Genomic DNA, 56,494 nt, shown 5'->3' with positions numbered 1-56,494 from the left:
GTGCCCCTGGTGGCCACCATCGGCCTGGCCGCGTATTCGTACAAGCTGGAAAACATGGTCGACTGGCGTCTGACCATCTTCGGCCTGATGACCTTATTTGTCGTGTACTACCTGCAGGACGGCATCGTCGGCTTCCTGATGAGCTTTATCGGCAAGGGCCGGCGCCATGTGGAAGCCGTCGCCTCGCACGGCGTGGCGCCGTTCGACCACGCCCAGGGCGGGCAGCAGGGCGCGACCCTGCTGCGCGTGGAACATGCCCTGATGCAGTTCGGCGGCCTGAAAGCGCTGAACCAGGTGGACTTGAACGTCACGCAGGGTTCCGTGCACGGCTTGATCGGGCCGAACGGCTCGGGTAAGAGCACGATGATGAACGTGCTGACTGGGATCTACAAGCCGACGGCGGGCAGGGTGGAATTTGCCGGCGTGGTGATCTCCGGCCGCACGCCGTCCGAAATCGCCCTGGGCGGCGTGGCGCGCACCTTCCAGAACGTGCAGCTGTTCGGCGAGATGACGGCGACGGAAAACGTGCTGGTGGGCTTGCACAACACGTTTAAATCGAACGTGCTGGACGTGATGCTGCATACGCCCCGCTACAAGCGCGAAGAGAAGGCGGCGCGCGAGCGGGCCGCCAGCATCCTCGAATTCGTCGGCCTGGCCGACCTGGCCAACGAAGAGGCGCGCAATCTGCCGTATGGCAAGCAGCGGCTGCTGGAAATCGGCCGCGCGCTGGGCCTGAACCCGCGCCTGCTGCTGCTCGACGAGCCGGCGGCGGGCCTGACGGCGCCCGACATCAAGGAACTGATGGCCATCATCCGCAAGATCCGCGAGCACGGCATCACCATCATCCTGATCGAGCATCACATGGACGTGGTGATGGCCCTGTCGGACGTGGTGACGGTGCTGGACTTCGGCCAGAAGATCGCCGAAGGCGTGCCCGCGCTTGTCCAGAGCGACCCGAAAGTGATCGAAGCCTACCTGGGCGGCAGCGCCGAAACCCTGGCGCCAGCGGCGCACTGAGAGGAAGACCATGCTGACCATTAATAATCTGCACGCCGCCTACGGCAAAGTCGAAGTCTTGCACGGCATTTCGCTCGACGTCCCGAAGGGCAAGCTGGTGACCCTGATCGGTTCGAACGGGGCCGGCAAGACCACCACCATGCGCGCCATTTCCGGCATGCTCAAACCGAAATCCGGCACTGTCACCCTGGGCGGCAAGGATGTCACGGGGCTCGATTCGCACCGCATCGCGCGCGCGGGACTGGCCCATTCGCCGGAAGGCAGGAGGGTGTTCGCCTCGATGTCGGTGACGGACAACCTGCTGCTGGGCGCCTTCCCCCGCTTTACGCGGGCGCGCCCGAAAGGCGACATCAAGGGCGACCTGGACAAGGCGCTGGAACTGTTCCCCCGCCTGAAGGAGCGGCGCGACCAGCTGGCCGGCACCTTGTCGGGCGGCGAGCAGCAAATGCTGGCCATGGCCCGCGCCGTGATGCTGAACCCGGAAGTGATCCTGCTGGACGAGCCGTCGATGGGCCTGGCGCCGATTCTGGTGGAAGAAGTCTTCCGCATCATCACGCGCTTGAAGGCGGAAGGCGTGACCATGCTGCTGGTCGAGCAATTCGCCGCCGCCGCCCTGAACGTGGCCGATTACGGCTACGTGCTGGAAAACGGCAGCATTTCCGTGCACGGGCCGGCGGAAAGCCTGAAAAATGATCCGAAGGTGATCGCGGCTTACCTGGGCGGCGGGCATTGAACATGGCTGGACAATGCGCTTGCTGCGCATTGTCAAATCCTCTACACTGCGCTTCCCAATCCGCAGTGTAGAAAAAGGCATCATGCGCAGCGCCAGCCCGTTTTCCCCGCTTTTCCCTCCGCTTTTATCCCCGCTTTTTTTCCTGCTCTTGCCCGCCGCGGCCTGCGCCGACGATGCGCCGCTGCAAAAGGTTGAAATTACCGCCGCCAGCGGCGTACAGCAGCGGCGCGACGACACGGCCGCGAAGATCATCGTCAGCCGCGACGACCTGGCCCAATATGGGGACAGCAGCCTGGCCGCGACGTTGAAACGCCAGCCCGGCGTCTCCATCGTCGGCGGCGAGGTGCGCATGCGGGGCCTGGGGGCCGGCTACACGCAGATGCTGATCAACGGCGACCCCGCGCCACCGGGTTTTTCCATCGAATCGATAGCACCCGAGATGATCGAGCGCATCGAGATTTTGCGCAGCGCGACGGCCGAATACAGCATGCGGGCCGTCGCCGGCAGCATCAACGTGATCTTGCGCAAGGGCGCCAGCGGCGCCGAGCGCGAAGGGAAGCTGGGCGCGGGCCGGCAGGATGGCCGCTGGCAGCCTGCCGCGTCGCTGCGCGTGGCGGACAAGCTGCCCGGTTTCGCCTATGCGCTAACGGGTGCTCTGGAGCGCACGGCCGACGACGTGGCGGGAAGGACGACTGAAACAAGCGCAGATGCCACCGGCACGCTGCTGGCGCAGCGCACAACGCGCACGCGCAATGCTTCGTCTGTCAACAAGGCCAGCCTGACGCCGCGCCTGCACTGGACCCTGGACAAGGGCGACACCATCACCTGGCAAAGCCTGCTGGACTGGTACCGCACGGGGTTTGACGGCGTGGCGCGCGAAACGACCTTGCTGGGGGCGGCCTCCAGTTACCCGCGCAATGGCGCCACCTCGCAAGCCAGCGTGTTTTCAGCGCGCAGCGATGTGAGCTGGGCGCACTCGCTGGGGACGGCGGGCAAGCTGACGGCCAGGCTGGGCGTCAACCACAACCGGCGCGACACGGATTACCTTTTCCATGGCGAGACGGCCGCCGGCGCACCCCTGCTGCTGCGCGGCGTGGTTTCCGACGCCATCGACGATAGCGTCAACAGCAGCGGCAAGTACCTGGGCCGGCTCGGTGGCGGCCACGCCCTGAGCCTGGGCTGGGATGGCAGCCTGATACGCCGCAGCGAGTCGCGCCGCCAGCGCGACACGTACCTTGCCGGCGGCGCGCCGTATGCGCTCGATGAAGACTACGCGGCCGACGTGCGGCGCCTGGCCCTGTATGCGCAGGATGAATGGGACGTGACGCCGCGCCTGCAAATGTATGCGGGCGTGCGCTGGGAAGGCTTGCAGACGGCGACCGAGGGCCGCACCTTGAGCGAAGTGCGCACGCGGGCCAGCGTCTGGAGTCCCGTGGCGCAGCTGTTGTGGAAGTTGCCGCAGCAGGAGCGCGACCAGCTGCGGCTGGCGCTGGCGCGCACCTACAAGGCGCCTACCACGCGCAACCTGGTGCCGCGCCGCTATACCGTCAACAATGGCAACAGCGCCAACAATCCCGATTTCCAGGGCAATCCCGCGCTGCGCCCGGAACTGGCGTGGGGGCTGGACGCGGCGTATGAAAGCTATTTTGGCAAGAGCGGCGTGGCCAGCCTGTCGGCATTCACGCGGCGCATCAGCGACGTCACCGTGCAGCGCCTGTTCCTGCACGACGGCATCTGGACGGCCAGCCCGTTCAACAATGGCGCGACCACGGTGCGCGGCATCGAGCTGGATGTGAAATTTCCCCTGCGGACCTGGTGGGCGCAGGCGCCCGACGTCGACGTGCGCGCCAATGCGGGGCGCAACTGGTCCAGGGTCGCCGCCGTGCCGGGTCCCGGCAACCGCCTGGCCAGCCAGGTGCCGGCCACGCTCAACCTGGGACTCGATTACCGGCGCTCGCCGGCGATGAGCATGGGCGGCAATCTGAACGTGCAGACGGGCGGCCTGGCGCGGCTCGATGCGCACGCCAGCAGCCATGCGGGCGTGCGGCGCACCCTCGACGCGTATGCGCTGTGGCAGCCGGACGCGAAAACGCGCGTGCGCCTGTCGGCGGCCAACCTGCTGCACCAGCAGCAGGTGCAAGGGCAATCCTGGGTCGATGATGCAGGCCGCAGCGACAGCGTGACGACCCTCGATGGCAGCGTTGCGCTGCGCCTGATGCTCGAGCGCAGCCTGTAGGCATCAGTGTTTGGTGGGCTTTTCCTGCTGCACCAGAATGAACGGGCTGACGACGACGGCCCACAGCGCGGCATCGGCTGCCTGCCAGTCCAGCGCCTGCTGGTCCGACACCTTGGCGACCTTGCCATCGACCATCCATTGCGTGATGGTGGCCTTGTCGTCGTGCGAGATGCGCACGGCCACTTCGACCAGGTCCAGTTCATTGGCGACCCAGACGACGTTGCCCTGGGCGAAATGCTTTTCCAGCTCGCTCCAGGCCAGGCGGGCCGTTTCGCTGTTCACTTTGAGGCGCAGTTCGGTGTCTTTTTCAGGATTGGTTTGCATGCGAAATATCAGGTTGCGGTGAGTCGGGTGCCGGTGCGCGCGGTTTATTTGCCTGGCAAGGCTTCCACCTGCGGCGTCGGCGTACCCCGCCATGTTAACCGATAGGCGGCGCCTTTGCGAACATTGCCGACCAGGGCAGGGCGGAAGCAGGCCAGGTTGGTGCCGCTGGCGTGACGCACGCTGGGGAAGATCACGCCCATGGAGCCGGCTTCGAGCAGGATGGCGGCCAGGTCTTGCGAGGCGATGTAGCTGGCCGGGTCCAGGCAAGCCTGGTAGCGCTGCTGGCCGCGCAAGTCGTGGAAACTGGCGGAAAAATCGGCCAGCAGCGACTGGTAGTTGACGCTGTCGTCGAAATAGTCGATTTCCTGGTATTCCACGGTTTTATGGAAAATGATCTCGGCCAGCGCCGTTTTCATGTCGAAGGCGCAATACCAGGCGCCCCGTTCGCCATCGTTGAAACGCGCCCCTTCCGGGCGGGCATACGTGTAGGCGGCGTTGATGATGCGGAAGTGCGGCACGCCAAAAACCAGCTCGTCCACGCCAATTCCTGGCGCGCCGCCGTACTCGGCCACCAGGCGCGCGTTGGTCGCGTTGTCGAGCTCGAACAGCTCCCGCAGGTGATCGTCGTTCTCGGCCAGGGGCGCCAGCACGGAGTCTTCCATGTCGGCGAAGCGCGAGGGGATCAGGCGGCAAGTGTCGATCTGGCGCAAGGCGGCCAGCGGCGGCAGGTGCTCATTCGGGGCGGCAGGCACGATCACAGCCCTCCGCGGCGCGCGTCGAGCAGCTTGCGCACCGTCTGCATGGCCAGCAAGCCGCCGGCCAGCATCTGCGACAGGGGCGTGCGGCCGCCGAAGATGGGATTCTTGTTGGGCAAACTCACCCATTCGTCGGCCAGCTTGTCGCCGTACAGGATGTGCAAGGCCTTGTAGATGCCCAGCAAATAGGAAATGCGCGTGATGCGGTCCACTTCCAGCACGCGGTCCGGGTGCTTCTTCCACTCGTACCAGGCGCTGCTGGACAGGCCGCCCAGCAATTCGCGCGCATCGTCGTCGCGCAGCTTCCAGGCGGCGGCCAGCTTGAAAAATCCTTTCAAGGCCGCCTGCGACAATCGCTCGCGCTCGGCTTTGGCATTCAGGTCGACGAGCACGGCCGGCTCGAAGCGGCTCTTGGGGTAGGCGTAGGCGAGATTCATGGCATATCCTTCATTAAAACTCTGTATATGGACTATTTATACTCCTTTTCTGGATTCGTTGCAACGGCCGCGCGCATGCAAAACGGGGCGCGCCAGGACGGGAGTCCCGGAGCGCCCCGTTGGCGGGCCGCGTTCGCTTATCTGGCCGTGACGGTGACGGGCACGGTGAGCTGCGCCGTCAAGCCGTTACTGTCCAGCGCCACGACCTTCAGCGCATAGCTGCCGGCCACCGGTTGCGGCCAGGTGGCCGTGATGGTCATGCCGCTCATGGAAAACTGCATGCCCAGCGGCGCGCCGAGGATGGAGATCCACAGGGCGTTCGCGCCCGGCGCCGTCAGCACGATGCTGCCGCTCATGGCCTTGCCGGCCACGCCCGTCATGGCGGCGGCGCTGATCGTGGGGCCGGCGGCGGCGATTTTCACCGTGGCCACGGCCTGGCCCGTCAAGCCCGTCTTGCCATCTTTGGCGATGACGGTCACGCTGTAGCTGCCCAGCACGGGGCTGGCCCAGCTGACGACGCCGGCGGCGCTGACGGCCATGCCGGACGGCGCGCCTGACAGGCTGTACGTGACGGGGTTGGGCGCCACCGTCGTGGCGGTGAACGACAGGGCCACGCCCGGCTTGCCGCTCACGCTGGCTACCGTGACGACGGGGGGCAGCGGGGCGGCGATGGCCACCGTATATATACCCTTGCCGCTCAGGCCAGTCTTGCTGTCCGTGGCTGTCACGGTGACGGCATAGGTGCCGGCCACGGGCGCGGCCCAGCTCACCAGTCCGGCGCTGCTGATGGTCATGCCGGCCGGTGCGCCGGCGAGCGTGTAGCTGACGGGATTGGGGGCGGAGACGCTGACATTGAACGCCAGGGCCGTGCCAACCTTGCCCGTGATGGCGCCGGCGCCGACGACGGGCGGCGCGACGGGGGTAATGACGATGGCGTACACGCCCTGGCCACTGAGGCCGTTGACGGTATCCTTGGCCACCATGGTCACGGCATACGTGCCCGCGACGGGGGCGGCCCAGCTGACCACGCCCGTGGCGGCAATGCTCATGCCGGCCGGCGCGCCCAGCATGCTGTAGCTGAGGGGATTGGCAGCGGTGGCCGAGACGGTGAACGACAGCGGCTTGCCGGCCGCGCCGCTGATGCTGGCCGGCGCCACCACGGGCGCGGTCGGTGCAATCTGCGTGCCCGACAGGCCGGCCAGCAGGCTTTTCACGTTCGGCGTGCCCAGGCCGCCCAGCGGGTCATAGCCGACCCTGGCCGTGCACACGCTGCAGGTGCCGTTGCTGCCGCGCGTGATGTCGGCAAAGCTGCTGGCAAAGGTGCCGGGCACGCTGGCGATCTGGCCGTACAAGATGTTGTGCGGCAAGCCGAGCGCCGCCTTCGCCTGCAGCGCGCGGCTGGCGTTGGCGATGGCGACCAGGCCGGCCCATTGCGGCGTGGACAGGCTGGTGCCGCCAATGCTGAGCCAGCTGGCGGTGCTGCTGCCTGGCGTCATCACTGCCGTGTACTGGCCCGTGGCGGGGTCGGCATTGAAGGCCACGTCGGCCACGTTGCGGCGCAGCAAGTTGGTCAGGCCGGGCACGCTGGCCGTCTGGTAGGCGGGCAGTGCCGTATAGGCGCTGATGCCGCCGCCCGTACCGGACCAGGCCGTTTCGCTGCGCACGCCGCTGCCGCTGTAGCTGAGCGTGGTGCCGCCCACGGCCAGCACGTTGGACGACACGGACGGCCAGGACACGCCGCTGCCCGAATCGCCCGTGGCGGCCAGGTAGCTCATGTTCTTGCCCGTGAAGGCGCTGTCGACGGATGCTGTCCAGTTGCCTTCGGCGGCGCCAAAGCTCATCGACACGACGCCAGGCCCCATCTGGTTGGCCAGGCGCACGGCGCCCAGCAGGCTGTTGATGGAAGCGTCGGGCGCCTCGATCAGCACGATGCGCGCCAGCGGCGCCGTGGCATGCGCCCACTGCACGTCGAGCGCAATTTCCATGGCCCAGCCCGAGTTATAGGCGGGCGCCGTGGCCGTCATGGTGCTCGATGGCGTGTTGTAGACAACAGAAAATTCACAGCCGCTGGCCGGGGCGGGCGGCAGGGGCAGGGTGGCATTCGTGGCGATAGCCTTGGTGGTGCAGCCGGGCAAGCCGAATTTCTGGTTGAAGATGGCCAGTTCGGCCGCCGCGTTCGGGTTGTGCATGGCGTCGACGATGTAGATCGTCTGTCCCGCGCCCAGCTGTGCGGCCTGGGCTGGCGTCAGCGCCGTGCCGGCCGCCGGCAGGGCGGGCAAGTCGTAGGCGGCGCGGATTTGCGCGGGAGAATAGGTCGCCACCACGCTGCTGCCGGCCATGGGCGCGGCGATGTTGCCCGCGCCGCCGTCCAGCAAGGGGGCGATATCCTGTGCCGCCTGTTCCGAGGCGGCGATTCTTTGCGCCGTCAGGCGGCGCGTGGTCATTTCCCGCATGGCGCCGGGCACGTTTTGCAAGTGCGGCCGCCAGTGGGCCGAGCCGCTGCTGTTGGCGCTGTCGCGCCCGTCAGGCGCATCGAGCAGGGCCGGGGCCGCATGAAACATCGGTTGCACCACCAGCGCGCCGACGGCGGCGGGGACGACGGGCACCTCGACGGTGAACTGTGTCGCGGCCGTGGCGATGGCGGCAGGCGGTGTCGAGGTCTCCTGGCCGGGGCCGCAGGCGGCCAGCAGGAGGGCGGCTGTGGCGCCCAGCAGCAGGCGCCCGTGACGGTGATGCGGGGGAATGATTTTTTTCATGGCGAAACTCTCCGAGTTGGGCGAGGGCCACATCTCGACAATGCTTCCAGGCTGGCGCCGCGCGCTGGCGGTCCCGGCCCTGCATTGGCAGCCCCGCTGCCGTGGCGCTTGCGCGCGGTAGGCCGGTGGCTTTGCGTCCCCGCCTTTCGACGGGTTTGCCCTCAAAACTGATCATGCATCATTGGGAATTTCCTGATGCGTCATCGATTTTAGCGAATTTGCCAAATAAGTGTTAACTATTTTCAATCAATATTTTTATTTATGCAATAAAATGTGGCAAATTTGCCTATTGATGGATGGAATCTTGTCAGGCTGATTAAGTCTTAAAAGCAAGGTTATCAAGGGTATACCGAGGCGTGACAGTGTTTTTTCACGGCAACGGCGCTTGCATTTTTCGTTTTCTAATGAATCTAACGAATTTGCTGAATATGCGATCTTTCCGGTCTCAATCCTCGAACACCATGCCCGGATACGGCGCTGCGCGGCAGGCCGCCAGCCGCTGCGCCAGGCTGCCAGCATGGGCTTCCAGCCGGTGGCCGTCCGGGTCGAGAAAATACAGGGAATCGCCGGCGCTGCGGTTTTGCTGCCATTCGGGCACGCCGGCGGCGCGCAGGCGGGCGGCAAAGGCGGTGAAGTCTTCCGGGGCAATGGAAAACGCATAGTGCGTATAGGCGGGGCTGGCCAGCGCGGCCGTGCCCTGTCCATCCAGCGACAGGCACAGCCACAAATCCCCGGCCGACAGATACGCGCCCCTGTCCCAGCGCGCATGCAGGCGCAGGCCCAAGGTGTCGCGGTAAAAGGCCACGCTGCGCGCCAGGTCGCGCACGGACAGGGTGAGGTGGTTCAGGCCGGTCAACATGGGGCTGGATAGCTTTCAGGTGGGGGAGGCCTGTGTCGGCTATCGCCATGATTTGATATCACTTTGTTCCACAGAAGTTTGAGATACAGCAACAAGGCCACAAACCTCACGGCACCTGACCAAACCGTAGCGAGCGGCAGTGAGGCTCGGCGCCCCCTTGTGGCCAAGAAGCGCAACCGTACTTCCAGTACGGTGAGCATCGCAGGCGACCTATGCCGACGCGCAGTAGGTGGTGTCAGGTGTCACTACGCAGGCTCGGCGTGCTCCACCATGAGTTGTACTTTGGTCGTGCCATTGTATTCATTCGCATCGAGCCGGAAGGCGACCCGCGTGCGCTCGCCCAGGGCGTCCGTGTGGCCGAACCAGATGGCGTCGAAGCGCACGCCGTTCTTTTCCAGCAACAGTTTCAAATGGCGCTCTTTTAATATGCGCTGGCTGACGACGCGGAATTCGTCGCAAAAGACGGGCGGGGCGAAGCCCTGGCCCCACACTTGCTCATCCATCAGCTCGATGAAGGCCGTCGTGTAATACGCGTCTTCCAGCGGGCCGTCCGTTTCCACCACCCGTTCCAGCTGTTGCTGGCTGAGCCAGGCCTGGCCTACGGCTTCGAAGGCCTGGGAAAAGGCGTCGAAGGCGTCGGCGCGGATGGTCAAGCCGGCCGCCATGGCGTGGCCGCCGAACTTGTCGATCAGGCTGGGCGCCCGTTTCGACACGAGGTCGAGCGCGTCGCGCAAGTGAAAGCCGGGGATCGAGCGTCCGGAACCTTTGATCCAGCCGTCCGCGCCCGGTGCGAACGTGATGGTCGGACGATAAAACTTTTCCTTCAGGCGCGAAGCGACGATGCCGATCACGCCCTGGTGCCAGGATTCATCGAAGACGCTGATGGTGCTGCTGTTGGCCGGTTCGAAAGCATCGAGGTGCAGCAGGGCCGTATCCTGCATTTCCGCCTCGATTTCGCGGCGCTTCAGGTTGATGTCGTTGAGTTGCTGGGCCAGCGCCCAGGCGCGGCCTTCGTCGTCCGTGACCAGGCATTCGATGCCCAGGGACATGTCCTGCAGGCGGCCGGCCGCATTCAGGCGCGGTCCCAGGGCAAAACCCAGGTCGAACGGCGTGGCGCTGCGCGCTTCGCGGCCCGCCACGCGGAACAGGGCGGCCACGCCCGCGTGCATATTGCCCTTGCGCATGCGCTTGAGACCTTGCGCGACGAGGATGCGGTTGTTCGTATCGAGACGCACCACGTCGGCCACCGTGCCCAGCGCCACCAGGTCGAGCAGGTTGTCGAGCTTGGGTTGCGTTTGCGCATCGAAGATGCCGCGCCGGCGCAGCTCGGCGCGCAAGGCCAGCAAGACGTAGAACACGACGCCCACGCCCGCCAGGTGTTTACTAGGGAAGCCGCAGGCGGGCTGGTTCGGGTTGACGATGACGGCCGCGTCGGGCAGGGTGTCGGCCGGCAAATGGTGGTCGGTGACAACCACCTGGATGCCGCGCCGGTTGGCCTCGGCGACGCCGTCGATGCTGGCGATGCCGTTGTCGACGGTGATGATGATGTCGGGCGACTTTTCGCGCGCGGTGAGCTCGACGATTTCCGGCGTCAGGCCGTAACCGTATTCAAAACGGTTGGGCACGATGAAGTCGACGTCGGCGCCCATGGCGCGCAAGCCGCGGATGGCGACGGCGCAGGCGGTGGCGCCGTCGCAATCGTAGTCGGCCACGATGACCATGCGTTTCTTGGCGGCAATGGCGTCGGCCAGGAAGACGCCGGCCGCGCCGATGTGCAGCAAGCCGGACGGCGGTATCAAGTCCTTCGGCTCGATCGAGAGCTCTTTCGCGTCGGACAGGCCGCGCGACGCGTACAAGCGGGCCAGCACGGGGTGGATGCCGCCCTGGCGCAGCAATTCGGATTCGCGGTAAGGGCAGGGACGGGTGGCGATGCGGGTACGGGTCATGATGCTTTCAACTTGTTCAGGGTAATCGCGCGCCAGAATTTGCGCTGCGCATGCTTGCTGGTGGTGCAGTCCAGCCAGGCGTCGCGGTGGCTCAGCACCAGGCGCAACTGGCCCAGGCGGCCATCCTTGAGGGCCGCCAGCAGGGGCGCGAACCAGTTCGCCTCCAGCGCTTGCAACTGCTGCAGCCACATGCCCCATTCCTGCGCCTGCGCCGCTTCGGTCAATCCGCCCAGCACGACGATGGCGTCGCTCTGGTCCGCCAGCACACTGCTTGGACTGGCGTCGCGCTGCGCCGGTTCCGCCAGCGCGGCCAGCCAGCCGGGCGCGTTCTTCGTATGCAGGCTGGCCGCGCAGCGCGCAGGTGCAGATGCAGCCAGGCTGCCGCCCCAGATCCAGAAGGAATTGATGGCTTTCAAGCCCCGCGCTTCGCGTGCCGCGTTGACGGGATGTTCATGCCACAGCATCTGCACTTCATTCTGCAGGCGGCGCGCGGCGCGCGCATGCTCGCCTTCCGGCATCCAAACGGACAGGTCTTGCGTGGTGGCGGCGTCCGGCGTGGCGCACTGCAAGTCGCTCCAGCCGTCGGCGCGCATGAACCAGGTGCCCGCGTCGCCATACGCCAGGGGCTGGCCGATTTCGTCGAAATACGGACGCGCCGTCTCGAACAGCGTGCGGCCATCGGCCTCGCTCAGCTTGAGCTGGCGCAAGTCTTCCAGGCTGATATGGCTGCGGGCGATGGCCAGGTGGGCCGGTTGCAGCAGGAAATAGCGCGCGCCCGGTTCCGGCGCCAGGCCGTAGCCGCGCATGGCCTGGGCCGCAAAGGCCGCCTGCGCCGCCTCGCCGTTGGGCGCGGACGACAGGGTCAAGGCATGCGCCAGCCACGCTTCGTGCGGCAGCAGGCGGTTGGCGCTATCAAAAGTTTCCAAATTGCAAGTGGAGGTGCGCGACAGCAGGGCCGCCAGGGCGGGTGCCTGCAAGACCTTGAGCAGGTCGGCAGCCAGTTCGGCATTGGGCAAGGCGAAGGGCAGGACGAGGGTAAGTTGATTCATCCCGAGATTGTAGGCGATTGTGGCGGTGGGGGAGTAGTTCCCGCGCTTTTTCCCTTGACGGCGGGCGCGGGAAAAGTCGCGCCACGGTGATGTGTTTCACGCATGAGTGTCATTTGTGTGGCACACTGCGCGCTCGCATATTACGTTGTCGCGGGAGCGCATGAGCATCATCAAACAATTTCCTTTTGAGTGGCAGGTTGGCGTGCGCTATACGCGTGCCGGGAAGCGCAGCGGCCGCAACAGCTTCATTTCCTTCATCTCCCTCATTTCCGTGGCCGGCATCGGCCTGGGCGTGGCCGCCCTGATCGTCGTCCTCTCCGTCATGAACGGCTTCCAGAAGGAAGTCACCGACCGGCTGATGTCGGTGCTGGCCCACGTCGAGGTGTTCGATACCAGCGGCTCGATGCCGAATTGGCAGGCGCAGGAGCGCGCCGCCTACGCCAACCCGCAAGTGAAAGCCGTGTCGCCGTTCGTGGAAACCCAGGGCATGCTGCTCAACGACGAAACCATGCGCCCGTCCGTCGTGCGCGGCGTGCTGCCGCAGCAGGAAGCCACCGTCTCCAGCGTGGCTTCCCAGATGAAGCAGGGCAGTTTCAAGGACCTCACGCCCGGCTCGTACAACATCGTGCTGGGCATCGACCTGGCCAAGGCGCTGGGCGTGCAGGTGGGGCAGAACGTCACCCTGATGCTGGAACGCGAGCCGAAGGCGGGCGACCCGGCCACAGGCATCGTCATGCCGCGCATGCGCGCGCTCAAAGTCGCCGGCATCTTCGAGGCAGGCCACAATGAACTCGATGGCAGCCTGGCGTTTGTGAACATGCAGGATGCGCAGCAGCTGCTGCAGCTCGACGGCCCGTCCGGCCTGCGTTTGCGCCTGCACGACATGAACCAGGCGCCGCAGGTGGCGCGCGAATTGAAAGCGTCGATGCCGGGCCAGCTGTGGATGCGCGACTGGTCGCGCGCCAGTGCCAGCTGGTATGCGCTGGTGCAAAGCCAGAAGAACATGATGTTCATCATCCTCAGCATGATCATCGCCGTGGCCGCGTTCAACCTCGTCTCGACCCTGGTCATGTCGGTCACCGACAAGCAGGCCGACATCGCCATTTTGCGCACCCTGGGCGCCTCGCCGTTCTCGATCATGAAGATATTCATGATCCAGGGCGCGCTGGTTGGCTTGCTGGGGAGTGCGCTGGGCGTGATCGGCGGCGTCGTGCTGGCGCTGAACGTGGGCGTCATCGTGCCCTTCATCGAAGGCATCTTCGGCCTGCACTTCATCTCGAAGGAAATCTACCAGATCAGCGCCGTGCCGTCGGACGTGCACTGGCTGGACGTGGCGCAGATCGGCCTGATCGCCTTTGGCCTGGCGCTGGTGGCGACCATCTACCCGAGCTGGCGCGCCGCGCGCGTCAAACCGGCCGAGGCGCTGCGCTACGAATAACACTCCAAGAAACGATAAAGACCGCCTGAACAATGAGTATTTTCAAGAATTTGCCCTTCGAATGGCTGGTTGGCCTGCGCTACACGCGGGCCGGCAAGCGCAGTGGCCGTAACAGTTTTATCTCCTTCATCTCGCTCATTTCCATGGCCGGCATCGGCCTGGGCGTGGCGGCGCTGATCGTCGTGCTGTCCGTGATGAACGGCTTCCAGAAGGAAGTGACGGACCGCATGCTGTCCGTGCTGGCCCACGTGGAAGTGTTCGACAACAGCGGCAGCATGCCCGACTGGCGCGCCGAAGCGGCGCAGGCGTTCAAGAATCCGGCCGTCAAGGGCGCCGCGCCGTTTGTGGAAACGCAAGGCATGCTGCTGCGCGACGATGCGCTGCGCCCGGCCATCGTGCGCGGCGTGCTGCCCGAGGAAGAGCCGAACGTCTCCGACGTGGCCGGCCAGACGCGCATGGGCAGCTTCAAGGCCCTGCAGCCGGGCACCTTCAATATCGTGCTGGGCATCGAGCTGGCGCGCGCCCTGCGCGTCAACCTGGGCGAAAAAGTCACGCTGATGCTGGCGCAGGGCCAGGTCACGCCGGCCGGCGTGCTGCCGCGCATGCGCAGCTTTACCGTCAGCGGCATCTTCCAGGCGGGTCACAATGAATTCGACGCGGGTTTGGCCTTCATCAATATCGAAGACGGCCAGCGCCTGCTGCGCCTGGACGGCCCGTCCGGCCTGCGTTTGCGCCTGGCCGACATGAACCAGGCGCCGCAAGTGGCGGCGGAGCTGAAAAAATCCATGCCGGGCGACCTGTGGCTGCGCGACTGGTCCAAGCTGAACGCCAACTGGTTCGCCGCCGTGCAGACGGAAAAGCGCATGATGTTCATCATCCTGACCCTGATCATCGCGGTGGCCGCCTTCAACCTGGTCTCGACCCTGGTGATGACGGTGACGGACAAGCAGGCCGATATCGCGATTTTGCGCACCCTGGGCGCATCGCCCCGTTCCATCATGAAGATTTTCATGATCCAGGGCGCGCTGGTGGGCATCCTGGGCACCATCCTGGGCGTGGGCGGCGGCGTGCTGGTCGCCATGAACATCGACGTCATCGTGCCCTTCATCGAGCACCTGCTGGGCGTGCAGTTCCTCTCCAAGGACATCTATTTCATCAGCACCGTGCCGTCCGACCTGCGCTGGCCTGACGTCACCAAGATCGGCGTGCTGGCCGTGATCCTCGCCTTCCTGGCGACCCTGTACCCAAGCTGGTGGGCCGCCCGCGTGAAACCTGCGGAAGCCCTGCGCTATGAATAAACCACTGACTATGACCATGACCGATCTGAACAAACCTGCCTCCAACGGCGCTTCCGCCGATTCCGCCGTCCTCAGCTGCCGCGGCCTGGGCAAGACTTTCACGCAGGGCAGCTACAAGGTGCAGGTCCTGGCCGGCATCGACATCGACGTCCACCGCGGCGAGCGCGTCGCCATCGTCGGTGCGTCCGGCTCCGGCAAGTCGACCCTGCTGCACCTGCTGGGCGGGCTCGATACGCCCACCAGCGGCAAGGTGACCCTGCTGGGCAAGGATTTCGCCACCCTCAGCGAAAAGGCGCGCGGCGACTTGCGCAACGCCTCGCTGGGCTTCGTCTACCAGTTCCACCACCTGCTGCCCGAGTTTTCCGCGCTGGACAACGTCGCCATGCCGCTGATGATACGGCGCATGAAACGCGCGCCCGCCACCGAGCTGGCGCAGCAGATCCTCACGCGCGTGAACCTGGCCAAGCGCGTCACGCACACGCCGGGCGAATTGTCGGGAGGCGAGCGCCAGCGCGTGGCCCTGGCCCGCGCCCTCGTCACGCAGCCGGCCTGCGTGCTGGCCGATGAACCGACGGGCAACCTCGATCACGCCACGGCCGAACAGATTTTCGACCTGATGCTGGAATTGTCGCGCACCCTGGGCACGGCCTTCGTCATCGTCACGCACGATATCGAGCTGGCCAAACGCTGCGACCGCGTGCTGCGCCTGACGGACGAAGGGCTGCAGCCGTACCAATACTAGGAATTCGCCATGTGGATCGACACGCACTGCCACCTCGACGCGCATGAATTCGGCAGCGAATCGCTGCAGGTGGCGGCGCGCGCGCAGCAGCAGGGCGTGGGCATGATCGTCATTCCCGCCGTCGAACGGACCAATTTCAGCATCGTGCGCGATCTGGCGGCAACGGCGCCCAACGCCTGCTATGCCCTTGGTATACACCCGATCTACGTGCCGCACGCCACGGACGACGATTTGATCGCCCTGCGCGAGGCCGTGCAAGCCGCCATGGCCGACCCGAATTTCGTCGCCATCGGCGAAATCGGCCTCGATTTCTTCATTCCCATGCTGTGCGAACCGGCCATGAGAGTCAAACAGGAGCATTTCCTGCGCGAGCAGCTGAAGATTGCCCGCGACTTCGACCTGCCCGTGCTGACTCACGTGCGCCGCTCGCAGGATATTGTCCTCAAGCACGCGCGCCAGATCCGCCCGAACGGCGGCATCGCCCATGCCTTCAACGGCAGCTTCCAGCAGGCGCAGGGCTATATCGACCTGGGTTTCAAGCTGGGGTTTGGCGGCGCCATGACGTTTACGCGCGCGCTGCAGATACGCCGCATGGCCGCCGACCTGCCTTTGGAAGCCATCGTGCTGGAGACGGACGCGCCCGACATTTCCCCCAGCTGGATCCACCCTGGCCGCAACAGCCCCGAAGAATTGCCGCGCATCGGCGCCGTGCTGGCCGAGCTGCGCGGCCTTGATATCGCGCAAGTGGCGCTTGCCACCAGCGCCAACGCGCGCGCCGTGATGCCCCGATTACCCCTGATGGAGTGAGACCATGAACAAGAAAATGCTTGCGGGCGCCCTGGCAGCCTGTATGTCCACCGTGTTGGCGCCCGCCCAGGCGGCGACCGCCGCCCAGTGCGACGGCATGCCGCGCCTCGACGTCACCACGCCGGCCGGCTTTTGCGTGGCCGTGCTGGCCGACGGCCTGAAATTCCCGCGCGGCGTGCTGCCGCTGACGAATGGCGACATCGTCGTCACGGACATGGCGGGATGGGCGCCGAAGCAGGGTAAATTGTGGCTGTTGCAGCCCAAGGCGGCCGGTGGCGGCTACGAACGCAAGCTGCTGCTCGACAAGCTCGATCGCCCGAACGGCATCGTGCAGGGGCCGGACGGCATGGTCTACGTGGGCGAGGTGGGGCGCATCTTCCGCTTCGACTTGCGCGATTCGGCCCGCGCCATCACCGACGTGATCGGCGGCACGGCCAAGACGCCGCGCCTGCCGGGCCTCGGTTTGCACCTGCTGACGAACATGCGTTTCAGCCCCAAGGGCGACCTGTATGTGAACGTGGGGTCGAGCACCGACCATTGCGAGAACGATGGCAAGGCGCCCGATCCGGCCAAGGCTTGCCCCTCGGCGGAAGGCCCGGAAGCGCTGGGCGCCATCCGCGAATACACGATGGCGTGGCCCGCTGGCACGGTGACGAGCTGGCGCACGCATGCGCGCGGCTTGCGCAATTCGATGGCGCTGGCCTTCCATCCGGCCACGGGCGAACTATGGCAGGCGGAAAATTCGCGCGACGCCATCCAGGCCGCCATGCCGCAGCTGAAAAGCGACGAAAACCTGCCGCATGAAGAACTCAATTTGATCAAGGCCGACCGGCACTATGGCTGGCCGTACTGCTACGACGACAATGTGGCCAGTCCCGAGTATCCGAAGACGGCTTGCGACGCCCAGTATGCGGCGCCGCAGCGCCTGCTGCCCGGCCACGCCGCGCCGCTGGGCATGACCTTTTACACGGCCAGCCGTTACCCGGCGTTGTACAAGAATAGCTTGATCATCGGCTACCACGGCTACCGCAGCAATGGCCACCGCCTGGTGGCCCTGCTGCCCGACAAGGCTGGCGCGCCACTGGGCAAGTCCGTCGAGTTGATCGGCAACTGGGAGCGCAAGGGCAAGCAGGGCAGGGGCGCGCCCGTCGACGTGAAGCAGGGGCAGGATGGCGATATCTATATGGCCGATGACCATAATGGGCTGGTGTTGAAACTGCATTACGAGGCGGGCAAACCGTAATGCATATCGCTTGACCTCGCTCAGTGCGGGGGCTGCCGCATCCTCCTACAATCGGCCTGAGGTTCCCTATCATCCAGGGGCAACGGGAGGCCGGCGTGAAACCCGCATTCATCAATCTGCGTGAAAATTACTCGAGCGTGGCGGCCGTCGACCAGGCGGCCTTGTTCGGCGAAATCGGCTGGGAAGATTTGATCGGCAAGGACAGCTTTGCCAATACCTGCGCCATCCGCGTCAGCCTGGCCCTGATCAAGGCCGGCGTCCAGGTCAGGGGCCGCATGGCCATCCGCAAGGGGCCGTTCAAGGGCGCGCTGATCGAACCGGGGCAGGCCAAGCTGGCGCACATGCTGGCCAGCCCGTCGATGTTCGGCGCGCCCGAAAAATTCGCCAGGAATGCCGCCATCGCCGGCATCGGCCAGCGCCAGGGCCTCGTCGCCTTCTTCCGCATTCCCGGCTACCTGGGCGGCGCGGGCGGGCATATCGATATCCTGCTGCCGTCCATCGGCGTCAAGGAGTGCGGCACCGAATGCTACTGGGAGTGTGGCGAGGTCTGGTTCTGGCCACTCCGTTGACGCATGCTTTTTACGCTTGTTTGAACTTCTTTGAGCGTCCGCGCGAAGCCGCATTGTGCGCGCGCAGGATGGAATCGACCCGCTCGGACGCATCGCGCGACAGGTTTTGCGCCACGGCGATATCGGGGAAGAATTCGGGCAGGCGGTAGCTGAGCCACGCATACGCGGAATAGTAGCGGCACGTGTCTTCCACCTGCTGCAGATTCTGCGTGCCGCCGCCGTACGCGTGCTGGCGCAAGGTAGACGTCTTGCCCTGCGACAGATTCTTCGCCCAGTGTTCCCACGCCGTTTGCAGGGATGGCACCTTGCTCGATATCGGCACCAGCGACAGGGTGAACTTGTCGGCCACGGACAGGGGCAGGGTGTCGAGCCAGATGGCGCGCTCTTTCTGGTCTTCCGTGATGCGGGGGAAGAAAAAGCCGTCCGGCACGTCGATATTGTGGATGAAGCGGCGCAGCAGTTTCGACAGCGACAGCTCGCCCGTCACCGACGAAATGCGGTGCAGGTGTTCCAGCGACGGCGCCACGGCAAAGCCGCTGGTGTTCAGCGGATGCAGTTTTTCCTTCAGCAGGGCGCGCATCACTTCATGCGTCTCGTTGTCGTAGCCGGCCACGAGTCCCTCTTCATGCACGCCGTAGCGGCCAGCGCGTCCGGCAATCTGGCGCGCCAGCGCGGCCGAAATCTCTTCCTCCTCGCGGCCATTGTATTTGACGCAGGTGGTCATGACGATGCGCGCGATCGGCATGTTCAGGCCCATCGCCAGCGCGTCCGTGCCGACGACGATATCGGCCGTGCCGTCGCGGAAGCGCTGCGCCTGCGCGCGCCGCACTTCCGGCGACAGGTTGCCGTAGACAGTGGCCACCGACAGCCCCGTTTCCGTGATCATGTCGCGCCACATCAGCACTTCGCGGCGCGAAAAGGCGATGACGGCGTCGCCGCGGCGCAGGTTGCGCACCTTGCGCACGGCCGTCGGCTCCATCGACAGGGGCGCCATGCGTTTGAGTACATGCACTTCCAGCGGGCAGTCCAGGCGCTCGGCCAGCGCTTCGATGGCGCGCCGCGCTTCGGGCGCCCCTACCAGGTAGACGGTGTGGGCGGGCGCGCCGCAGACGGCCGCCGTCCATGCGGCGCCCCGGTCCGGGTCGGCCAGCATCTGGATTTCATCGATGACGGCCACTTCCACGACGGTTTTCGTGTCCAGCATTTCCACCGTGCTGGCCACGTGCGTGGCGCCGTCGACGACTCTGCGCTCCTCGCCCGTGATCAGGCTCACGGCCAGCGGCTTGCCGTGCGGCGCGGCTTCCTGCAGGCGTTCGTAGTTTTCCAGCGCCAGCAGGCGCAATGGCGCCAGATAGATGCCGCTCTTTGCCTTCACCAGCGCTTCCATGGCGCGGTGCGTCTTGCCGGAATTCGTGGGGCCCAGCAGGGCGATGAAGCGGCGCGGCAGGCGGCGCGCCATCTCGAACGAGGCGGGATATTCGGCCAGGTTGATGCTCTGGCGCGTGCGCGCCGCGTGCTGTTCTTCCTGCTGGCGCTCGATGGCGTGATTGAAGCGCTGGCGGATGCGGTCGAACACCATGCCGGCCGGCTCCGACGTCTGCATGTCGGCCAGCGTGTGCAGGAAGACCATCGGGTCCGTGTCCACGTCCTCGCTCAAGCCCGCGATATCGGCGACGAAATCGATCACGTGCTGGCGCAGCTCTTCAAAGACGGCCGCGCTGGCCCGTTCGCGCACCAGGGCCAGCTTGGTCTCGCGGTCCATCTTGCGCCACTTGGCCGGCCGCGCCAGCACGCCCTGGCTTGGTACCAGCGCATACGGCACCACCAGGTGGCCCGCCTTGACGACGCCGGAAAAGCGCACGAAGACGCGGCCTTCCATCTTGACGAGGCGGATATGCTCGGCCAGTTCCCCCAGTTCCGCGACCAGGGTGGCGTCGTTATTGTCTTCGCTGCTGTCGGAAATGTCGGTGGAAGTATCGGGAGGAAATGCGGAGGAAGTCATGTCGTGCCTGGGTGTTGAAGTAAGCGAGGCCGATTATACCGTGCGCAGGGTAAAGATTTTGTCCGGCGCGCGGTGCGGCCGCTGCAGCAGCGCTGATCTTGAAAGCGGTGATACCTGGGCTGGATAAGCTTCCGGCAAGCGTGGAAAACAGCGCTTCCACGGTATCGCGAATCAGGTTGCCTGGATGCGAAATGGGCAGGCGATATCTGACGGTTTGCGCTTGCCGGTTTTTGCCTGTTGCGCTTATATCCGGCTGAAAAATTATCAAATATATTTTTATTAATAATGTTTAATTTTTTTAATTTAATTGTGGAATCTAAATTATCTTAACATTGATGGTGACAGAGAGTCTGTTTCTATCAGCGCATGGCGACGATATTTACATGGTGTGCAGATTGTTTTTTTTGCGGGGCAGGCTTGCACATATTCGCTTGCGTGCATCGGCAATGAATAAACGCCGCGTTGTTCCAATGGCGCCAGCGGCAGCCGGCGCGCCGATGGCGGCCACCGAGACTGCAGATTTGAAATTCAACCTGGCGCACAGTGAGCGAACCGCGCCTGCAATGTTGATTGCATGAGCAATTGTGCAGCGGGGTGGAATGAATTGAATTATCTTGACAATTAATAATGGTGAGCTGATCATGGCCTCAGATTTTTCGAGGAAATTTTGGCATGTTTTCAAAAACATCTGAAATCGACGGCGATATGCGGCATTATTCTCGCTGGCGGTCTTGCTATCGGCTGGGGCGTGCCGAATTTATATGAACGGCTGCAGCGTGCGTATGGCGAAAGGAATCGCAGCGCGTATTTTGCCGGCACCGCCACCAAGGCTGTTGTGTATGGCACGCAGACCTGTCCTTATTACGCGAAAGGGCGCGCCTGTCTCTAGGATTTCCACTTCGCGCTGACGCACAGCCAGCTAGCGATGAACCAGGACATACCTGTGTATGTGGCCCTGCGTCGGAGGATGGCGCGCGCAGGGATTCATCAGCCATCCGACTTGAGGAGAACACCATGAATAAAAAGCTCGCTGCGTTTCTTTTTGCGACCGGTCTCGGTTTAGCCGTGACTGCGACGCCAGCCTTTGCCAGCTGCTATAGCGCCTGCGCCGCCGAATGGCGGGCTTGCATTGCCAGCGGTACGTCTCAAGCCGAGTGCGGCGCCGAGCGGTCCGCCTGCCAGCAAGGCTGCAATTGACAGGAGAGCGCAGCCCGCCAGCGTAGCCTGTTGCCATCGACACCAGCAAGCCATGGCGTCGATGGCAGTTCAGGCGGCACGCGCGCGTACCAGGCGCAGGCCCCAGCCGGTGGCGATCTTGCCATCGCCGTCTTGCAGCGGCGCCATGGCCTCCATGAGCGCGCTGCGCAGGCGCCGCCTGGCGCCGTCGTCCAGGCGGTCGATATCGTAGGTGTCCAGCAGGGCGGTCCACAATTCGCCCGGCGTGGGCGTCCATGGCACGTCGATATCGTCAAACGCGACGTCTGCGAAACCGGTATCGAGCAGTTCGCGCCAGCCCGCTTCCGATCCCGTGCGCCGGTCGCCGAAGCGCAGCGGCGGCAGCGCGTCGCTGGCGATCGGCTTGAACACGCGCATGAAAACGTCGTTGACTTCGCCCAGCAAGAATGTCCGGCCGACGATGGCCGCGAATTGGCCAGCGGGGCGCAGCACGCGGCGCATTTCGCGCACGACTTGTTCGATGTCGTCCATCAGCATCAGCGCCATGTGCGAGACGAGATAATCGACGCTGGCCGATGGCAGGTCCAGCGCCTGGGCGCGTCCCAGCAGCAGCCGCACGGAAGCGGGCAGGGCTGCGCGCGCGGCAGCCAGTTCCGCTTCGCTCATGTCGGCGCCGAGCAATTGTAGCCGGGGCTGCCGCCTGGCTGCCAGCAAACCCAGCAGATGGCCATCGCCGCAGGCCAGGTCGAGCACGCTCAATGGCATGTCCGCGGTTGGTATCAGGCTGGTCAGCACGTCGTAGGACGAGGCCCAGCCGCCGGTGCGGGAACTGGCCGGCAGATGGGCAAACGCGGCGCTGGTGACGCCCACTTGCCTTTGATGAAAGTCCTGCAAATAGGTTTCGGCCGCTGTCAGTGGTGTCATGCAAGGTTCGCAAAGTCATGGCGCCTTAACGCCGGATGGCCATCTTAGCATGCGGAAAGTGTCGCCAGCGGTGGCGCTGGATGGCGTGCAGGGCCGCGTTTATCCACGCCACCATTGCGCCAGATCAGATGGCAAATAGTGGGAAAGGGGCACAGTAGCTGAATCCCTTTCGCGTCGAGTTCCCATGCGCACCCTGATACTCGGCTTTGCCGCTGGCGCCGCCTGGTTGCAGACGCAGGCAAGCTTGCCGCCGCATGCGGATGTGCTGCTGTGGGGGATCGCGGGCGCAGGGTGGGCAGCGAGTGTGGCGCTGCGCCGTCACGCGCGTTGGCGTTCTGCTGTTGCGCTCGCCGCTGGCGTAGGACTGGGCTTTTATTGGGCGGCCTGGCTGGCCCAGGCCGCCATGGCGCCGCAGCTGGCGCTGGCCGATGAAGGGCAGGACGTCATCGTCACGGGCACCGTTGCCAGCCTGCCGTACCGCTTCGAGCAGGGCGTACGTTTTAACTTTGTCGTGGAAAAGGCGGTTGGCGCGCAGGTTCCTCCCTTGATCGCCTTGTCCTGGTACGCAGGTTTTCGCGATGAGGTGACGAACGAGGTGGGCGACGTGCAGCCGGGCGAGCGCTGGCGCCTCACCGTGCGGCTGCAGCGTCCGCATGGCAATGCGAATCCCATGGGCTTCGACTACGAGGCGTGGCTGCTGGAGCAGGGCGTGCGCGCAACGGGCTATGTGCGGCCGCAGCCGCGCGCCGATACGCCGAACGTGCGCCTGGCTGCCTTCGTGCCCGGCTTCGGCAACGTGGTGGAAGCGAGCCGCGCGGCCTTGCGCGCGCGCATACTGCGCAGCCTGGAAGATAGGCAGTATGCGGGCGTGATCGTGGCGCTGGTGGTGGGCGACCAGCGCGCCATCCCCCAGTCGGACTGGCAAGTATTCAACCGCACGGGCGTGAGCCACTTGATCTCCATCTCGGGTTTGCACATCACGATGATCGCGGGACTGTTCGCCCTGGGCGCGGGCACGCTGTGGCGGCGCTCGTTTTTTACCGACTGGCAACTGCCCCTGCGGCTGCCGGCGCAAAAGGTGGCGGCGCTGGCCGGCGCGCTGGCAGCGTTCTTGTATGTGCTGCTCGCTGGCTTCGGCGTGCCCGCGCAACGCACCTTGTATATGTTGCTGGTGGTGGCGCTGGCCCTGTGGCTGGGGCGCATCACCAGCATAGGCCACGTGCTGTGCCTGGCGCTGGGCGTCGTCGTGCTGCTCGACCCGTGGGCCGTGCTGTGGCCTGGTTTCTGGCTGTCGTTCGGCGCCGTCGCCACCATGCTGTACGCGACGGCAGGCCGCACCACGGTGCCCTTGCCGCAGCAGGCGGGACGCTGGCGCCGCCTGCGCGCGGCCGTGGCGCTGGGCGCCCACACGCAGTATGTCGTGACGGTGGGGCTGGTACCGTTGACGATGCTGCTGTTCTCGCAGGTGTCGCTGGTGTCTCCCGTCGCCAATGCGCTGGCCATTCCCGTCATCAGCCTGGTCGTCACGCCCCTGTCGCTGGCGGGTAGCCTGCTGCCGGCGCCCCTGTCCGATGGACTGTTGCTGCTGGCGCACGCCATCGTGCAGATGCTGGCACAGGTGCTGGACTGGCTGGGTGCGCGCCGCTTTGCCGTGTGGACGGCGCCCGCGCCGCCAATGTGGAGTTTTTGCTGGGCATTGTTCGGCACGGCATGGCTGCTGGCGCCACGGGGATGGCCGCACCGCTGGGCAGGCATGCTGGGCTGGCTGCCCCTGCTGACAGCTTTGCCGTCCAGCCCGCCGCCGGGCCAGCTATGGGTGACTGCCTTTGACGTGGGGCAAGGCATGGCCGTGCTGGTGGAAACGCACGGCCACCGGCTGCTGTATGACACGGGCCCTGCCTACGGCCTCGATTCCGATGGCGCCAGCAGGGTCATCGTGCCTTACCTGCGCGCGCGCGGCATCGCCAGGCTCGACGGCGTGATCATTTCCCACAGCGACCTCGATCACGCGGGCGGCGCCGTATCCTTGCTGGAAAACGTGCAAGTCGGCTGGCTGGCTTCGTCGCTGTTCGACGGCCACCCGGCCATCGAGGCCCGGCGCCAAGCCCGGCTCCCGCATCTGCATTGCGTGGCGGGCCAAAGCTGGACCTGGGAAGGCGTGCATTTCGCCATGTTGCACCCGCTGGCCGCCAGCCACATGGACATCAGCTTGACGCCGAACGCCCGCAGCTGCACCGTGAAAATCACGGCAGGCAAGCACTCGATCTTGCTGGCCGGCGACATCGAAGCGGCGCAGGAAGCGCAATTGCTGGCGCGCTCGATGGAGGGCGAACTGGCGGCCGACGTGCTGCTGGCGCCGCACCACGGCAGCGGCACGTCTTCCACGCCGGCGTTTTTGAGCGCCGTGCATCCGGCCCTGGCCATTTTCCAGGTGGGGCACCGCAACCGCTATAAACATCCGAAGGCGCAGGTGTATGCGCGCTATGGCGACATGGGCATTACCCGCTTGCGCACGGATGTCGAAGGGGCGGTGGCGATGGCGTTTGGGGACAATATCGAGGTGACGCAGTATCGGGCCAGTCGACCGCGCTACTGGCATTAAATAAAGCTCTGCGGTGTCGCTAAACTTTATAGGTCTTTTTTTGTTAAAGAGCTTTTTCTATTGCGGAGTAGCTTATAAAGTGTAACCATAAACACTTCACTGTGCGATCAAGCGAATTTATTTCATTTCTATCAATGGTGTAGGGTGTCTTTGGTAATGTCTTGTTATCTAAAAGTGCGGAAAAAGAGCATTCCTTCAGATAAAGTCCCATGCATTGGGGAGTTTTGCCGGTTTATAGGGTAAGTAGTGCATGTTAGTGAGTTAATTGTTTCTAAGGTGATTTGTTGGATATTCGAATATTTTTGCGATCTATGAGAAAGTAAATTGCCGTAAATGTTATTTTGGATTTTTGTAATAAATTTATATCGAGTATTGATTATGAGTAATTTGTTAATTATTTTTTTGCGTTGCAATAATATTTACGGGATTGGGTAATATTTAAAGGTGTTGCGTGTTATTTAAAAGCATGAATTTAAGTTTCGCAATTAAAAATCATTATTTTTGTTGGTATTTTTATTTGTATTTTATCCTTCATTATTTTTGACAATATGTGCCATATGCCTACGATTGCAGGAGTTAAAGTTTTTCCACCAAATTCTTGGGATGAGTTCGAAGATATTACATTGTCTGCCGTGAAAATTCGATGGGAAAGTCCAGATTTTTTTCGTAATGGTCGCCCAGGACAGCGCCAAGATGGTGTTGATATTTTTGGAATAATAAACGGAGTGACACCAATTGGGATTCAGTGTAAGAATACAGTAGATGAATTGTCAGAAAAAATAATTTTGAAAGAAATAAGAAATGCGGAGTCGTTTAATCCTCCAATTGCAATTTTGTACGTTGCGACAACGTTAAATCGTGATGCTAGGTTGCAGGAGAAGGTACGTATTCTGTCCGCAGAAAGGACGCTTCAAGGGAAATTTCCGGTACACGTACTTTTCTGGAGTGAGGTTGTGTTTGATTTGACTAAAGATAAGGCTGAGTTTTTTAAGTATTATCCTGATTATGCTCCAGAGCCATTGCAAACATCAGTTCAATCCGATAATGGTCATCTAGTGTTCAGTATTGAACAGATGAGAATAGAACGCCATCCTTCATTTTCAGGAAAATCTATCCGAAGGCTAGCATTGATTAAGGTAGGTGGTTTGGTAACTTTTTTTGGAGGTGTGTCATTATTTTTGACGTTATTTTCCTCGTTTTTTGGAGTATTTTCAAATTGGACTCCTTTGGCGATGTTGATTTTTTTTGTCGGGATGATGCTATTGGTTACTCCGTCGGTACTCAAGCGGCGGAGATTTGAGTGTATTTGGCTGAGGAGATTTTATGTGGAATTGAGTGCAGCGGACAATTTGTATATTAATAGCCTTACTGCAATATGTCCTTGGTGTGAGTCAAATATGGTTTTGCGTCATTGCGGTGATAAGGATGAGTCCAAGGAGGATATTTTTATTTGTGAAAGAAATCCTAGGCAGCACACAGTGATATTGGATCCTACTCTGTTACCGGAAATTGAGGATTAGTCTTTTCGAGAGGTATGGGAAGGAGATTTGTGAATTTTTTTTGGTTATTGGGTTTGTTTTATTTGTTTTTATTTTTGAGGAATATTTATTTTGAATTTTTAAAATTTCCACCTTGTTTTAAATTTAATTTTTCTTTTATTTTTTTGTGTTGCTAAATTGTGATAGCGTTTTAACATCTCTCTGTAAAATAAATGAACTTTGGTGCCAGTGCTGAATGACCGTTCTTGAGTCCGAAGATGCCAACTCTGCTGCGCACTGTTGCCGGCATCGGTCAATTGCAACTAGCTCGTCCTTTCATCGGGTATCTCCAGTCCCCGCTGCCGGACATACTCCAGAAACAACCGCGCCCCCTTGGCCATCCTCGACGTGCCGTAGACGGCATGAATGCTGGGGTCCAGCTCCTTCGATGACGTCAGCCGGTACGCCGTACAGACCCTGCGCAGGGTGCCGTTGGCCACGGCCGGTTCCGCCAGCCAGCTGGCCAGGCGCACGATGCCGGCGCCTTCCAGGGCCGCCTGGAAGGTGGCGATGCCGGAAGTGAAGCGGAAGCGGGGCTGCACCTGGTAGCGCACGTTGCGTTCGCTGGAAACGAAATGCCAGTCGCGCAGGATGCGGGGGGCCGAGTGCATGATGATGTCGTGGCCGGCCAGCTCTTCCGGTTCCCCGGGCGCACCCATGCGTTCTATATAGTCGGGCGAGGCGTACATGTAGCGGCGGTAATTCCACAGGGGGTAGCCGATCAGCTCGCTGGACTGGGGAAAGGCGCCGCGGATGGCAAAGTCCAGCTTTTCCTGGATGGGGTCGATGGATTTGTCCGAGAAATGGATATCCACCGACACGTTCGGGTAGTCGCGCGAGAATTGCGCCACCACTTTCGGCAGGAAGCCCAGCGAGAGGATTTCCGGCGCCGACAGGCGTACCCAGCCTTGCGGGGAATTGCTCAGTTCCGCCAGTTGGTCTTCCGCCTCGGCCTGCGTTTCCAGCAAGTGCTTGGCCGACGCGTAATACGTTTCGCCGGCCGTCGTCAGGGTGAACTGCTTTTGCGTGCGCAGGATCAGCTCGGCGCCGATGGCGTCTTCGAGGAACTGGATGGCGCGCGTGACGGCTGACGGCGAGCGCCCCAGCATGCGCGCCGCGTGGATGAAGCTGCGCTTTTCCACCACGGTGCAAAAGGCGCGGATCTCCCACATCAGTTTCATCGACATTGCGTGACTCCCGGCAAAAGAGGCCAGTAGACCGTACGGGGCGCATTCCGTCAAGCGTTACGCCTGATTGCGTTTTCCGCAATATGAAGTTGCATCCGGAAAAATCCACGGCGCCTATACTGCCGCTGTCGCCCATTCCTCATTGCCTATCATGCTGACCATCTCGCTGCTGTGTTTATTTGCCTTCTTTGCCGGCCTGATCGATGCCGCCGTGGGCGGGGGCGGGCTGATACAGCTGCCGGCCCTGTTCAACCTGATGCCGAACATGGCCTCGACCTCCTTGCTGGGCACGAATAAGCTGGCGTCCGCCTGCGGCACCACGTTTGCCGCCCGCTCGTTTGTCGGCAAGGTGCACATCCCCTGGCTGCTGGTGCTGCCGGCCGTGGCCAGCGCCTTTGTCATGTCCTTCATCGGCGCGGCCGCTGTGTCGTATGTGCCGCAGCAGGTGGTGCGCCCCATGGTGCTGGTGTTGATCATCATCATGGCCATCTACACCTTCATCAAGAAGGATTTCGGCACGACACGCGAAGCGCGCCCCATCGGGCCGCGCGAACGCATCCTCGCCATCGTCATCGGCGGCGCCATCGGCTTCTATGACGGCCTGTTCGGGCCGGGCACGGGCAGTTTCCTGATTTTCCTGTTCATCCGCGTCTTCGGCTTCGATTTCATCCTCGCTTCGGCCTGCTCGAAACTGGTGAATATCGCCACCAACGTGGCCGCGCTGGCCTTCTTCATTCCCGCCGGTCACGTGGTGTATGCCGTGGCTGCACCGATGGCTGTGTGCAACATCCTGGGCGCCCTGACGGGCACCTGGATCGCCGTGCGCCGCGGCGCCGCCTTCGTGCGCATTTTGTTCCTCGTGCTGCTGGTGTTGCTGATCGTTAAATTGTCCTACGACATTTTCTTCAAGTAAGTTTCTGAACGACAACAAGCCATGAAAACCATCCAGGGCGTGCTGTGGGACAACGATGGCGTGCTGGTCAACACCGAGCAGCTGTTTTACGAAAGCAACCGCGACTTGCTCTTGCCCTACGGCATAGACCTGACGCCGAAGCAATTCTTTGACTGGTTCCTGGACAATAACTACGGCGCCTGGCATGTGCTGCTGGGGCAGGGCCATGAGATCGAACTGGTCGAACGCTTGCGGGCCGAGCGCACCGCGCTGTTCGCGCAACGCTTGCGCCAGGCGCGCCAGCTGGCCATGCCCGGCATCGGGCAAGTGCTGGCGGCGCTGCGCCCGCACGTGGCCATGGGCGTCGTCACCAGTGCCTACGAACAGCATTTCCGGATCAGCCATGCGGCCACGGGCTTGTTGCGCCACTTCGATTTCGTGCTCACGCGTGAAATGTATGGCGAAAGCAAGCCGGCGCCCGACGGCTACCAGCTGGGTTTGCAGCGCCTTGGCCTAGCCGCCGCCGACTGCGTGGCCGTGGAAGACTCGCCGCGCGGCTTGCGCGCCGCCAATGCGGCCGGACTGGAATGCATCGTCGTGCGCAATCCCATGAACCGTCACCATGCGTTCGACGACGCTTTTTGCGTCGTGGATTCAAACGCCGAGCTGGGCGAAGTGCTGGCGGCGTTCGTGCCCGGCATGGCCCATGCGCCCCGGCAATTAGAGTCCTTCCTCTGATACGTCTTGCCGGCATGCCATTACAATTGTTTATCGCATTCACCGGCACCGACCCACGATGACCCTCCCGCAACTGCACTTTGCCCATGCCAACAGTTATCCAGCCGGCACTTACCGCAAGCTGTTTGGCTTGCTGGGACAGCATTACACCGTGCAGGCGCTCGACATGCATGCGCACGATCCAGAATACCCCGTCAGCACGGGCTGGCCCGAGCTGGTGCGCGAGTATATCGACGACCTGGAGCGCCGCTACAGCGCGCCCGTGATTCTCGTCGGCCATTCGCTGGGCGGCATGCTCAGCGTTATGGTGGCCAAGCAGCGGCCCGACCTGGTGCGTTGCGTGGTCTTGCTCGATTCGCCCGTGGTGGCGGGCTGGCGGGCCTTGCTGGTGCGGCTGGCGCGCAACACGGCGCTGGGCGAGCGTTACTCTCCCGCCCGTTTTTCCGCCCGGCGGCGCAAGCTGTGGCCCGATGCGCAAGCTGCGTATGCGCATTTTGCCGCCAAGGACATGTTCGCCATCTGGGCGCCGCAAGTCTTGCGCGATTACATCGACAGCGGCTTGGCGCCGCATCCGGACGGGGTGCAGTTGCGCTTTACGCGCGAAGTGGAAACGCAGGTCTACCGCAGCTTGCCGCACCACATCGGCGGCCTCGTCAAGGATGGTTTTCCAGTGCCCATCGGTTTTATCGGCGGCACGGAATCGGTGGAATGCCGCCAGGCGGGCTTGACGGCCACGCGCAAGCTGGTCGGCAAATTTTTCCGCCAGGTGCCGGGCGGGCATCTGTTTCCCATGGAAAACCCGGAACTGACGGCGCAAGTGGTGCGCGAGATGATCACCTCGCTGTTGGCGAAACACTAGCCGACTGGCAAGGATTTTCAGCGGGCAAGGGCCAAAAGTGGCGGTTTTTCGCGTAAAATCCTGCCATCCGGGCCACGCCTGCAGCAGGCGTGCGGCCCCAGCCATTCCGATATTCTAGAAAGATACCCCTGCGATGACGATTAAAAGCGATAAATGGATACGCCGCATGGCGGAAACAACGGGCATGATCGAGCCGTTCGAACCGGGCCAGGTCAAGGAACGCGACGGCAACCGCATCGTTTCCTACGGCACCTCCAGCTATGGCTATGACATCCGTTGCGCCGACGAGTTCAAGTTGTTCACCAACATCAACACCACCATCGTCGACCCGAAGGATTTCGACGCGAACAACTTCGTCGACGTGTCGGGCAAGGGTTATTGCATCATCCCGCCAAATTCGTTCGCGCTGGCCCGTACCGTCGAGTATTTCCGCATTCCCCGCAACGTGCTGACGATTTGCCTGGGCAAGAGCACGTATGCGCGCTGCGGCATCATCGTCAACGTCACCCCGTTCGAACCGGAATGGGAAGGCTATGTGACCCTGGAGTTTTCCAACACGACACCGCTGCCGGCGAAAATCTACGCCAACGAAGGCGTGGCGCAAGTGCTGTTCTTCGAGTCCGATGAAGTGTGCGAAACGTCGTACAAGGACCGCGGCGGCAAATACCAGGGCCAGGTCGGCGTAACGTTACCCAAGACCTGATCGCGGTGAAGGGAGGGGCGCCAGCCGTCTTTCTCTGTCTTTACCTGCCTTTACACCTGCGGCACTACATCCGCGCCCATGCTTGCCGTTAACCTTGGTATCGAAACACTGAGGAGGCATCATGGTAGCGGCAATCGGTTCAGGCGGCGCGGTCAGCGCGGCCAGTAGCGCCAGTTCGGGCAGCAGTTCGCAGATCGCGGCGCTGCAAAAGCAGATCACGGCGGCGCAAAAGCAGTTGACGGAGTCGCAGAAGGGCGAGCAGACGGAGGCGTCGCAAAAGCTGCAGCAGCAGCTGGCGCAGCAAATCCAGGCCTTGCAGGCGCAAATTGCCCAGTTGCAAGCTGCCGCCGCGCAGAAGGCGGCGCAGCAAGATGCTCAGCCGGCCAGCAGCGCCGATACGGCGACGAGCCCGGCCAAATCGACCTCGTCCACCCTGGGCAGCATCATCGATACGCAAGCGTAACAGCAACTCCGCGCATAAAAGACGCCAGGCTCGCCGACAGGTCAGCCTGGCGTTTTGACGGGCAACAACATTTCCACGCACAGTCCGCCACCGCTGCGCAAGCTGGCCCCGATGCGGCCGCCATGGGCGTTGATGACGTGCTGGGCGATGGCCAGGCCCAGGCCATGGCCGTCCGTGCTGTGCTGGGTATTGCTGGCGCGGAAGAAAGGTTCAAAAATGCGGGCCAGGTCGGCGCTGGCCACGCCGGGTCCCCGGTCCAGCACGGCGATGCGCAAGCAATCATGCTGGCGCGACAGTTCGACATCCACCGTGCCGCCGTCGGGGCTGTGCTTGATAGCATTGCGCACCACGTTTTCCACGGCGCGCGCCAGCAGTTCGGGCTGGCCCGTGACGCTGGCGTCGGCCATGGCCGCGTCGACCGCCAGGTCGATGCCCATCAGGCGCGCCCTGGCTTCATAGCGGGCGTCGTCCACGATGTCGTGCACGAGGTCGGCGATGCCGACGTCTTCGCTGTGCGCGTGCCCCGCGCCCGCTTGCACGGCGCCCGCTTCCAGCCGCGACAGGGTCAGCAGTTCACCGATCAGCTTATCCATGCGCTCGCTTTCGCGTTCGATGCGCTGCATCGAGGCGGCCATCTTTTCCGGCTGCTGGTGCGCCAGGCCGATGGCGGCCTGCAAGCGCGCCAGCGGCGAGCGCAGCTCATGCGAGACATCATGCAGCAAGCGCCTCTGGCTGTCCATGAGGCTGCGCAAACGGCCCGTCATGCGGTCGAAATCGCGTCCCAGGTCCGTCAATTCATCGCCGCGCTTGCCGCTGGCGTGGAAGCGCGGCGCCAGGTTGCCGTGCGAGGCGGCCTCGAACGCCTGCCGCAGGTCGCGGATGGGACGCGCAAAATACCAGGCCAGCAAAAAGGCGAACAGCAGGCTGGCGGCGATGGCGGCGGCCAGGGGAATGAAAGTGCGATAGGGGCTGTCCATGCGCGGGCCGGGCGGCATGCCGCGGCCGAATTCGCCGCGTGGCGGCGGGGCGCCCGCTTCGCTGGGGCGTGGACCGGGTCCCATGGCGCGCGGGCCGCTCAGGGTGACGGCGTTGAGCGTGTCGCGCGCGGCGCCCGCCTCGGCATTGCGGAAGCGTTCGGACGAGGGCAGGAACAGCAGGTAGCGCTTGCCGTCGCTGCCGGCCACGTCGCGCACGACGGGATGGGCCTGGCTTTGTTGCAGCATGGCGCGCGCCTTGGCCAGCATGGCGGGATGCACCGTGCGGCCCATCAATTCTTGCCCTTTGGCATCGACAGCAAACACGCGCATGCGTTCGAGCTTGCCCAGGAATTGCCGCAAGGCCTGGCTGCCGCCCGCTTCCACGGTGGCGCTGGCGGCCTCGATGATCATTTGCGCGGGCGGGCTGGTGTCGATGTCGAGGGCCCGTTCCTGCTGCGCGGCCCGGTTTTTCAGCCAGAAGGTGCCGCCGATGCCGATGGTGGCCGTCACTTGCGCCAGCATGATGCACAGAAAAAACTTCCAGAACAGACGGCCCACGCTTACTCCTTGATCAGCTGGTAGCCGAGACGGTACACGGTTTGCAGGCAGGAGCGGCCATCGGCCAGGCTGCCCAGTTTGCGGCGCAGGCTGCTCAAGTGCACGTCGATATTGCGGTCGAAGCGGGCCATGGGCCGGCCCAGGCCCAGTTCGGACAGCTGATTCTTGCTCACGGGCTTGCCCGCATGGCGCACCAGCACTTCCAGCAGGTTGAATTCCGTGCTCGTCAGCTCCAGGTGCGCGCCGGCCCAGGCAACGCGGCGCTGTTCCGGCCACATCGTCAACTGGCCCACGGTCAGCGGCGCCAGGCCCGACGTGTCCTGCGGCGCGGCTTGCGCACGGCGCAGGATGGCGCGGATGCGCGCCGTCAACTCGCGCGGCGTGCACGGTTTTGTCACGTAATCGTCGGCGCCCAGCTCCAGTCCCACGATGCGGTCCGTATCGTCGCCGCGCGCCGTCAGCATCAGGATGGGCAGGTTGCTGCCGGCGCGGATGCGGCGCAGGGTTTCCAGGCCATTCATGCGCGGCATCATGACGTCGAGGATGGCGATGGCGTACAGGCCCGTCAGCGCCTCGGCCGCGCCGCTTTCGCCGTCATGCACGGCGCGCGCGTCAAAACCTTCCTGCGTCAGGTATTCCTGGAACATGCCGACCAGTTCCACGTCGTCATCGATTAACAAAACCTTGCTCATGCCTGTGCTTTTTTCGGGTGAATATCGCCCGATGATAGCAGTCAAAGGGGGCCGTTCAGGGCGGTTTTACCCGCTTTTACATACGTCCGCTTACATTTGCGCACCTTCCTTTACACGCTTTTACGCCGCCCTAACGTTGCTTTACATGCCAGACGCCCACAATCAGGGCTGATCGCCACGAAAGGAAAGCCCGATGAAATACCTGAGTATTGCCATATCCCTGTTGCTGCTGTCCGCCTGCAGCATGCCGCTGCTGGCGCTGGCCCAGCAAGAAGCTGCACCCATGGAAGGGCCGCCGCCCGGCCTGGTTCACGGACCCGGCGGACCCGGTGCGCCAGGCTTGCCGCCATTCCTGCGCGGCATCGACTTGAGCGAAGCGCAGCAGGACAAGATTTTCGCCGCCACCTATGCCCAGGCGCCCTTGCTGCGGGAACAGGAAAAGATCGCCTTCAAGGCCCATGCGCAACTGCGCGCGCTGGCCGCCTCCAGCGCCTACGACGAGGCGAAGGCCAGCGCGCTGGCCAGCACGGCGGCGCAAGCCATGGCGCAGATCAGCTTGCAGCAGGCGCGGCTGGAGCAGCAATTGCTGGCCGTGCTGACGCCGGAACAGCGCAAGCAGACGCAGCAGCGGGGCGACAGCCGCCCCGGCCCGCGCCGCCCCCAATAAGCACAGGAGAGTGAGATGAGCATCAGTGCCTTGAGTTCGACCAGCGCCGCCAGCCAGCTGAGCGCGTTCAGCCGCCTGGGCGGCGGCAGCAATACCGGCAGTACCAGCGGCGCGGGCGGCACGCGGCCGTCAAAACCCGACGATGGCGCATTTCTCGACGCCATTTCCAGCGCCTTGTCATCGATCGGCGTGACGGTTGATGCCAGCGATGGCGAAAGCGCGACGGACGGCGCCAGTGCCGCCGGCAGCGGCGACGCGGGCCAGGCGCTGGGCGCCTTCCTGCATCAGCTGATGGGCAGCCTGCATGCGCAGAGCGGTGGCAGTGCCGGCGGGCAAGAAGAGGGGGCAGAGCCGCCTTCGGGGCCGCCACCCGGCGGTGGCGCGCGCGGCGGTCCCGGCAATATCGAGTCGGATTTGCAAAGCCTGCTGCAAAAACTCTCGTCGTCCGGCAGCGATGGCAGCGACAGCGCGCAGAGCGCGGACAGCAGCGTGACGGACTTGCAGTCCAGCTTTGCCAGCCTGCTCAGCGCGCTGGGTGGTGATGAGGGCGGCACGAGCAGCAGCAAACTGAGCAGTTTCCTGCAGGCACTGTCGGGCAGCCTGGGCGCGGCGAGTGCGTGCGGCAGCCTGTCCGCCAGCGGCAACCTGGTCGATACAACGGCTTGAGCCATGGAACGCAAGCTCGCCATTGCCGCCAGGAAGGCGCTCGCGCAACGGGCCACGCAGGCGCTGTTCCTGTGCGCCAGCCTGAGTCCTGCCCTGGCGAGCTTGCCCTATTTGATGGAATACATATGGACTTACATGATCACGGTCTGGCATCCGACCTCGAAATGATGCAGCAACAGGCGTTTGAACGGCGGCAAGTCCTGCGCTGGCTGCTGGCGGGCGCCGCCACCTTGCCGTTGATGAGCTGCGGCGGCGGGTCGGACGCCGGCGGCACGGCCGCGAGCGGCGGCGCCGTCACGGGCACGTCCGGCGGCGCCGGCAGCGTCACGATACCGACCGCGGGCGCCTGCACGGTGATTCCCGAGGAAACGGGCGGGCCGTATCCGGCCGATGGCACGAACACGAATGGCGGCAGCATCATCAACGTGCTGAACCAGTCGGGCGTCGTGCGCAGCGATATCCGCGCCAGTTTCAATGGCGCCACGGGCGTGGCGGCAGGCGTGCCCTTGACCATCAATTTGCAGTTGCTCAACGCCAGCGGCGGCTGCGCCAGCCTGGCCGGCTACGCCGTGTATTTATGGCATTGCGACCGCGACGGCCTGTATTCGCTGTATTCGAGCGGCGTGACGGCGCAAAATTATTTGCGCGGCGTGCAGGAAACGGACAGCGCGGGCAAGCTGGCGTTCACGACCATCTTTCCCGGCTGCTACGCGGGACGCATGCCGCACGTGCATTTCGAGGTGTATCCCAGCCTGGCCAAGGCGGCCAGCGCCGCGAACCGCATCAAGACGTCGCAGTTTACCTTCCCGATGGCAACGCTGAACGAGGCTTACACGGCCAGCGGCTACACGGCCAGCGTGCGCAACCTGGCGCAGATCAGCTATGCCACCGACAATGTCTTTGCCGACGGCACCAGCCTGCAGATGGCCATGGTGACGGGCAATGCCACCGATGGTTATGTGGTCACCCTGACGGTGGCCGTGAACGGTTAAGTTGCCGTCATGAAACCCAGGTCGCGCCGGCTGAAGTTGCCGATGTTCGGGAACACGTCGGCCAGCTGGCTGTCGGCCACGCCGAACCATTTGGCCAGGGTGGCGCCATACTGGTCGACGGAGGTGGTCGGCAGCAGGGAGCCGGAACCCACGTCCAGCTCATGGCCCAGGCCCGTGACGGGGAAGGTGCCGTAGATGTCGCGGCCCTTCACGGCGCCGCCCACGACAAAGTGGTGCGCGCCCCAGCCGTGATCCGTGCCGTCGCCGTTGCTGCTGAAGGTGCGGCCGAAGTCCGACGCCGTAAACGTCGTCACCTGGCGCCGCACGTCGGCGCCCTGCAGGGTGGCCAGGGTCGCGTCGAAATACGCGAGCGCGTGCGCCAGGCGCGCCATCAGGTCGCCATGCAATTCCTTTTGGCGGTCATGCGTGTCGAAGCTGCCCAGGGTCACATAAAACACTTGCCGTTTCGCGCCCAGGGGACCGCGCCCGCCGATGATGCGCGCCACCGTCTGCAATTGCACGGCCAGCTGGTTGACGCTGGACGCGCCCGTGTTCGGGTTGATGTAGGGCGGCGGATTGGGCACGCCGCCCGCGCCGGCCGCCAGCATGGCGCCGCTCAGCACGCTCTGGCTGGAAATGGCGCGCTGTACCGTCGCCACGTGTTCCTGCTCCATCATGTCGTCGCCCGCCGTGCTGATGATGTCGCGCAAGGCCGTCTCGCCCTCGGTGGTGCCGAACAGGTAGCCGCCGCCGATATTGCGGATCGGCACGGCGCCTGCCTGGCCCACCTGGAACTGGCGCACCTGGCGCCCGCTGAGGAACAGCGCGTTTGACGCGGCCGAGATGGCCGTAAACGTCGCATTCGCGTTGCCCGTGCCGAGCAGGTCGCCCAGGCGTCCGCCCCAGCCGATGCTGGCGCCTTCCGGCAAGCCCGATTGCCAGGTCGATTGCTGGTCGTTATGCGAAAACAGTTTCGGCGGCAGCGCCACATTGCCCGCCTTGTATTGCGCCAGGGTCAGGGGCTGGATCAGGGTACCCACGTTGGCAACGATGGCGGCGCGGCCGCCGTCGAACAGGTCTTTCACGGGAGCGAGGGCGGGATGCAGGGCAAAGCTGCGGCCCGTTTGCGCCGTGGCGGGCGTGATCGGCAGCACGCCGCCCGTTTCGCCGACGCCGGGCAGGTGGATCGAATCGTTGCTGCCCGTGTTGCGCAGGCGCAGGTATTCGCTCCACGATGGCGTGTCCGTGGCCAGCACCGTGTTGAAGGAATCGTTGCCGCCGGTCATGAACAGGCAGACGAGGGCCTTGTAGTCGTCGGCGGACTGGGCTGCGGCCTGGCCCATGGCGGCCAGGTTGAGGGCGAATGGCGTGGCCGCGCTGCCGGCCAGGCCCAGCATGGAGCCGAGGAAGCGGCGACGTGAGAAGTGAGAGGTGATGGTCATGCTGCTTCCTTATTTTTGAACCAGGTATTCAGGCGAGGCCATGGCCAGGAAAATGGCCAGGTGCACGCGGTAGGTTTTTGCCGTCGTCACTTGCGCGGCATTGCTGCCGCTGGCAGGGGGAATCGCGATGCTCGTGACGGCCGCCAGGATCTTGCCGCGCAGCCGGGACGACATATTGCCGGACATTAACAGCAAGTTGACCCGGTCCAGCAAGGCGGCGGGCTGGTCGGCCAGGGCCACTTCGGCCGAGTAGTCGGCTTGCACGGCGCTGTTTTCCGCCACGCCGCCGCGGATGGCGTCCTGCATGAAGTTCAGGTAACCGGTGACGGATGGCTCCGATGTGATCTGCATTTCCGGCGCCACGAGGCCCGCCGTCGCCAGCGCCGAATTGGGCGGCACGTACGAGGGGCGGAAGTAGTTGAAGACGGATGGCGCGTTCATGGGATTCTGCCCCAGTCCCGACAGTGGATCGCTCAGGTAATAGATGCGGTACTGCAAGGCCGCATCCTTGGCGTGAAAGGCGCGCATCCAGTTGCCCAGGCGCACAAGCGGTTCGCGCAATTTGCCCGTGCGCAGGCTGCTGCCGGCTGGCGCCAGCGCGTCGGGGTCGAGCAGCACGGCGCGGATCACGGCCTGCATGTCGCCGCGCACGCCCGAACCATTGTTGGCGAAGGCGGCCGCAACCCTGCCCACATAGGCCGGGCTGGGGTTGCTGGTCACCAGGCGCTGGATCAGCTGGCGGCCGAAGAAGGGGCCGGCATTCGGATGGTTGAACAGGGTGTCGAGGGCCAGCGCCATGTCCGCTTCGCCGCCGGCGGCGCCCGCCGCGCTCACGCCCAGAAAGCGCTTTTCGCTGGTGGAGTGGTATGCCGCATAGTTCTGCATCGGTTTCCAGTCGCGGTCCGGATCGGCCACGCTGCCAAAGAAACGGTTCGCGCCCTGGTCCGGGCCGGCCCAGCTCCAGCCCGTAAATACTTTCGCCAGGCCGCCCACATCGTCGCGCGTGTAGGTGTCGATGGGCTTGCCGCCGGACAATTTCAATGAACCATCCGCATTCAGCTGGTACAGGCCGATGGTAAACAGCTGCATCACTTCGCGCGCGAAATTCTCGTCGGGCGTACGCGTGGCCGATTCCTTCTGGTTGCGCAGGTGCGACAGGTACAGCCCCATCATCGGATGGGTGGCCACGCCCTGCAGCAGGGTGCGGAAGTTGCCGAACGCATGTTGCCCCAGCATGTCGTAATAGCTGGCGACGCCCCGCGTTTGCGTCCATACGCTCTCGTTTTGCGTGGACACGACGAAGATTTCCGACAGGGCAAAGGCCACGCGCTGGCGCAACTGGTCGTCGCCGCGCACGGCTTGCTGCCAGAACGACTCGTAAAAGTCGTTCGGCACGGCCTTGGTGGCCGCCGCGCCCGCAACGGGATACTTGGCGTCGATATATTTGCGATGCAAGGTTTGCGGCTTGGAAAACTGCGCGCGGAACCAGGCGTCGCTGTCGCTGGCGGCGAGGGCGTCGATGGCCGCCATGTCCGGCCCGAACGTGGCGCGGCCCAGGAAGCGCGACGCTTCCGCGCGCGTGAAGGTGGCTGTCTGGTTGGCCGGCGGCGTGGTCAGGGGCGGCGGCGGGATGGTGTCGCCCGGCTTGGTGCCGGGGTTGGCCGGATCGCCGGGGGCCGTGGTGGTCGGCGGCACGACCGATATGTCCGGGTTCTGGGTGGCGCCGGTCTTGCTGTCGCCGCCACCGCCGCAGGCGGCAAGCAGGCTGAGTAATGTGATGGCCAATAAACGGCGCAAGGTAGGGTCTATCATTTAGTTTCTTTCAGGCAATCAAATTCTGGCCCATTAATTGTAGGGCTTGCCTACCAAAATCCTGTTTCCAATTAACTATTTACGTGTTGGCCACGTTTATTTTTATCGTCCGTTGGTATGGTATTGGTGGTGTTTTTGGCGGGGTAGCGCGAAGTTTGCTTTTTAAAAATGAAAAATATTTTTTGCCGATAGCGAGCACTGTGGCGGATAGGCGACGTAATCATTCCTGCCAATTAAGCTTGTTTGAAAGCTCATCTTGACAACGAAACCCGCTTCGCCGGAAACCATGGTTTTTACGCTATCGGCGAAACGCCGTTCGCCATCCTGTCCCATTCTTCCCCTGCGCCGGACTGGCATGGCCCTTGCATCAGGGAGGCATGGGCCACCCGCCCGCCTTCCACCGGAGCCTGTCATGACCAGCCGCCTGCTCGCCTATCGTCCTGAAATGGAATTGCCTGACGCGCCGGGCATGCTGCCGCTGCAGCAGGAAGATGCGCTGGCGCTGGCGGCGCAGTTGCTGGAATTGCAGGGGCCGGCCCAATTCGACGCTTTCCTGGCGCGCCAGCTGGGTGCCACTGCGGCGGGCCAGCAAGTGCGCGGCACGCCGCTGGAAGGGCCGCTGCGCCAGTTGCTGGGCAAGGTGGTGGCGCCCTTGCTGCCCCTGCATGGTGGCTCGCCGCAGGCGCTCAAGCGGCGCGCTGCGGCCATCTTCGGCATGGAACTGGAAGGATTGAGCCAGGAAGACAAGGAATTCGAACTGGCGCGCCAGGTCGTGCAGCTGATCGATGCCGTCAACACGGCGCTGGCGCAGGACGGCGTCCTGGGCGCGCGCGACCCCAGGGCGCGGGTGGACGCGGCCCTGCTGCAAGTGGCACGCCGCGTGGCGCCAGGCTTGCTCAGGCAGGCGGCGCAAACGCCGGGAAGGGACGGTGGCCATTGGCGCCGCGAGGGCGGGCACATCGTCGTGCTCGATTGTTAGCCGGACGGCTGCTGCGTCCGGCACTGTTATGTCAACCGAGTTGCTAACTTTGAGGAGTTCATCATGCATGACTTGGATCGTACGACCCTGGAATACGGACAGGAAATGTCCGGCTTTGAAGCGGAACAGTTCGAGTTTGGCCAGGGCGAGTGGAGCGGCGAGGGCGGCGCGAACGCCATGTTTTCCGAGGCCGAGGAGATGGAACTGGCGAATGAACTGTTGTCGGTTAGCAATGAAGCCGAACTGGAACAGTTTCTCGGCAATTTCCTGCGCAAGGCAGCCTCCGTGGCGGGCGGCATCATCAAGTCGCCCGTGGGACAAGCGATCGGCGGCGTGCTCAAGGGCGTGGCGAAGAAGGCCATTCCCCTGGCGGGCGGCGCCATCGGCGGCTATTTCGGCGGCCCGCTGGGCGCCAAGATCGGCAGCGGCCTGGCCTCGGCCGCCGGCAGCGCTCTGGGGCTGGAAGCGGAAGCGTCGTCGAACGAAGACCGCGAATTCGAGGGCGCGAAGCAGTTCGTGCGCCTGGCGGCCGATACCGTCAACCGCGCCGCGCAAGCGCGCGGCAATGGCGACCCGCGCGCCGTCGCCCAGGCGGCGGCCAGCGCGGCGGCGCGCCAGTTCGCGCCAGGCTTGCTGGGCCGCCCGGGCGGCCAGGTCGCCACGCAGAACGGCAGCGGCGCGGGTGCGGGGGGCGGCATGGCGCCGGCCGGCGTGCGCAGCCAGGCCGGCATGCGCCCATCCAGCGGCCGCTGGGCACGCCAGGGCCACAAGATCGTCCTGTACGGCGTGTGACATCATGGCCATCGGCGCTTATGCAGCCTGGATGCTGGAGCAGGAGGCGCGCTCGCTGCTGACGCGGCTGGCGCGGCTGGAACCGTTCGCGCTGATCGAGCCGACGGTGCTGGCGGCCGCCCTGATGCCCAGCGCCCAGTCGGCCATCGAAAGCCAGCTGGTGCAGGGCCGGCGGGCCTTGCGGCGCATGGTGGCCCAGTTCCAGTGGTGGCTGCGGCGCGAGCACGCCGACGGCGCCAGCATGGCCACGGCCGCCGAGGCCCAGCGCCGCTTCACTTTCCTGCGCCTGAAGTTCAATGCCGCGCTGACCCAGTTCGACCTGTTCAACGAGGTCATCACGCAGCGCAGCGAGCACAAGACGGGCGTGTGGCTGGCCGGCCTCGACATCGTTGCCGCCGATGCGCTGGCGCTGCCCGGCGATGTCTACCAGGCGCCGCCCGTCATCTGCTACCTGGACCGGGGGCCTGGCGCGGCCATCCGCCGCGCGCGCACGCGCCTGCCTGGCGGCGGTGACAATCCCGTCGCCATCATCCGCCTGCCGCGCGAACGCATGATCGGCAGCGGCATCGCCTCGTCGCTGGTGCACGAAATAGGCCACCAGGGCGCGGCGCTGCTGGACCTGGTGGCGTCCTTGCGGCCCGTGCTGCAAGCCATGCAGCACGGCGGCAGCGGCCTGGTGCACGTGTGGCAGTTGTGGGAGCGGTGGATTTCCGAGATCGTGGCCGACTTCTGGTCGCTGGCGCGGGTCGGCGTGGCCGCCACCCTGGGCCTGATCGGCGTGGTGAGCCTGCCGCGCGTGTTTGTCTTCCGCCTGAATATCGACGATCCCCATCCGGTGCCATGGCTGCGGGTGCGCCTGAGCTGCGCCATGGGACGGGCCTTGTATCCGCATCCGCAGTGGGACCGCCTGGAACAGTTGTGGCTATCGTACTACCCGCTGGCCGGCTTGCCGCCGGCCCGGCAGCGGCTGCTGGAACAGTTGCAGGCCAGTATGGATGCCCTGGTGGGCTTGCTGGTGCAGCACCGGCCGCCGGCCTTGCGCGGCGGCTCGCTGGTCGAAGCCATGGCCGTGCACACGCGCCAGCCGGCCATGCTGGCGCAGCTGTTTCGCAGCTGGACCCTGGCGCCGGCGCAGATGTACCAGGCGACGCCGACCCTGGTGTTCGCCGTGCTGGGCCAGGCGCGCGCCAGCGGCACCTTGAGCCCGGAAGACGAAAGCGAGCTGCTGGGGCGTTTGCTGACCCACTGGGCCCTGCGCAGCACCCTGGACACGTCGGAGCTGTGCGCGGATGTCGTGCGGCATGGCCGCCGGTCCGGCAGGCCGTTTGATTATCCATTGAGGAGAATGACATGAGCAGCAAGATGAGCAGCAAGATGAGCAGCAATATGGGTGGCAAGATGGGCAGCAGGAGCGGGGCGGCGGGCCAGGCGGGGCCGAAACAGCAGGGCGGCAGCATCGTCGTCACCGTGCACGAGCAGGACAGCGGGGCCATGGTCGTCAATGCCGCGATCAGCCTGTACCGGGGCGCCGAGGCGGACTGCCATGATTTCAATGCCGCCGCCTGGCAAGCCGACCCCGCCATGCTGGTCGGCGTGCGCTGGACGGATGGCCGTGGCGGCACCGTGTTTGCCGACCTGGCGACGGGCAGCTACGTGGGCGTGTATGGCAATTTCCCCGCCACGGCGCCCCAGTGCGTGACGGTGCAGGCCGGCTGCAGTGCCGTGCTGTGCTTCAAGCCGCAGCTCAACCCGCAGGTGGGGCTGGCCTTCGAAACGCCGGACTGCCATCCCAGCGACTGCAATTTCGGCAGGGTGGGCGACCGCGCCGTGGCCACCGTCTCGTTTGACGGCGATCAAAGCGCGGACGGGCGCGACCAGGTGCAGGTGCTGGCCGCCGCGCCATGGGTACCCATGCGCGGCACGCCGAACGCCTTTTCCACACCCGTGCGGCGCGCCGGCATGCACCGTTTCATGGCGCAGATGATGCTGTCGCAGCGGCCCGACCTGCGCGGCGCCTTGCCCGTGCCGGAAGGGCTGAGTCCGAACGCCATGCTGGCCGTGGATGCGGAATACGAGACGGAAGAGCGCCAGCCGCAGCCCATCTCGGGCAATGTGGGCGTGTCGCTGACGCGCACGGAAACGGAACCGACGGAAGACTTGCCCCTGTGGACCTTGATACGCAACAGCACCGAGGCGATGTCGTTTACAAATTACCTGCATTTCATGGACAGCCTGTTTTGCGGTGACCTAGCCGCCGTGCGCGGCTTCGAGCAGGAGCGCTTCGTCAAAAAGGCCGACATGTTCCAGCAGCTCAAGCAGCGCCGCGCGCTGCCGTTCTCCGATTCGGACTCCTACCGCGTGCTGAAAGTGGCGACGGAAGCGTTCGTGATGGTCAATTGCGGCGTGCTGAACCAGCCGCTGGCCTTCAATCCGGCCGAAGACAACGCCTATCTGGACCGGCGCGACATCCCCCAGGGGCGCGACCTGGAAACCGTGCTGCGCAACGATTACCTGGAAAACATCGACGGCTTCCAGACCTTGCCCTATCTGGCCGTGATCCGGCGCAAATTGCCCGACATCCCCATCAGCATCCCGCGCGGCCAGGAAGGCGAAGTGGACCTGTGCTTCGGCATCATCCAGGAAAAGCTGGCCAATCCCTGCCTGCTGGAACTGATCTGGTCGTACTGGCACGAAGAGGGCATGCTGGTGCAGACCATGAACGCCATCGCGCAACGCTTCCAGAACCTGCGCGCCCCCGGCGGCGGCCTCGACCCCCTGTCGAACACGGAAATCGACATGCTGCGCCCGCTGAATAACTTGCTGTGGGGCTACACCCAGGATGAGCAGCACCGGCTCACCGTGGTGCGCCGCAACTATGAGTATGACCATCACTACGGCGTGCGCCTGGACGGCAAGGCAGTGCAGCACTTCCGGCCGGCCGACAGCCGCTCCAAATTCCTGGAAGCATTCCACCACCTGCTGCGCCTGTTGACCTCGTTCTACAAGCAGGATGACGACACCACGGTGAAGGCGGACGCCTTCCCCGTGCTGAATGCCTTGAAGGAAATTCATTTGATCCTGTCGCAGGGCGCGCACAACCAGTTCGGCGACTTGCCGTCCACGGCGCGCATCGAGATGCTGATGCAGCAATGGATGCTGGCGCGCCCCGAATTCCGCGAATTCTTGCCGACGCGCGTGATGGTGGCCTATCCGGAACCGTGGATGGACCGGGTCGATGCCATGAAGAAACTGCAAGGCTGGACGGATACGAGCGTGATGCATTTCCGTAACCTGGCCATCTTTGGCGAGCAATTGCTGCTTTCCGTGCGCTACGGCAACTGGAGCGACATCTACGAACCCACGCAGGCGTTCAACTGGGCGCGCTTCTGGCGTCCGCAAGTGCAGGGCTATATCCACGGCTACCGCGCCGCCACCGGGGTCGACCTGTCCGTCGACAGCAGCGACCCGGCGATCGAAGCGACGATGCCCTCGGTATTGCTGCGCCAGCGCCTGAGCCAGCAGCTGCGCAGCGTCTAGGACGGGAGCGGGGCGCGTGCATGCTCGATTTTACCAGTGCGCTGTACCTGGGCATGCGCCATCCGGCGGCTTCGCTGGCGCCGTGGAACAGCCTGACTCAGGGACAGCCGGCCGCGCTGCAGGAGCCGCCCGGCGCGCAAACCCTGGCAGCAAGCCTGGCTGCGCTGCAAGGTTGCGAGGCCGCTTGCGTGCTGCCGTCGACCCTGCACCTGTTCTGGGACCTGTTCGGCATGCTCGCTGCCGAGCGGCTGGTGATCCTCGTCGATGGCGGCAGCTACGCCATCGCGCGCTGGGGCGCCGAGCGGGCGCAGGCGCTGGGCTTGCCCCTGCGCATATTTCCCAGCGGCGAGATGGCGGTGCTGCGGCGCCTGGCGGCGGACTGGGGCCGGCAGGGGCGGCGTCCGCTGATCCTGGCCGATGGCTATGTGCCGGGCAGCGAACAGGTCTTGCCGCTGGCCAGCTACGCGGCCCTGGCGCGCCAGGGGGGCGGCTATCTGCTGCTGGACGACACGCAGGTGCTGGGCGTGATGGGCACGGCTGGTGGCGGCTCGGCGCGGCTGCATGGCTTGCCGGGCGGCTACGACAAGGGGGGCGGCCACCTGATCGTCGGCGCCTCGCTGGCCAAGGGCTTTGGCGTGCCGCTGGCCGTGCTGGCCGGCAGCGGCAACTTGCTGCGGCGCTTCGCGGCGCACAGCCAGACGCGCGTGCATGCCAGTCCGCCTTCGGCAGCCGTGCTGGCGGCGGCGCGGCGCGCGCTGGCGCTCAATGCGCGCCATGGCGACGCCCTGCGCGCCAGGCTGGCGGAGCGGGTGGCGCAATGGAGGGCGGGGATGGCGGCGGCCGGCATCGCCTGCCAGGGTGGCAGCTTTCCCGTGCAGCGCCTGCCCGGCCGCGCCCATTTGCAACAGGTCTTGCGCGCAGCGGGCGTGCTGTCGCTGGCGCAAGCGGGGGACGGTCCCGGCGCGCTGACTTTTCTGCTGCGGGCCGACCAGACGCCACGGCAACTGGAGCAGGCGATGGGCTTGCTAGAACATCACATCAGGAGGCGATATGAACGAAGCGTTTGAAATGCTGCCCTTTGCGGGGCAGCCTGGAGCGGCCGGCGAGCAGGAATGGCAGGGGGAGTGGTCGCCAGAGTGGTCGCAGGAGTGGCAGGGGGAGGAAGAGGGCGAGGCCGAATGGGAGGGCGAGCGCTGGCCCCCCGGTGGCGCGCGCGGGGGCATGCGCGGCGGCGGGCTGCGCGCGCGGCCGCCCCTGCGCGGACAGCGCCGTCCCGCGCCGCCGCGCTACCAGGCGAATCCGGCGCGCAGGCCGCCGCGTCCCGCATCGCCGCCTTTGCCCTATCTGCCGCCGCGCTACCGGGGCTGGGGCGGCTACGTGCCCATCTACCCGACCCTCTATCCGCAGGCCTATCCCGTGGCGGAACCGGCGTTTGGCGACCAGCCGGAGCCGGGCATCGATGCGGGCCAGGGACAGGATCAAGGGCAGGGCCAGGACGATGACGGGCAACAAGGTGAAATCCCGCCCACCCTGGCCGGCACCATGGGCCGGGTGCCGGAAGCGGCCGCCTTGACCTACCAGGCGCTGGGGCCGCTGGCCAATGCCTTGCGCGACCCGAATGGCCGCGGTCCGGGCCTGTACGTGGTCGAATTCGATGCGGGCGGACGGCGCCGCGCCTACAGCGGCCAGACGGACGATCTGCACCGGCGCCTGCTGCAGCACCGGCTGTGCGGCCAGATGATGGGCGTCGACTTGAGCGGTCACCAGGTGTACGTGGCGGCCCTGTCCTCGGCGGCGCAGCGGCGCCGCATCGAGCAGCGCATCCACGACGACATGTTCGCCAACCAGCGCGGCGTGCTGACCAACCAGCGGCGCGAACTGGAACTGGCCGTGCTGGGTGAAATGTGGAACTGACGAGAGCCCGTTCATTATTGAGAAGGAGAGCACCATGCATCAATTCGAATGTGAATGCGCCCAATGCCGCCAGCGGGCCGGCGCCGCGTTTGAAGTGCTGGAGTTTGGCGAAACCTGGTCCGGCAAGGGGAGCGCCCCGGCCGTCTTCAGTGAAGAGGAAGAGTTGCAGCTGGCCATGGAACTGCTGGAAGTGTCCAGCGAGGAGGAGCTGGAACAGTTTCTCGGCAACGTGTTCAAGAGCGTGTGGAAGGGCGTCAAGAAGGTGGGTGCTACCATCGCCAAGGTGGCCAAGCCCCTGGGTGGCGCCTTGAAGGCCGTGGCCAAGACGGCCTTGCCCTTTGTCGGCGGCGCCCTCGGTTCGATGATCCCGATACCGGGCGTGGGCACGGCGCTCGGTTCGGCCCTGGGGCGCGCCGCCAGCAATGCGCTGGAACTGGAGCTGGAGGCCGCGGCGCCGGCCGACCGCGAGCTGGAGCTGGCGCGCCGCTTCGTGCGCATCGCGGGGCAGGCGGCGCGCCTGGCGGCCGACGGCGACGGCAGCGCGCGCGCCGTGGAAAGCGCGCTGACGCGGGCCTTGCACCAGCAACTGCCGCACTTCCGTTCGGCCGCGCCGCAGAATGAGGACGAGAGCGGGCGCTGGCGCCGGCGCGGCAACCGCATCGTCGTCATGGGCGACTGGCAATAGCGCGGCAAGATGATCATCGACTGCCATTGCCATGCGGGACCGGGCGACGGATTGAGCGGGCCGTGGGACAGCGATGCGCCGCTGCAAGCCTATCTGCGCCGCGCGCAGGCGGCCGGCATCGCCCGCAGCGTGCTGTTCGCCACCTTCCACTCCGATTACGCCATCGCCAACCATGGCGTGGCGCGTCTGGTGTCGTCCGATCCGCAGCGTTTCTACGGCTTTGCCTTCGTGCATGCGCGGCGCGACCGGGGCCGCATCCAGGATCTGGTGCGCACGGCCGTCGAGCGCTACGGTTTTGTCGGCATCAAGGCGCACCGCCTGGATGCGCGCATCAGCGGCGAAGTGTGCGACGCGGCCCGCTTCTTCGGCTTGCCCGTGCTGTACGACCCGGCCGGCGAAGTGGCCGTGGCCGAACTGCTGGCGCAGCAGTATCCCGACGTCGATTTCATCCTGCCCCATCTGGGCAGCTTCGGCGACGACTGGGCGGCGCAGCTGGCACTGGTCGACCATCTGGCGCGCCACCGCAACATCCATGCGGACAGCTCGGGCGTGCGCCGCTTCGACCTGCTGCAGCAGGCCGTGCGCCGCGCGGGGCCGCACAAAGTCTTGTTCGGCTCGGATGGCCCCTGGCTGCATCCGGGGCTGGAATTGCACAAGATTCAGCTGCTGGGCTTGCCGCCGCTGGATGCGGCTTTGATCACGGGTGGCAATTTCTTGCGGCTGGCGCGGCTGGCTTGAGGCAGATCAAGGTGCGGCCGGCGTGGCCGGCGGTGTCGCAATACTGGCGGCAGTCGCGGCTGGCGTCGCGCAGGCGGCCGCCTTGCGGCGTATCTGCAGGGCGCGGTCCGTCACGCCCAGGCGGGCGGCGGCGCGCTGGTTGTTGCCGTGTTCCTCGGCCAGCACGAGGCGGATGGCCATGTCGGTGGCGCAGCGCGCGATGTGCGACAGCTTGCAGCCCTGAGCCAGGGCCCGTCGCACGGCCGCTTCGAAGTGCTGGTCGGGCCAGGGCGGGGCCAGCAGCCGTTCTTCGGGGGGCAGGGCGCCGATGGTGATGGGACCGGGGCCGCAATGGCGGTGCCAGATGTGCGTGACGGTCTGGCGCAGCTCGCGCACATTGCCCGGATAGTCGCGCAGCAGCAGGTATTCGCGCACGGCGGCGTCCAGCGGGGGCGGCTGCTGCTGGGCCAGTTCGGCGAGGAAATGCCGGGCCAGCGGCAGGATGTCGTCCTGCCGCTCGCGCAGGGGCGGCGTCTGGCAACGCCAGCCGGCGATGCGGTAATACAGGTCGGCGCGGAAGGCGCCGCGCGCCACCTCGTCTTCCAGTGCGCGGTTGGTGGCGCAGACGAGGCGAAATTGCGTCGGTTGCCAGGTATTGCCGCCCACGCGCTTGTATTTGCGTTCCTGGATGGCGCGCAGCAGCTGCGCCTGCAGGGGCAGTTGCAGTTCGCCCACTTCGTCGAGGAAGAGCACGCCGCCGTCGGCCAGGGCGAAAGCGCCGTCGCGCGGTGCCGCCGCGCCCGTAAACGCGCCCCTCTCATGGCCGAACAGTTCGCTGCCAGCCAGTTCCGGCGACAGGGTGGTGCAGTCGAGGATGGTGAAGTCGCCCCGGCAGTTGCCCAGGCGGTGGACCAGTTGCGCCAGTAAATCCTTGCCCGTGCCCGTCTCGCCCGTGATCAGCATCGGGGCCTGGCTGAAGGCGGCCATTTCCACCACCTGGTGCAGCAAGGCGGTCCAGGCAGCGCTGCCGCCCACCAGTTGCTGGCGCACGGCGCTGGACGCCAGCAGCTGCGCCACGGCTTGCCAGCGCTGCAGGCGCGCCAGCACCTGGCCCGCATCGACGGCGCCGCCAGGCCACAGCAGCACATCGAGCGCGCCGGCCGCCAGCAGGGCCCGCTGTTGCGCGCAGCTGAGGGCCTGGCCGCAGGCGGCGATGGCCAGCACGCGGGCATGGCTGCACAGCGCCGGCAGCGCTTGCAGCAGCGCCGTATTGGCTTCGGCGAACAGCACGATGCCCGTTCCATCTTCTTCGCCATCGTGCCGCCGGGCTATAGTTACCTGAGCCTGCTTCAAGGCCGCCGCCAGCAAGGCGCCACTGCCAGCCGCCGCCTGCTGCATGATTTCCAGCCACACCTTGAGCGTCATAGGCCTGCCGTCACGAGGGCACGAGTCGCCCATCTTAGAAGCCCGATACCGCAGCCGTTTGATCTGGCACAAGCGTGCGCGGTAGCCGGAAATGAAAAACGCCGCCTGATCTGCATCAGGCGGCGCCAGTGAGCGCGGTTCCAGCAACGTCATCAAGCACCGTCACGAGAATGGCTAAAAACGTTCAGGGCAAGGCGCATTGCCGAAGACAGTACGAATAGTACGGCTAGGCAATGCAACGCCGCCATGGACGATTTTTAGGCGTTCTCATCCATCTTGACGCAGTCGACGAAGTAACCGCGCTTGCCATCGACTTCGCGTTTCACGAGGCCATGCACATCCGTCTCGAAGCCGGGGAAGCGCTCGTTGAAGTCGCGTGCGAAGCGCAGGTAGTCGACGATGGTCTTGTTGAAGCGCTCGCCCGGGATCAAGAGCGGGATGCCTGGTGGGTACGGCGTCAGCAGGATGGACGTGATGCGGCCTTCCAGTTCGTCGATGGCCACGCGCTCGATTTCGCGGTGCGCCATCTTGGCGAACGCGTCCGACGGCTTCATGGCCGGGATCATGTCCGACAGATACATTTCCGTCGTCAAACGGGCCACGTCGTAAGCCTTGTAGAAATCGTGGATCTGCTGGCACAGGTCGCGCAGGCCCATTTTTTCGTAGCGTGGGTTGGCCGCCGCAAATTCCGGCAGGATGCGCCACATCGGCTGGTTCTTGTCGTAGTCGTCCTTGAATTGTTGCAAGGCCGTCAACAGGGTATTCCAGCGGCCCTTGGTGATGCCGATGGTAAACATGATGAAGAACGAGTACAGGCCGCATTTTTCAATGATGACGCCGTGCTCGGCCAGGTATTTGGTGACGATGGACGCGGGGATGCCCGTGTCGCCGAACTGGCCATCCAGCGACAGGCCCGGGTTGACGATGGTCGCCTTGATCGGGTCGAGCATGTTGAAGCCGGGAGCGAGGTCGCCGAAACCGTGCCAGTCATCTTCGGCGCGTATCATCCAGTCTTCCTGCTGGCCCATGCCTTCGTCGTTGAAGCTGGCCGGACCCCACACCTGGAACCACCAGTCCTGGCCCCATTCCTGGTCGATCTTTTTCATGGCGCGGCGGAAATCGAGCGCTTCCATGATCGATTCTTCCACCAGGGCCGTGCCGCCCGGCGCTTCCATCATGGCCGCGGCCACGTCGCACGAGGCGATGATGGAATACTGCGGCGAGGTCGAGGTGTGCATCAGGTAAGCCTCGTTGAAGGCGTCCTGGTCCAGCTTGACCGTGTCCGATTCGCGCACGAGGATTTGCGAGGCCTGCGACAGGCCGGCCAGCAATTTGTGCGTGGACTGGGTCGAGAAGATCATCGATTCCTTGGCGCGCGGACGGTCCTTGCCGATGGCGTGCATATTCTTGTAGAAATCGTGGAAGGTGGCGTGCGGCAACCACGCTTCATCGAAGTGCAGGGTGTCGATCTTGCCGTCCAGCATTTCGCGCAGGGTTTCCACGTTGTAGATCACGCCATCGTAGGTCGATTGCGTGATGGTCAGGATGCGCGGCTTCTTGTTCTTCGCTTCGCGCGCGAACGGATTCGCTTCGATCTTGCGGGCAATGCTTTCCGGCGTGAATTCATGCAGCGGGATAGGGCCGATGATGCCCAGGTGATTGCGCGTCGGCATCAGGAACACGGGAATCGCGCCGCACATGATGATCGAGTGCAAGATCGACTTGTGGCAGTTGCGGTCGACGACGACGATGTCGCCTGGCGCCACGGTCGAATGCCACACCATCTTGTTCGAGGTCGAGGTGCCGTTGGTGACGAAATAGCAATGGTCGGCATTGAAGATGCGCGCCGCATTGCGTTCCGACGCGGCGACAGGACCCGTATGGTCGAGCAGCTGGCCCAGTTCCTCGACGGCGTTGCAGACGTCGGCGCGCAGCATGTTTTCACCGAAGAACTGGTGGAACATCTGGCCGATCGGCGACTTCAGGAAGGCCACGCCGCCCGAGTGGCCGGGGCAGTGCCACGAGTAGGAACCGTCGTTGGCGTAGTGCACCAGCGCGCGGAAGAACGGCGGCGACAGGCCGTCCAGGTAGGATTTCGCTTCGCGGATGATGTGGCGCGCGACGAATTCCGGCGTATCTTCGAACATGTGGATGAAACCATGCAGTTCGCGCAGGATATCGTTGGGGATATGGCGCGAGGTGCGCGTTTCGCCATACAGATAAATGGGGATGTCGGCGTTCTTGTAGCGGATTTCCTCGACGAAGGCGCGCAGCGACTTCAAGGCGTGATCGGTTTCCTCGATGGAACCGGCGCCGAATTCTTCATCGTCGATCGACAGCACGAAGGCTGACGCGCGCGATTGCTGCTGGGCAAATTGCGACAAATCGCCGTAGCTGGTCACGCCCAGCACTTCCATGCCTTCTTTTTCCATTGCGGCGGCAAGGGCGCGAATGCCCAGGCCGGACGTATTTTCAGAACGGAAATCCTCGTCAATGATGACGATGGGGAAACGAAATTTCATGCATGTCTCCAAAAAAGCAAGCCGCCCCTGACAGATGTGAAGGGGCGGACTAGGGCGCGACGGTCAGGCGGTAGTGCAACCCGGCAGCCGCATAAAAAAAATAAGAACGGGATTCTCGCAGAAATGCGGCCTCTGCGGGAAAAAAATATCGCCCCAAAGCGCCACAAGCTTGCGCTAGCGTGACGCAACGGTGTGACAGGGGTATTACAGCAACATTCTGCTCAATTAATATCTACCTTATATCAACCTTATCAGGCTTTGCGTTGCAGCGTGACAAAGGCGTAAGGCAGGCCGGATTTCTCCGAAACATGCGCTTCGCGCGCGGTTTCTTGCCACACGGCATGATCCACGGCGGGGAAAAACGCGTCGCAATCGAACGTCTGGCCGATTTCCGTGATGATCAGGCGCTGCGCCAGGGCCAGCGACTGTCTATAGATGTCGGCGCCGCCGATGACATAGCCTTCGGCGCCGTCCAGCAGGGCGATGGCCGCTTCCAGCGACGGCGCCGCTTCCACGCCTTCATGGCGCCAGTCCGGATTGCGCGTGATGACGATGTTGCGGCGGTTCGGCAGCGGGCGGCCGATGGAATCGAAGGTCTTGCGGCCCATGAGGATGGGGTGGCCCGTCGTCAAGCGCTTGAAATGCGCCAGGTCTTCCGGCAATTTCCACGGCAGGGTGTTGTCGATGCCGATGCCGCCTTGCTGGTCGGTGGCGACGATGATGGTCAGTAAGCTCATTGGTTCTGTGAAAAAGGTGGGGGCGAGGCCCGATGCCCGTCATTATCGTTGAAATTGCCGGCAGCCTCCAGATGCGCACGCATGGCTTGCGCCAGCGCGCCTGGCGCTTCCAGCGGAATCATGTGGCCGGTATCGTCTTTCAGTATGTGCAAGGTGGCTTGCGGCAGGCGGGCGGCCATGGCGCGCAGGTCGTCGGGATCGACGAGCTTGTCGTCTTCGGCGCCCACGATCAGCACGGGGAAATCGAGTTCCGGCAAGCGCGCCATCAGGTCGGGGCGGTCTATCGTGGTGAGAAATTGCGCCAGCAGCACTTCCTTGCCCAGGTCCAGCCCCATCTGCTGGATCAGGCCCGTGATGGCGCCGTCCTGCAAGTGCGACGGGTGCAGCAATTCGCGCAGGCGCTGGCGCGTGATGCCCGTATAGGCATTGCGATCGAGCATGGCGACGATGCGCTGGCGCGCTTCGACCTCCGCCGGCAGCAAACCTTTGGCCGAATTGGCGATCAAAGTGAGGGATTTCACACGCTGCGGATGCGCCAGCGCGTGTTCGAGCGCCAGGTAGGCGCCCAGCGAAAAGCCCACCAGATGGGCTTGCGGAGCACTGCGGCTGGCGATCATCTGCTGCATTTGCGGGCGCGTGCGCGCCTGGTGCAGGGGGATGTGCTGCAGCTCAAAGGCGTCGCCCAGGGCAGGCGCCAGGCGCGACCACAGGCGTGCGTCGCACAGGGTGCCAGGAATGCAGTCGAGTCGTATATTGATCAAGGACAAACCTAGTGTGAAAAATTTTTGTCGAGCGGCATTATCCGTCATTTTGCGCATGGGGACAGCGGCGCGATTTTTCCGTATGGCATTATTTTCAATAGTGCGCGGCTGGCAAGCCGGAACTTTATGGTAGGCTCATGGCTCATCAAGCCGGCGTGCCGGCGACGTGACCTGAAACACCGAATGCAACCCCCACATTAAAGAGGAATTACCATGGCGATCAGTTTGCAAAAAGGCGGCAATGTCAACCTGAGCAAGGAAGCTCCCGGCTTGAAGAAAATCGTGATTGGCCTGGGCTGGGACCCGCGCGCCACCGATGGCGCCGCTTTTGACCTGGACGGCAGCGCCTTCCTGCTGAAAACGGATGGCAAGGCCCGTTCCGATGCCGATTTCATTTTTTATAACAACCTGAAGTCGGCTGACGGCTCCATCGTCCACGCGGGCGACAACACGACCGGCGGCGGCGATGGCGACGACGAGAAAGTGGCCGTCGACCTGGCCAGCGTGCCCGCCGACATCGACAAGATCGCCATCGCCGTGACTATCCATGACGCGGAAAACCGCAAGCAGAACTTCGGCATGGTGGGCAAGGCCTACATCCGCTGCCTGAACGGCGACAACGGCGCGGAAATCGCCCGCTACGACCTGTCGGAAGACGGCTCGACGGAAGCGGCCATGATCTTCGGCGAAATCTACCGCGCCGGCAGCGAATGGAAATTCAAGGCCATCGGCCAAGGTTTCAAAGGCGGCCTCGGTCCTCTGGCACGCTCGTTCGGCATTAATGCATAAAAAGCAATTGTTTGCGTAACTGTACCGGGTGGCACCGCTGCCCGGTTCTGTCTCTCTCTTCTTTCTCCCCGACTCCATGGAAAACCTGATCAAGGGGCAGCGCCTGGCGCTGTCCGGCCTCGTCACGGGCAATGTCGTGCAACTGGGACTCGCCAGCGCTGGCGTGCCGCTGGACTTTGCCTGTTTCGGCCTCGACGCCAACGGCAAGCTGTCCGACGACCGCTACATGACTTTCTTTAACCAGCCGCGCACGCCGTGCGGCGGCGTGGAAGCGGCGGCGCCGTCCGGCGATGCGGCCGGTTTCAGCTACCAGCTGGACCGCTTGCCTGCCTCCATCGAGCGCCTCGTCGTCACGGCCGCCATCGATGGCGCGGCCACCATGGCGCAGCTGGGCAGCGGCTACCTGCGCTTGCAGGACGGCGGGCGCGAGTTGGCCCGCTATACGTATGCGGGATCGGATTTTGCGCAAGAAAAAGCCGTCATGCTGGGCGAGTTCTACCGCAAGGACGGCGGCTGGCGCTTCATGGCCGTGGGCCAGGGTTTCAATGGCGGCCTGGGCGCTCTGGTCGCCCATTTCGGCGGCGAAGTGGCGCAGGCGGCAGCGGAGCCGGCGCCGCCGCCCAAAATTTCTCTGTCGAAAATCTCGCTGACGAAGGCAGGCCAGACGCACAAGGTGTCGCTGCAAAAAGGCGCGGGCGCGCCGGGCAAGCTCACCGTCAAGGCCAGCTGGGTCGATAACGGCGATGGCGACGACGATAACGACGACCTCGATTTAAGAGTCGGCATCCTCTTGCCAAACGGCCAGATGCGCTTCATCCAGGCGCCCGATACGCCGGGCAGCTTCGACGTCATGCCATACGTGCGCCACCTGGGCGACGTGGCGGGCGCATCGGGCAAGGAACCGGCCACGGAAGCGGTGGAAGTCAATCCCGCGCTGGCGCAACAGTACGGCGGCACGGTGGGCCTCGTCTTCAGCGTGTATTCGGCGCTGGCCAATGGCGCCGTGTCGGTCGCTTCCATGCGGCCGAAGATGGTCATGCAATATGGCGAGCAGATCGTTGAGTGCGCGTTCGACTTCCGCCTGTCCAAGGCGGCCGAGGACGATTCCGTCTACACCTATGTGATCGGCATGGCGCGCATCACGCCCGACAGCATCATCCTCGAACCGTCCGGCAAGACGTCGGAACCGGGCAGCGAAGCCACGCCGTGGCTGAGCTGGCAGGGCGAGAACCTGCAACTGGCCTTCAACGGTCCCGTCGTCTTCAAGGGCGAGGACAAGGAAGACGAAGATGATTTTAACGCGGACAATCCGCGCCGCTATATCGCCTAGGAGGCACTGATGGAAACCTTGTCCAAGGGACAGCGCTTGCCGCTGGCCAATCTCGTTCCCGACGGCGTGCTGCAGGTGGGCGTCGCCGCGCAGGGGCTGGCGCTCGACGTGGCCTGTTTCGGCCTCGACGCCAACGGCAAACTGGCCGACGAGCGCTACATGACCTTTTTCAACCAGCCGCGCACGCCGTGCGGCGGCGTGGAAGCGCGCCCCGGCAGCGGCGGCGACATGGCCGAGTTTGCCTTGCAACTGGCGCGCTTGCCGGCCGGCATAGACCGCCTCGTCGTGACGGCGTCCATCGATGGCGGGGGCGTGATGTCGCAGTTGCAAGCCGGCCACGTGCGCCTGCAGGCGGGCGGACGCGAGCTGGCCCGCTTCGCCTTCGCGGGTAGTGATTTCGCACAGGAAAAAGCCGTCATGCTGGCGGAAATTTACCGCAAGGATGGCGGCTGGCGCTGCATGGCCGTGGGCCAAGGCTTCAATGGCGGACTCGACGCGCTGGTGCGCCACTTCGGCGGCGAAGTCGACCAGGCCGCTTCTGCTGCCCCTGCGGCGGTTTCGGCCGTCATGCAGGCAAAGATCAACCTGGAAAAGCGGGTCGAACGGGAAGCGCCGCAACTGGTCAGCCTCGTCAAGCAGGCGGGCGTGTCGCTGCAGAAAGTGGGTTTGCTTGACCACCGCGCCAAGGTGTGTTTGTGCCTGGATATTTCCGGCTCCATGGGCCGACTATATAAAGAGGGGCTGGTGCAGCGCTTTGCCGAACGCATCCTGGCCCTGGGCTGCAAGTTCGACGACGATGGCGAAATCGATGTTTTCCTGTTCGGCAAGAACGTCCACCATCCGGCGCCCATGGCCTTGAGCAACTGCAATACCTACGTGGGCCAGGCCATACAGCGCCATCCGCTGGAAGGCGACACGCGCTATGGCGCCGCCATGCAGGCGATACGCGCATTTTATTTCCCCGATGGCGCCGGCGGCGAGCGCACGCGGCCCGTCGCCGCGGAATTGCCCGTGTACGTGATGTTCGTCACCGATGGCGGCACGAGCGACCAGGCGACGACGGAGAAACAATTGCGCTGGGCCAGCCATGAGCCGGTCTTTTGGCAATTCATGGGCATCGGCAAGGGGCGTAAATCGAAAAGCAAGTTTCTCGCCGCCTTTGCCGATTCCGACTTCCCCTTCCTGGAAAAGCTCGACGAATTGCAGG

General features: G+C 64.2%; 51 protein-coding genes and 1 riboswitch (2 of these 52 only partly in view). Of the genes, 32 read left to right on the top strand and 19 right to left on the bottom strand.

The features are described 5' to 3' along the window. The 3 genes from O3299_RS09285 to O3299_RS09275 all read left to right on the top strand — a co-directional run. Positions 1–1,017, top strand: partial view of an ATP-binding cassette domain-containing protein gene (locus tag O3299_RS09285; RefSeq protein ID WP_305062133.1) — the 3' portion only. Its footprint begins 927 nt before the window's first position; 1,017 of the gene's 1,944 nt are visible here — the last part of the coding sequence; its start codon lies off the left edge, out of view; the stop codon is at positions 1,015–1,017. Between the two features lie 10 nt (positions 1,018–1,027). Beyond that, positions 1,028–1,750 (top strand): ABC transporter ATP-binding protein, encoded by a 723-nt coding sequence (locus O3299_RS09280; RefSeq protein WP_099667581.1) that lies wholly within the window; start codon positions 1,028–1,030, stop codon positions 1,748–1,750. A gap of 82 nt (positions 1,751–1,832) precedes the next feature. Beyond that, positions 1,833–3,986, top strand: a complete 2,154-nt coding sequence (locus O3299_RS09275; protein ID WP_305062132.1) for a TonB-dependent siderophore receptor — start codon at positions 1,833–1,835, stop codon at positions 3,984–3,986. Positions 3,987–3,989: 3 nt separating this feature from the next. On the opposite strand, the gene O3299_RS09270 is transcribed toward O3299_RS09275, so the two are convergent. The 7 genes from O3299_RS09270 to O3299_RS09240 all read right to left on the bottom strand — a co-directional run bounded on the left by O3299_RS09270 (position 3,990) and on the right by O3299_RS09240 (position 12,112). Beyond that, complete coding sequence (locus O3299_RS09270; RefSeq protein WP_251348370.1) at positions 3,990–4,310, bottom strand: DUF2288 domain-containing protein; 321 nt, start codon at positions 4,308–4,310, stop codon at positions 3,990–3,992. Positions 4,311–4,354: 44 nt separating this feature from the next. Beyond that, the gene (locus O3299_RS09265) at positions 4,355–5,062 is read right to left on the bottom strand and encodes an RES family NAD+ phosphorylase (RefSeq protein WP_289897582.1); all 708 of its coding nucleotides are present in this window, start codon (positions 5,060–5,062) and stop codon (positions 4,355–4,357) included. 2 nt (positions 5,063–5,064) lie between these two features. Beyond that, entirely contained in the window at positions 5,065–5,502 is a 438-nt protein-coding gene (locus tag O3299_RS09260) for an MbcA/ParS/Xre antitoxin family protein (RefSeq protein WP_071076812.1), read from the bottom strand. Between the two features lie 137 nt (positions 5,503–5,639). Continuing rightward, a complete protein-coding gene (locus tag O3299_RS09255) occupies positions 5,640–8,258 on the bottom strand; it encodes a S53 family peptidase (protein WP_305062131.1) in 2,619 nt (872 codons plus the stop codon). 83 nt (positions 8,259–8,341) lie between these two features. Continuing rightward, positions 8,342–8,428, bottom strand: a riboswitch (cyclic di-GMP riboswitch). 275 nt (positions 8,429–8,703) lie between these two features. Next, positions 8,704–9,117, bottom strand: a complete 414-nt coding sequence (gene fos / locus O3299_RS09250) for a fosfomycin resistance glutathione transferase (protein ID WP_305062130.1) — start codon at positions 9,115–9,117, stop codon at positions 8,704–8,706. A gap of 245 nt (positions 9,118–9,362) precedes the next feature. Next, positions 9,363–11,063: a single-stranded-DNA-specific exonuclease RecJ gene (gene recJ, locus O3299_RS09245; RefSeq protein WP_099667585.1), complete on the bottom strand. Its 1,701-nt coding sequence runs from the start codon at positions 11,061–11,063 to the stop codon at positions 9,363–9,365. After that, complete coding sequence (locus O3299_RS09240) at positions 11,060–12,112, bottom strand: hypothetical protein (RefSeq protein ID WP_305062129.1); 1,053 nt, start codon at positions 12,110–12,112, stop codon at positions 11,060–11,062. Before O3299_RS09240 ends, recJ begins: the two co-directional genes overlap by 4 nt. A gap of 160 nt (positions 12,113–12,272) precedes the next feature. On the opposite strand from O3299_RS09240, the gene O3299_RS09235 reads away from it, so the two are divergent. From O3299_RS09235 to O3299_RS09210, 6 genes are all read left to right on the top strand, one after another. Then, positions 12,273–13,550, top strand: a complete 1,278-nt coding sequence (locus O3299_RS09235) for a lipoprotein-releasing ABC transporter permease subunit (protein WP_289914375.1) — start codon at positions 12,273–12,275, stop codon at positions 13,548–13,550. Between the two features lie 32 nt (positions 13,551–13,582). Next, positions 13,583–14,848, top strand: coding sequence for a lipoprotein-releasing ABC transporter permease subunit (locus tag O3299_RS09230; protein WP_071076820.1), 1,266 nt, complete (start codon positions 13,583–13,585; stop codon positions 14,846–14,848). Positions 14,849–14,864: 16 nt separating this feature from the next. Then, a complete protein-coding gene (gene lolD / locus O3299_RS09225; protein ID WP_035819561.1) occupies positions 14,865–15,590 on the top strand; it encodes a lipoprotein-releasing ABC transporter ATP-binding protein LolD in 726 nt (241 codons plus the stop codon). A 9-nt stretch (positions 15,591–15,599) separates the two neighbouring features. Then, positions 15,600–16,397 carry a TatD family hydrolase gene (locus O3299_RS09220; protein WP_305062128.1) on the top strand — a complete coding sequence of 266 codons (798 nt, stop codon included), beginning with the start codon at positions 15,600–15,602 and terminating at the stop codon, positions 16,395–16,397. 4 nt (positions 16,398–16,401) lie between these two features. After that, on the top strand, positions 16,402–17,640 hold the full coding sequence (locus tag O3299_RS09215) for a sorbosone dehydrogenase family protein (protein ID WP_305062127.1): 1,239 nt from the start codon (positions 16,402–16,404) through the stop codon (positions 17,638–17,640). Between the two features lie 95 nt (positions 17,641–17,735). Continuing rightward, a complete protein-coding gene (locus O3299_RS09210) occupies positions 17,736–18,209 on the top strand; it encodes a T6SS effector amidase Tae4 family protein (protein WP_305052266.1) in 474 nt (157 codons plus the stop codon). A 10-nt stretch (positions 18,210–18,219) separates the two neighbouring features. Here O3299_RS09210 and O3299_RS09205 read toward each other — a convergent pair whose 3' ends face one another. Together O3299_RS09205 and O3299_RS09200 are read right to left on the bottom strand one after the other, a co-directional pair. Then, positions 18,220–20,211 carry a helicase-related protein gene (locus tag O3299_RS09205; RefSeq protein WP_305062126.1) on the bottom strand — a complete coding sequence of 664 codons (1,992 nt, stop codon included), beginning with the start codon at positions 20,209–20,211 and terminating at the stop codon, positions 18,220–18,222. A 379-nt stretch (positions 20,212–20,590) separates the two neighbouring features. Further along, positions 20,591–20,899, bottom strand: a complete 309-nt coding sequence (locus tag O3299_RS09200) for a hypothetical protein (RefSeq protein WP_305062125.1) — start codon at positions 20,897–20,899, stop codon at positions 20,591–20,593. A gap of 326 nt (positions 20,900–21,225) precedes the next feature. Between O3299_RS09200 and O3299_RS09195 the strand changes: the two genes are divergently transcribed. Further along, positions 21,226–21,408 carry a hypothetical protein gene (locus tag O3299_RS09195; protein WP_143451532.1) on the top strand — a complete coding sequence of 61 codons (183 nt, stop codon included), beginning with the start codon at positions 21,226–21,228 and terminating at the stop codon, positions 21,406–21,408. 69 nt (positions 21,409–21,477) lie between these two features. Here the strand turns inward: O3299_RS09195 and O3299_RS09190 are convergent, their stop codons facing one another. After that, positions 21,478–22,311: a class I SAM-dependent methyltransferase gene (locus O3299_RS09190; protein WP_305062124.1), complete on the bottom strand. Its 834-nt coding sequence runs from the start codon at positions 22,309–22,311 to the stop codon at positions 21,478–21,480. 184 nt (positions 22,312–22,495) lie between these two features. On the opposite strand from O3299_RS09190, the gene O3299_RS09185 reads away from it, so the two are divergent. Further along, complete coding sequence (locus O3299_RS09185) at positions 22,496–24,913, top strand: DNA internalization-related competence protein ComEC/Rec2 (protein ID WP_305062123.1); 2,418 nt, start codon at positions 22,496–22,498, stop codon at positions 24,911–24,913. Positions 24,914–25,470: 557 nt separating this feature from the next. After that, the gene (locus O3299_RS09180) at positions 25,471–26,433 is read left to right on the top strand and encodes a hypothetical protein (protein ID WP_305052260.1); all 963 of its coding nucleotides are present in this window, start codon (positions 25,471–25,473) and stop codon (positions 26,431–26,433) included. 281 nt (positions 26,434–26,714) lie between these two features. Here the strand turns inward: O3299_RS09180 and O3299_RS09175 are convergent, their stop codons facing one another. Beyond that, positions 26,715–27,638 (bottom strand): LysR family transcriptional regulator, encoded by a 924-nt coding sequence (locus O3299_RS09175; protein ID WP_305052259.1) that lies wholly within the window; start codon positions 27,636–27,638, stop codon positions 26,715–26,717. A 151-nt stretch (positions 27,639–27,789) separates the two neighbouring features. Here O3299_RS09175 and O3299_RS09170 point away from each other — a divergent pair, with 151 nt between their 5' ends. The 5 genes from O3299_RS09170 to O3299_RS09150 all read left to right on the top strand — a co-directional run bounded on the left by O3299_RS09170 (position 27,790) and on the right by O3299_RS09150 (position 31,293). After that, positions 27,790–28,551, top strand: coding sequence for a TSUP family transporter (locus O3299_RS09170; protein WP_034756294.1), 762 nt, complete (start codon positions 27,790–27,792; stop codon positions 28,549–28,551). 21 nt (positions 28,552–28,572) lie between these two features. Beyond that, complete coding sequence (locus O3299_RS09165; RefSeq protein WP_251348389.1) at positions 28,573–29,268, top strand: HAD family phosphatase; 696 nt, start codon at positions 28,573–28,575, stop codon at positions 29,266–29,268. Between the two features lie 58 nt (positions 29,269–29,326). Next, complete coding sequence (locus tag O3299_RS09160; protein WP_305055727.1) at positions 29,327–30,127, top strand: alpha/beta fold hydrolase; 801 nt, start codon at positions 29,327–29,329, stop codon at positions 30,125–30,127. A 133-nt stretch (positions 30,128–30,260) separates the two neighbouring features. Next, the gene (gene dcd, locus O3299_RS09155) at positions 30,261–30,830 is read left to right on the top strand and encodes a dCTP deaminase (RefSeq protein ID WP_034755486.1); all 570 of its coding nucleotides are present in this window, start codon (positions 30,261–30,263) and stop codon (positions 30,828–30,830) included. Between the two features lie 121 nt (positions 30,831–30,951). After that, positions 30,952–31,293: a FlxA-like family protein gene (locus O3299_RS09150; RefSeq protein ID WP_289904749.1), complete on the top strand. Its 342-nt coding sequence runs from the start codon at positions 30,952–30,954 to the stop codon at positions 31,291–31,293. Between the two features lie 41 nt (positions 31,294–31,334). On the opposite strand, the gene O3299_RS09145 is transcribed toward O3299_RS09150, so the two are convergent. Together O3299_RS09145 and O3299_RS09140 are read right to left on the bottom strand one after the other, a co-directional pair. After that, entirely contained in the window at positions 31,335–32,828 is a 1,494-nt protein-coding gene (locus O3299_RS09145) for an ATP-binding protein (RefSeq protein WP_305062122.1), read from the bottom strand. 2 nt (positions 32,829–32,830) lie between these two features. Next, complete coding sequence (locus O3299_RS09140; RefSeq protein WP_251348393.1) at positions 32,831–33,520, bottom strand: response regulator transcription factor; 690 nt, start codon at positions 33,518–33,520, stop codon at positions 32,831–32,833. A 193-nt stretch (positions 33,521–33,713) separates the two neighbouring features. On the opposite strand from O3299_RS09140, the gene O3299_RS09135 reads away from it, so the two are divergent. Genes O3299_RS09135 through O3299_RS09120 form a run of 4 tightly spaced genes read left to right on the top strand, consistent with a single transcriptional unit; the run spans position 33,714 to position 35,845 of the window. Continuing rightward, on the top strand, positions 33,714–34,187 hold the full coding sequence (locus tag O3299_RS09135) for a Spy/CpxP family protein refolding chaperone (protein WP_305062121.1): 474 nt from the start codon (positions 33,714–33,716) through the stop codon (positions 34,185–34,187). Between the two features lie 15 nt (positions 34,188–34,202). Beyond that, positions 34,203–34,853: a hypothetical protein gene (locus O3299_RS09130; protein WP_305062120.1), complete on the top strand. Its 651-nt coding sequence runs from the start codon at positions 34,203–34,205 to the stop codon at positions 34,851–34,853. A 3-nt stretch (positions 34,854–34,856) separates the two neighbouring features. Continuing rightward, entirely contained in the window at positions 34,857–35,021 is a 165-nt protein-coding gene (locus tag O3299_RS09125; RefSeq protein ID WP_171985041.1) for a hypothetical protein, read from the top strand. After that, entirely contained in the window at positions 34,979–35,845 is an 867-nt protein-coding gene (locus tag O3299_RS09120) for an intradiol ring-cleavage dioxygenase (protein ID WP_305062119.1), read from the top strand. The genes O3299_RS09125 and O3299_RS09120 overlap by 43 nt, the downstream gene beginning before the upstream one ends. Here O3299_RS09120 and O3299_RS09115 read toward each other — a convergent pair. Next, positions 35,842–37,287 carry a DUF1501 domain-containing protein gene (locus O3299_RS09115; protein ID WP_305062118.1) on the bottom strand — a complete coding sequence of 482 codons (1,446 nt, stop codon included), beginning with the start codon at positions 37,285–37,287 and terminating at the stop codon, positions 35,842–35,844. The genes O3299_RS09120 and O3299_RS09115 overlap by 4 nt on opposite strands. Before the next feature lie 9 nt (positions 37,288–37,296). Next, entirely contained in the window at positions 37,297–39,099 is a 1,803-nt protein-coding gene (locus tag O3299_RS09110; protein ID WP_305062117.1) for a DUF1800 family protein, read from the bottom strand. 412 nt (positions 39,100–39,511) lie between these two features. On the opposite strand from O3299_RS09110, the gene O3299_RS09105 reads away from it, so the two are divergent. From O3299_RS09105 to O3299_RS09070, 8 genes are all read left to right on the top strand, one after another. Beyond that, the gene (locus tag O3299_RS09105) at positions 39,512–40,078 is read left to right on the top strand and encodes a hypothetical protein (protein ID WP_305062116.1); all 567 of its coding nucleotides are present in this window, start codon (positions 39,512–39,514) and stop codon (positions 40,076–40,078) included. Between the two features lie 63 nt (positions 40,079–40,141). Further along, positions 40,142–40,870 (top strand): hypothetical protein, encoded by a 729-nt coding sequence (locus O3299_RS09100; protein WP_305062115.1) that lies wholly within the window; start codon positions 40,142–40,144, stop codon positions 40,868–40,870. A 4-nt stretch (positions 40,871–40,874) separates the two neighbouring features. Next, a complete protein-coding gene (locus O3299_RS09095; RefSeq protein WP_305062114.1) occupies positions 40,875–42,224 on the top strand; it encodes a hypothetical protein in 1,350 nt (449 codons plus the stop codon). Next, the gene (locus O3299_RS09090; RefSeq protein WP_305062113.1) at positions 42,221–44,407 is read left to right on the top strand and encodes a hypothetical protein; all 2,187 of its coding nucleotides are present in this window, start codon (positions 42,221–42,223) and stop codon (positions 44,405–44,407) included. Before O3299_RS09095 ends, O3299_RS09090 begins: the two co-directional genes overlap by 4 nt. Positions 44,408–44,427: 20 nt before the next feature. Next, positions 44,428–45,474, top strand: coding sequence for an aminotransferase class I/II-fold pyridoxal phosphate-dependent enzyme (locus O3299_RS09085; protein WP_305062112.1), 1,047 nt, complete (start codon positions 44,428–44,430; stop codon positions 45,472–45,474). Further along, positions 45,458–46,321, top strand: coding sequence for a hypothetical protein (locus O3299_RS09080; protein WP_305062111.1), 864 nt, complete (start codon positions 45,458–45,460; stop codon positions 46,319–46,321). Before O3299_RS09085 ends, O3299_RS09080 begins: the two co-directional genes overlap by 17 nt. A 34-nt stretch (positions 46,322–46,355) precedes the next feature. Continuing rightward, positions 46,356–47,006, top strand: a complete 651-nt coding sequence (locus O3299_RS09075) for a hypothetical protein (protein WP_305062110.1) — start codon at positions 46,356–46,358, stop codon at positions 47,004–47,006. A 9-nt stretch (positions 47,007–47,015) separates the two neighbouring features. After that, positions 47,016–47,744: an amidohydrolase family protein gene (locus O3299_RS09070; RefSeq protein WP_305062109.1), complete on the top strand. Its 729-nt coding sequence runs from the start codon at positions 47,016–47,018 to the stop codon at positions 47,742–47,744. Between the two features lie 6 nt (positions 47,745–47,750). Here O3299_RS09070 and O3299_RS09065 read toward each other — a convergent pair whose 3' ends face one another. The 4 genes from O3299_RS09065 to O3299_RS09050 form a co-directional block, all read right to left on the bottom strand. Continuing rightward, on the bottom strand, positions 47,751–49,148 hold the full coding sequence (locus O3299_RS09065) for a sigma-54 dependent transcriptional regulator (RefSeq protein WP_305062108.1): 1,398 nt from the start codon (positions 49,146–49,148) through the stop codon (positions 47,751–47,753). Between the two features lie 257 nt (positions 49,149–49,405). Then, positions 49,406–51,670, bottom strand: coding sequence for an arginine/lysine/ornithine decarboxylase (locus O3299_RS09060; protein ID WP_099667615.1), 2,265 nt, complete (start codon positions 51,668–51,670; stop codon positions 49,406–49,408). A gap of 251 nt (positions 51,671–51,921) precedes the next feature. After that, entirely contained in the window at positions 51,922–52,407 is a 486-nt protein-coding gene (locus O3299_RS09055; protein ID WP_305052242.1) for a dihydrofolate reductase, read from the bottom strand. After that, entirely contained in the window at positions 52,404–53,168 is a 765-nt protein-coding gene (locus O3299_RS09050; protein ID WP_305062107.1) for an alpha/beta fold hydrolase, read from the bottom strand. The genes O3299_RS09055 and O3299_RS09050 overlap by 4 nt, the downstream gene beginning before the upstream one ends. Before the next feature lie 213 nt (positions 53,169–53,381). Between O3299_RS09050 and O3299_RS09045 the strand changes: the two genes are divergently transcribed. The 3 genes from O3299_RS09045 to O3299_RS09035 all read left to right on the top strand — a co-directional run. After that, on the top strand, positions 53,382–53,957 hold the full coding sequence (locus O3299_RS09045; protein ID WP_099667617.1) for a TerD family protein: 576 nt from the start codon (positions 53,382–53,384) through the stop codon (positions 53,955–53,957). Positions 53,958–54,033: 76 nt separating this feature from the next. Further along, positions 54,034–55,287, top strand: coding sequence for a TerD family protein (locus O3299_RS09040; protein ID WP_305062106.1), 1,254 nt, complete (start codon positions 54,034–54,036; stop codon positions 55,285–55,287). A 9-nt stretch (positions 55,288–55,296) separates the two neighbouring features. Continuing rightward, positions 55,297–56,494, top strand: the 5' portion of a protein-coding gene (locus O3299_RS09035; RefSeq protein ID WP_305062105.1) for a VWA domain-containing protein. 137 nt of this gene lie beyond the right edge of the window; the window shows 1,198 of its 1,335 coding nt (coding positions 1–1,198); it begins with the start codon at positions 55,297–55,299; its stop codon lies off the right edge, out of view.

It is taken from the genome of Janthinobacterium sp. SUN176, assembly GCF_030587335.1.
GTDB lineage: Bacteria > Pseudomonadota > Gammaproteobacteria > Burkholderiales > Burkholderiaceae_D > Janthinobacterium > Janthinobacterium kumbetense.
This window is presented reverse-complemented; position numbering and strand designations above follow the sequence as displayed.

Excerpts from the sequence above, each read along its gene's own strand:
- lolD (WP_035819561.1), top strand. The coding sequence starts at position 14,865 with ATGACCGATCTGAACAAACCTGCCTCCAACGGCGCTTCCGCCGATTCC.
- O3299_RS09140 (WP_251348393.1), bottom strand. The coding sequence starts at position 33,520 with ATGAGCAAGGTTTTGTTAATCGATGACGACGTGGAACTGGTCGGCATG.
- O3299_RS09055 (WP_305052242.1), bottom strand. The coding sequence starts at position 52,407 with ATGAGCTTACTGACCATCATCGTCGCCACCGACCAGCAAGGCGGCATC.
- O3299_RS09275 (WP_305062132.1), top strand. The coding sequence starts at position 1,833 with ATGCGCAGCGCCAGCCCGTTTTCCCCGCTTTTCCCTCCGCTTTTATCC.
- O3299_RS09125 (WP_171985041.1), top strand. The coding sequence starts at position 34,857 with ATGGAACGCAAGCTCGCCATTGCCGCCAGGAAGGCGCTCGCGCAACGG.
- O3299_RS09045 (WP_099667617.1), top strand. The coding sequence starts at position 53,382 with ATGGCGATCAGTTTGCAAAAAGGCGGCAATGTCAACCTGAGCAAGGAA.
- O3299_RS09195 (WP_143451532.1), top strand. The coding sequence starts at position 21,226 with ATGAATAAAAAGCTCGCTGCGTTTCTTTTTGCGACCGGTCTCGGTTTA.
- O3299_RS09150 (WP_289904749.1), top strand. The coding sequence starts at position 30,952 with ATGGTAGCGGCAATCGGTTCAGGCGGCGCGGTCAGCGCGGCCAGTAGC.
- O3299_RS09115 (WP_305062118.1), bottom strand. The coding sequence starts at position 37,287 with ATGACCATCACCTCTCACTTCTCACGTCGCCGCTTCCTCGGCTCCATG.
- O3299_RS09135 (WP_305062121.1), top strand. The coding sequence starts at position 33,714 with ATGAAATACCTGAGTATTGCCATATCCCTGTTGCTGCTGTCCGCCTGC.
- O3299_RS09065 (WP_305062108.1), bottom strand. The coding sequence starts at position 49,148 with ATGACGCTCAAGGTGTGGCTGGAAATCATGCAGCAGGCGGCGGCTGGC.
- O3299_RS09060 (WP_099667615.1), bottom strand. The coding sequence starts at position 51,670 with ATGAAATTTCGTTTCCCCATCGTCATCATTGACGAGGATTTCCGTTCT.
- recJ (WP_099667585.1), bottom strand. The coding sequence starts at position 11,063 with ATGACCCGTACCCGCATCGCCACCCGTCCCTGCCCTTACCGCGAATCC.
- O3299_RS09160 (WP_305055727.1), top strand. The coding sequence starts at position 29,327 with ATGACCCTCCCGCAACTGCACTTTGCCCATGCCAACAGTTATCCAGCC.
- O3299_RS09215 (WP_305062127.1), top strand. The coding sequence starts at position 16,402 with ATGAACAAGAAAATGCTTGCGGGCGCCCTGGCAGCCTGTATGTCCACC.
- O3299_RS09100 (WP_305062115.1), top strand. The coding sequence starts at position 40,142 with ATGCATGACTTGGATCGTACGACCCTGGAATACGGACAGGAAATGTCC.
- O3299_RS09280 (WP_099667581.1), top strand. The coding sequence starts at position 1,028 with ATGCTGACCATTAATAATCTGCACGCCGCCTACGGCAAAGTCGAAGTC.
- O3299_RS09205 (WP_305062126.1), bottom strand. The coding sequence starts at position 20,211 with ATGACTTCCTCCGCATTTCCTCCCGATACTTCCACCGACATTTCCGAC.
- O3299_RS09270 (WP_251348370.1), bottom strand. The coding sequence starts at position 4,310 with ATGCAAACCAATCCTGAAAAAGACACCGAACTGCGCCTCAAAGTGAAC.
- O3299_RS09105 (WP_305062116.1), top strand. The coding sequence starts at position 39,512 with ATGACCAGCCGCCTGCTCGCCTATCGTCCTGAAATGGAATTGCCTGAC.
- O3299_RS09185 (WP_305062123.1), top strand. The coding sequence starts at position 22,496 with ATGCGCACCCTGATACTCGGCTTTGCCGCTGGCGCCGCCTGGTTGCAG.
- dcd (WP_034755486.1), top strand. The coding sequence starts at position 30,261 with ATGACGATTAAAAGCGATAAATGGATACGCCGCATGGCGGAAACAACG.
- O3299_RS09070 (WP_305062109.1), top strand. The coding sequence starts at position 47,016 with ATGATCATCGACTGCCATTGCCATGCGGGACCGGGCGACGGATTGAGC.
- O3299_RS09190 (WP_305062124.1), bottom strand. The coding sequence starts at position 22,311 with ATGACACCACTGACAGCGGCCGAAACCTATTTGCAGGACTTTCATCAA.
- O3299_RS09165 (WP_251348389.1), top strand. The coding sequence starts at position 28,573 with ATGAAAACCATCCAGGGCGTGCTGTGGGACAACGATGGCGTGCTGGTC.
- O3299_RS09130 (WP_305062120.1), top strand. The coding sequence starts at position 34,203 with ATGAGCATCAGTGCCTTGAGTTCGACCAGCGCCGCCAGCCAGCTGAGC.
- O3299_RS09085 (WP_305062112.1), top strand. The coding sequence starts at position 44,428 with ATGCTCGATTTTACCAGTGCGCTGTACCTGGGCATGCGCCATCCGGCG.
- O3299_RS09230 (WP_071076820.1), top strand. The coding sequence starts at position 13,583 with ATGAGTATTTTCAAGAATTTGCCCTTCGAATGGCTGGTTGGCCTGCGC.
- O3299_RS09080 (WP_305062111.1), top strand. The coding sequence starts at position 45,458 with ATGAACGAAGCGTTTGAAATGCTGCCCTTTGCGGGGCAGCCTGGAGCG.
- O3299_RS09095 (WP_305062114.1), top strand. The coding sequence starts at position 40,875 with ATGGCCATCGGCGCTTATGCAGCCTGGATGCTGGAGCAGGAGGCGCGC.
- O3299_RS09075 (WP_305062110.1), top strand. The coding sequence starts at position 46,356 with ATGCATCAATTCGAATGTGAATGCGCCCAATGCCGCCAGCGGGCCGGC.
- O3299_RS09180 (WP_305052260.1), top strand. The coding sequence starts at position 25,471 with ATGCCTACGATTGCAGGAGTTAAAGTTTTTCCACCAAATTCTTGGGAT.
- fos (WP_305062130.1), bottom strand. The coding sequence starts at position 9,117 with ATGTTGACCGGCCTGAACCACCTCACCCTGTCCGTGCGCGACCTGGCG.
- O3299_RS09170 (WP_034756294.1), top strand. The coding sequence starts at position 27,790 with ATGCTGACCATCTCGCTGCTGTGTTTATTTGCCTTCTTTGCCGGCCTG.
- O3299_RS09260 (WP_071076812.1), bottom strand. The coding sequence starts at position 5,502 with ATGAATCTCGCCTACGCCTACCCCAAGAGCCGCTTCGAGCCGGCCGTG.
- O3299_RS09220 (WP_305062128.1), top strand. The coding sequence starts at position 15,600 with ATGTGGATCGACACGCACTGCCACCTCGACGCGCATGAATTCGGCAGC.
- O3299_RS09255 (WP_305062131.1), bottom strand. The coding sequence starts at position 8,258 with ATGAAAAAAATCATTCCCCCGCATCACCGTCACGGGCGCCTGCTGCTG.
- O3299_RS09175 (WP_305052259.1), bottom strand. The coding sequence starts at position 27,638 with ATGTCGATGAAACTGATGTGGGAGATCCGCGCCTTTTGCACCGTGGTG.
- O3299_RS09240 (WP_305062129.1), bottom strand. The coding sequence starts at position 12,112 with ATGAATCAACTTACCCTCGTCCTGCCCTTCGCCTTGCCCAATGCCGAA.
- O3299_RS09235 (WP_289914375.1), top strand. The coding sequence starts at position 12,273 with ATGAGCATCATCAAACAATTTCCTTTTGAGTGGCAGGTTGGCGTGCGC.
- O3299_RS09200 (WP_305062125.1), bottom strand. The coding sequence starts at position 20,899 with ATGTTTTTGAAAACATGCCAAAATTTCCTCGAAAAATCTGAGGCCATG.
- O3299_RS09040 (WP_305062106.1), top strand. The coding sequence starts at position 54,034 with ATGGAAAACCTGATCAAGGGGCAGCGCCTGGCGCTGTCCGGCCTCGTC.
- O3299_RS09110 (WP_305062117.1), bottom strand. The coding sequence starts at position 39,099 with ATGATAGACCCTACCTTGCGCCGTTTATTGGCCATCACATTACTCAGC.
- O3299_RS09090 (WP_305062113.1), top strand. The coding sequence starts at position 42,221 with ATGAGCAGCAAGATGAGCAGCAAGATGAGCAGCAATATGGGTGGCAAG.
- O3299_RS09120 (WP_305062119.1), top strand. The coding sequence starts at position 34,979 with ATGGACTTACATGATCACGGTCTGGCATCCGACCTCGAAATGATGCAG.